The sequence below is a fragment of the Streptomyces sp. NPDC001157 genome (assembly GCF_053598255.1).
Genome location: NZ_JBSFJW010000031.1, coordinates 57,672 through 115,342, shown reverse-complemented (window position 1 = coordinate 115,342; position 57,671 = coordinate 57,672). Strand labels below are relative to the sequence as shown.

Here is a 57,671-nt window from a genome sequence, read left to right as displayed (position 1 = left end):
AGTCAGCCATGGATGCCCGTCGGCTCGGGCACGGCCGCATCCTGCCGCACTCACTGCTGGCAGCGGCAGCCGAGGGCTATCTGAGCGAACAGCAGTGGGACCTTCTTCCCTCGGACTGGCTCGAGCAGAGCTTGGCGTACTGCACTGCACCCTGCGGCGGCACGCCCGGCCCACTCGTTCGAGTGCGCCTGCGCGCCACCGAGCCGTCCCCCGCGGAACCCGCGTACCGGCTCGCGGACTATCTGGAGCAGCATGGCCGCCGCACCCGCCGGACCACCCGAGCGCCGAACGCGCTGTGGAACGCCCTCATTGAGCACGGCCGACCCGTCGACCTCACCACAATCGCCCAGGCGGCCCAGACTCGCGGCTTCCTCGAAACCGCCATGCGCCTCTACGCCAACGCCGTGCATGCCGGTGACAACACCGCCCTGCACATGGGCGCGCGCTTGCTGCGAAAGGCCGAAAGGTACGAGGCGGCGATCTCCTGGTACCAGCGTGCTGCTGAGGCAGGCACATCCTCTGCCCTTCGCCAGGCGACCGAGCTCATGGAATTGATCGGCCAGGGCGAGGAAGCGATCAATTGGCTGCGAGCCCGCGCGGAGGCCGGCGATCTCAAGGCGCTGCCGCAGGCGGCCGAAGCGTTGGAAAGAGCGGGCCGAGAGGAGGAAGCCGTCGACTATTACCAGACAGCCGCCGAGAACGGCGACAATCATGCGCTCTGGCATGCCGTCGATCTTCTGGAAAGGGCGGGGAGAACAGAAGAAGCCATCAGCTGGCTGCGCATTCGCGCAGGCTACGAAGATTCCCCCGCCGCGCTCCGTCTGGAGGAAATGCTGGAGAAGTCCGGGCGGAGCGATGAGGCCATCGCCCGGCTGCAGGCCCGGGCTGAGACAGGTGATGTGAATGCCCTGTGGCGAGCGGCCAATCTGATGGAGCACGCGGGCCGAAGTGACGAGGCCATCGCCTGGCTGCGCAGTCGCGCCCAGGCCGGTCAAGCGGGTGCTCTGCGGCTGGCGGAAAGGTTGACGGGCGGGACGGCACGGTCGACGCGATCCGAGCGGGACACAGACACCCACCGCTCCGCACCCCGCTCCGCCCACTCGGACGCGATACGAGAGACCGCCGAAGCCATGGAGTCCGCGGGCCGGATCGCGGAAGCGGTCTCCTGGTACCGGCGTCTCGCCGAAGTGCACGACAGTGCAGCCCTGCGACGGACGATCGCCGAACTCCTGCAGCGGGACGGGCAGCCGGACCAAGCCATCACGTGGTACCAGCGTGCGGTGCAGAAGGGTGATGTCCATGCCATCTCTCAAGCGGCCGACCTCATGCAATCGACGGGCTGCCGCGACGAAGCTCTCACCTGGCTGGGTGGTTTCTCCCTGACGGACGATGCCCGAGTGCTGCGGCAGGCCGCGCAGGCGCTGGAGAAACTCGGGCAGCACGACGAAGCTGTGTCCTTACTGCTTGCCGGGCCCGGAGCCAAGGACGGGTCTGTGCTGTTGCATGCCGCGGAGATCCTGGAACGACACGGACGCCTGACCGAGGCCGCAACCGCCTACAGGCAAGCCGCCGAGGCAGGCAACATATACGCCCTACGTCACACCGCTGCCCTCCTGGAGAACACGGGCCGCTCCGACGAGGCACTGACCTGGCTGTGGGAACGTATCGAAGCGGGAGACATCCGAGCCGTACGCCCCGGCGTCTCCATCCTCCTCAAGGCTGGACGGGTCGACGAGGCGATTGTCTGGTACCAGCTCTCCGCCGAGGTCGGCGATACCCATGCCCTCTGGCGGGTCGGCAATCTCCTGGAACAGACGGCCCGCAAGGACGAGAGGACGAAACTGTGGCGGTACGGGTGGAGTCCGGACGGGACCATCATGGACCCTTGGGAGGCGCCCGCTCTCTGAGCGGCCGGTCATGGCATGGCCAACTGACGTCCACCGTGGGCTTGGCCACAGGTGACAGGGCGCAGGGGCCATCGGCTGACCGCAAACATGCCGGGACACTACCCGGCGGGCAGCACGGGCCAGGGAGCAGGGAAGGCCTCAACCTCCTGGCGCAAGTAAGGAGCCACGCTCCCCGTGACCGCCGAGCTGCCGCCAAGGGCCGGACGCACACTCGACGCGCAATCCATGACCCGGTGTTCCGGTGCGTGAAGGGGAGGTCGAGGACTGGCCGGAGGGCTTCCGCGGCTCCGTCTATGTCTCCAACGTCTTCGCGCTGTGCTGGCGCGCCCGGTATGCAGCGGCCTTGACCCGGTTGCCGCAGGTTCGCATGGCGCACCACTCCCGTCGGTGGCCTCGCGAGCGGTCGAGGTAGACCTGGGTGCACTCGGGACGGGAACACTCGCGCAACAGTGCGGCCTCGTCACCGCCGATGATCTCGACGGCTTCACGGGCGAGGGCGGCGAGCCCCTGGACCGCCGTGCCGGTACGGGTCGCACCATCGGGACCGAGCCGTACGGTCACGGGGAGACCCGAGGCCTGCAGGTTCACCTCGGCGACCGCTTCGGCGGGCAGGGGCCGCCGATCGATGCGGGCCGCCACCAGGGCGTAGATCGCCTCACGCAGGTCCACGGCGATGGAGAGGTCGGCCTCGCTCGCCCCGGGCGCCAGATCGAGCATCCCGGACTCCAGGAACCAGTCGTCGAGCAGCTCGGGGGAAGCGAGCTTCTCGAGCGGCTCGCCGTTGCGCCGCGCGCGCAACGTGCCGACGAAGTCCAGAGGAAGCGTTCCGCAGGGAAAAGCGTGATTCACGTAACCATACTGACGGGTGACATATGGATGTGCAAGATCCTGTTCACCAGCGAAGTGCACCCGACCAACCAGGCCTTCGATACCGCGGCGAGGGGCATCGTAGACCCGGCTTTCATTGGCTCAGCGCAGCCTCAACCAAGTCTCGGAACCAGAATGGTTTTTTTATTGACAGCGGAAAAGATCCGACCTTAAGTTTCCGGCCATGCGCCCGACCTTCGCCCGGGAGTCGGTCCCCACCATGACTCCGGCAGCCTCCCTGGTCTTCACCGCTCTGCTCTCCCACGGCCCGCTCACCCGGGCCGAGGTGGGGCGGCGCACCAAGCTCTCTCCGGCCGCGGTCACCAAGGCGGTCCGTCCGCTGATGGAGCTCGGCTATCTCGTCGAGGGCGCCGACGAAGAGGCGCGGCCCGCGGTGGGGCGCCCCGCCAACCTGGTGTCGGTGGACGCGGGAAGGGCGCTGTTCATCGGTGTGAAGGTGACCGGCGACGAAATCATCGCGGTGCTGGCCGACCTGTGTTGCCGTATCCGGGTGTCCCGGCACGTACCTCTCACGGGCCGCGAGCCGCAGGTCGTGCTCCCCGCGATCACCGCGTTGGTACAGGAGTTGCTCACCGAAGCCGTCGGATTCGGTGTGCAGGTGCGGGGGCTGGGCATCGCGATCTCGGGGGACGTGGACCGCGCGCACGGTCTGGTCCGCTACTCCCCCTTCCTGGAGTGGCGCGAGGTACCGCTCGCCGAGCTCGCCGGTACCGCGACGGGGCTGCCGGTCACGGTCGACAACGACGTACGGGCGCTCACGGTCGCCGAGCACTGGTTCGGGGCAGGAGTCGGGCTCTCGGACTTCGCCCTGGTGACCGTGGGCGCCGGCATCGGCTGTGGCCTGGTGGTGCACGGCCGGGTGGTGTCCGGCGCGCACGGCGTGGCCGGCGAGATCGGGCATCTGTCCCTCGACCCGAGGGGCCCGCTCTGCCATTGCGGCAACCGCGGGTGCGTGGAGGCGATCGCGGCGGACCCCGCGATCCTGCGCGCGGTGAGCGCGGCCACGGGCAGGCAACTGACCGATGTGGCCGAGGCGTTGGACCTGGCCCACGGCGGAGACCTCGGTGCCCGAGCGGTCTATGCCGAGGCCGGCGAAGCCATCGGCAAGGCCATCGCCTCCCTGGTGAACCTCCTCGGCCCCGAGCGGGTGGTCATCTCCGGGGAGGGCCTGGCCGCATACGACCTCTTCGCCGAAGGCATCCGGGACGCCTTCGCCGCCTCCGCCTTCGGTACCGCCTCGCAGTGTGACGTGATGACACGTCCGCTGCCCTTCGAGGAGTGGGCGCGCGGGGCCGCGGCCACCGCGATCCAGTCCTTCATGGGGTCGGACACGTACGAGGAGCAGCCATGACGCTGCTGGGCCGCAGCCCGCAGCCCGCCGCGGTCGCCGACCTCCCCTAGCCCGGATCTCACCGATACCCGTCCCCACCGGGTGTGCCGCACAACTCCACTCACCGCACAAGCAGGAGGCGACCCATGCCCTCATTCCCCTCCAGAGCCCTCCCCGGCCTCGCGCGCCGTCCCCTCAGAGCCGCGCTGGTGCTGGCCGTCACCGCCGGACTCGCCACAGTGGTGCCGGCCGCCGCCACTCAGGCCGCGCCCGACGCCTCCAAGTCCACGACCGCCGCGGCCACTTCGGCTGCGACCACGGCGGACACCGCCTCCGCCCCGGCGGCCAAGCCGTACATGGGCTGGTCCAGTTGGAGCATGCAGTCCTCCCAGTACCCGGGCCTGAACCCGGACGGCAGCTACAGCTACCTCACCGAGGCGAACGTACTGAAGCAGACCGACGCCCTGGCCGCCACGCTGAAGAAGTACGGCTACGACCACGTCAACATCGACGCCGGCTGGTGGATGGACAAGAACTGGACGTCCGAGTTCGACCAGTACGGCCGGCAGACCCCCGACCCGGTGCGCTTCCCGAACGGCATGAAGTCGGTCGCCGACCACATCCACGCCAAGGGCCTCAAGGCGGGCATCTACCTGCCCGTCGGCCTGGAGAAGGGCGCGTACGGCGACGGAAAGGTGCCGATCCACGACGCCCCGGGCTGCACCACGGCAGACATCGTCTATCCGGATCTGCGCACCACCAACGGTTGGGACAGCGCCTACAAGCTGAACTTCGACAGCCCCTGCGCGCAGAAGTACATCGACTCGCAGGCGCAGCTGCTCGCGGGCTGGGGCTACGACTTCCTCAAACTGGACGGGGTGGGCCCCGGCTCGTCCAAGTCCGGTGACAACTACAACAACGTCGCCGACGTCGCCGCCTGGCACCAGGCCATCGCCGACACCGGGCGGCCGATGCACCTGGAGCTGTCCTGGTCCCTCGACATCTCCCACGCCGCGGACTGGAAGAAGTACTCCAACGGCTGGCGCATCGACACCGACGTCGAGTGCTACTGCGACACCCTGGTCACCTGGGAGAACTCGGTCAACGACCGGTGGAACGACGCCCCCGCGTGGAGCCGCAAGGCGGGCCCCGGCGGCTGGAACGACCTCGACGCGATCGACGTCGGCAACGGCGCGATGGACGGCCTCACCAAGGCCGAGCGGCAGAGCTACATGACGCTGTGGGCCATCAACAAGTCGCCCTTGTTCACCGGTGACGACCTCACCCAGCTCGACAGCTACGGCCTCTCCCTGCTCACCAACCAGGAAGTCACAGCCGTCGACCAGAACACCTCGCCCGTGGCACGTCCGGTCACCCCGATGGGCGACCAGCAGGTCTGGGGAACCAAGAACCCCGACGGCAGTTACACCGTCGCCCTGTTCAACCTCGGCAGCTCGGCGGCCTCCGTCACCGCGGACTGGGCGTCCTTCGGCTTCACCGGCACGGCCTCCGTACGCGACCTGTGGAACCACCAGAGCCTCGGCACGTACAAGAACAGCATCACCTCGACGCTGCCCGCACACGGCTCCCGGCTGTTCACCGTCAAGCCCGGCGGCACCCCCCTCGCGACCACCCGCTACGAGGCCGAGTCCGGCAACAACAGCCTGACGGGGAACGCGTCCGTCGCTTCGTGCGATGCCTGCTCCGGCGGCAAGAAGGTCGGCAACCTCTATCTCGACAGCAAGCTGCAGTTCAACGACATCACGGTGAAGAAGGACGGCATCTACACCGTCAACGTCGCCTATGTCAGCGGCGATCCCCGCTCGGTGACCGTCTACTCCAACAGCGGGCACGGCACCAGCCTGAAGTTCCCGTCCACCGGCGACTGGAGCACGGTCGAGACCGTCAGCGTCCAGTTGGCCCTGAAGGCGGGCTCCAACACGATCACCTTCGACAGCGGCTGGGACTACTCACCCGACATCGACCGGATCGACGTACCCAAATCCGCCTGATCAGCCCGTCTGATCAGCACCACTCATCAGCACCTCTCATCAGCCTGTCTGATCGGTCCGTCTGATCGGTTCGCCTCCGACGGCCCGTATCCGCCGTTCCCGCATGCGCCGTTCCCCCGGACCTGGAGTGCACACCGTGGACACTCAGCACCCCGCATCACCCGACGACCACCCGAGCCGCAGACACTTTCTGTCCTTCGCCACCACGGCCGGCGCGGTCGCCGCGCTCGCCGGTCTGCCCGCCTTCACCGCCTCGGCGGCCCCCCTCCGGCCCACTTCCTCCCCCTTGCTCCCCGCGGCCGCCGCCGCGAAGAACCAGTTGTGGTGGCGGGCTCCCGGCTCCCCCACCTCGATGATCCAGCAGGGTCTGCCGGTCGGGAACGGACGCCTCGGAGCTCTCGCGAGCAACGACCCCGCCGCCGAACTGCTGACGATCACCGACGCCACCCTGTGGACCGGCGGCCGCAACGACACCCTGCAGAGCGACGGCCAATTCCCCTACGGCCGTGACGACTTCGGCTCCCTGACGCAGCTCGCCGAGCTCACCGTCGACCTCCCCGCGCACGACCTGGGCTCGGTCAACGACTACCGTCGCACCCTCGACCTGGCCCAGGGCTTCGTCAGCGCCTCGTACGACCTGTCCGGCGTCACCTACCAGCGGCAGGTCTTCGCCAGCCGCCCCGATGACGTCATCGTCCTGTATTTCTCCCAGCGGGGTGGCGGCAGTTACACCGGTACGGTCTCCCTCGCCGGCACCCACGGCGAGACCACCACCGCGAACAGCGCAGGGTGCTATGCCTCATTCGGCGCGTCCTTCGCCAACGGACTGAAGTACGGTGCCGCCGTCACGGCCACCAGCAGCAGCGGCAGGGTGGCCGTCGAAGGTACGTCGATCTCGTTCCGCAACTGCAAGGATCTGACGGTCGTGGTCAGCGGCGGCACCAACTACGCCCCTGATGCGGCCACCGGATTCCGCGACCCGTCCGTGGACCCTGAGGACCTGGCGCGGACCAAGGTGCTGGCCGCCGCCGGCCACTCCGCGAGCACGCTGCTGTACACCCATGTCGCCGACTTCCGCCCGGTGTTCGAGCAGCAGGACATCAACCTCGGCACGTCGTCCACCGCACAGCGCGGACTGGACACCTGGCAGCGGGTGCAGGCGCGCTACCGGGACGACGTCCCCGATCCTGAACTCGAGGCGGCCTACCTGCAGTTCGGCCGCTATCTGATGATCTCCGGGTCGCGGGGCAGTCTGCCGATGGGCCTGCAGGGCCCGTGGCTGGACGGCAACGACCCGGACTGGATGGGCGACTACCACACCGACATCAACGTCCAGATGAACTACTGGATGGCCGACCGCACGGGCCTGTCCGACTGCTTCGACGCCTTCGCGGACTACTGCCTCGCGCAGCTGCCCTCGTGGACGGAGGTCACGCAGCGGTTGTTCAACAGCTCGACCAACAGGTTCCGCAACTCCAGTGGAAAGGTGGGCGGTTGGGCCGTGGCCTTCTCCACCAACCCCTACGGCGGAAGCGGTTGGTGGTGGCACCCGGCGGGCAATGCCTGGCTCTGCCAGAACCTGTTCGAGCACTACGAGTTCACCCAGGACCGCGCCTACCTCGAAAGGATCTATCCCCTCCTCAAGGGCGCCGTGGAGTTCTGGGAGGCCCGCCTCATCACCACGACCGTCACCGACGACTCGGGAACCTCACGCGAGGTCCTCATCGACGACAGCGACTGGTCGCCCGAGCAGGGCCCGCAGGACGCCAAGGGCATCACCTACGCCCAGGAAGCGGTGTGGAACCTCTTCGGCAACTACCGGACCGCGACCCGCGTACTCGGCAGGGACCTCTCCTACGGCACGACCGTCGACATCCTGCGTGAGCGTCTGTATCTGCCCGTGGTCAGCCCGAAGACCGGCTGGCTGGAGGAGTGGATGTCGCCCGACAACCTCGGCGAGACCACGCACCGTCATCTCTCGCCGCTGTTCGGCCTCTTCCCCGGCGACCGGATCCGGCCCGACGGCTCCACGTCCAAGGACATCCTCGCCGGAGCCACGGCTCTGCTGGCCGCCCGCGGCATGAACAACTACGGCTGGTCCAACGCCTGGCGCAGCCTGTGCTGGGCCAGGCTGAAGAACGCGGAGAAGGCCTATCAGCTGGTCGTCAACAACCTGAAGCCGTCGGTGAACGGCAGCAACGGCAGCGCGTCCAACCTCTTCGACATCATGGACATGGGAGGCAGCCGCGGCATCTTCCAGATCGACGCGAACCTCGGCACACCCTCCGCGATGATCGAGATGCTGGTCTATTCGCGACCGGGTCACGTCGAGTTGCTGCCCGCCCTGCCCGCCGCGTGGGCGGCCTCCGGCTCGGTGTCCGGCGTCGGTGTCCGCGGCGGCTTCATCGCCGCCCTCAAGTGGCGGAACGGCAAGGTCACGCAGCTGACGCTGAAGAGCGTCGGCGGCCGCGAAACGACCGTCTACGCGGGCAGCACCTCCCGGAAGATCAGCCTCAAGTCCGGGGCGTCCGTCACGCTGAGCAACTTCGGCTGAGTCCGGTCCGGCCCTACCCCCCGATGAGACGACGACAAGAGCGGAGAGAACGACGATGTCCTCTGCAAAGGGAAGAACGGTGCCGGGTCGGCGACCGCGTCGCAGATCACTGCTGTCCGTGTGCGGTGCACTGACCGGCATGGCGCTCACGGTCGTCCCGTTGAGCACCGCCGACTCGGCAAGCGCGGCCACCTCTTCGCCGCAGGCCAGGACCACCAGGGTCAGCGCCTGGTCGCCCAGTATGACGACCGGCGGCCCGTCCTTCGACAACCAGACCATCCGGATGGTGGTGCACAGCAGCGTCGCGGGCTCGGGCGCACGCATCACCCTGTCCAACCGGTACAGCAGCGCGCCGCTCGACGTCGGCGAGGTGGACGTGGCCGTGCAGGCGAGCGGCGGCGAGGCGACCCGCGGCACCATCCGCAACATCACCTTCGCCGGCTCCCGCCACCTCACGATCCCGGCGGGCGCGGAGGCGGTCAGTGACGTCGTCCCGATACCGGTCGGCGCCGGCGAGAACCTGCTCGTCAGCCTCTACGTCCCCGGTGCGACAGGCACGTCGACCTGGCACTCCGACGCCTTCGACACCACCTACATCGCCTCCGGCAACCGCACTGGCGACGACAGCGCCGCCGCCTTCGGCACCACCACGACCTCGTGGTACTACCTGGCGGGCCTTGACGTGCTGTCATCGACCGCGAGGGGCAGCGTCGTTGCCTTCGGCGACTCCATCACGGACGGCTACCACTCCTCGACCGGCACCTACACCCGGTGGCCCGACTTCCTCGGACGCCGGCTCGGCGCCGGACCGGGCCCGCAGCGGCTGAGCGTCGTCGACGCCGGCATCGGCGGCAACCGCGTCCTCACCGACGTCCCGAACCTGTGGCAGGGGGTCAGCGCCCTCAAGCGCTTCGGCCACGACGCCCTCGGTCAACCGGGCGTCAAGGACGTCATCCTCTTCGAAGGCATCAACGACATCGGCAACAACGCCGGCCCGGGCGGCCAACCGCTCACCGCCGAGGACCTCATCGACGGCTACCGCACTCTGATCGGCCAGGCGCACGCCGCCCATGTCGACGTCATCGGCGCGACTTTGATGCCCGACAAGGGCAACGGCTACTACACGCCCGCCGCCGAGGCGATCCGCCAGAGTGTCAACCGGTGGATCCGCACCAGCGGGGCGTTCGACGGCGTCATCGACTTCGACCGGACCATGCGCGACCCCGCGAACCCGGCCGCCCTCAACCCGGCGTACGACTCCGGCGATCACATCCACCCCAACGACGAGGGAATGAGGGCCATGGCGGACGCGATCGACCTGCGGCTCCTGCGCAGCTGACGCCCCGCCACTCGACGCGGCAGTGTCCGCACGCACACAGGGCGCGGGCGGACGCTGTGTCCCGAGACCCGGCTCGGGTCAGAGTCAGGGTCAGGGTGCGGTGTTCAGATAGATGCCGTTGATTCGCGAGTTGACGGGCACGTCCTGGTTGCGGTCGAAGCGGGGCGTGGGCGGATCGACGGTGCCTGGGTAGACGATCGCGCCCCAGTTGTTGTTCGTCTCGATCTTCCGGACGTTCCAGTCAGGGTCGTTCGGATCGAACCCGACGAAGCCCTGGCCGCTGAGGCACGAGGTGTCCCCGTCGGCGAACGTGACCTTCACCGATCCGGACGGTGCCATCCAGCAGAACGCCCAGTAGTCCGCGCCGTCTTGCTGCGCCGAACCGGCGGCCGGCGCGATGCGAAGCACCTTGCCGACGGTAGGTGTTCGAGAAGGACGGATCCGCCTCGCAGACCGCCTTGAGGAGATAACGTCACACCCTTCTGACATGGGGGTATTCCCGTGTCACTCCCCCGGCACAGGCAACACAGGGGCTTCCGTTTGCAACCGGTGCCCGGACCGCGGCAACTCCCTTACCTCAACTCTTACTTCATACCTTGACGAAAGTGGTCCGTACCTTTAGTTTCACCGGCAGCCCCAACCCCGCGCGTGTACTCGCCCGTTCACAAGGTGAACGCGGCCCGAGTACTCCACCCCCCACGAAAGGGCTCCCCCGCCATGCCCAGATCCAGGCCGCTCCCCGCATCCGCCGCCCTGGCGGTCACCGCTCTCACCCTGTCCACCGGCCTGCTCGCCGCGTCCCCCGCCCACGCCGCCACGGGCACGATCACCGGGCTGGCCGGCAAGTGCCTGGACGTCGCCGGCGCCAACTCCGCGGACGGCACGGCCGTCCAGCTCTACGACTGCAACGGCACCGCCGCCCAGCAGTGGACCGTCGGCTCCGACGGCACCCTCCGCGCCCTCGGCAAGTGCCTTGACGTGACCGGCAATTCGACCGCCGACGGGGCCAAGGCCCAGCTGTGGACCTGTTCCGGCGGCACCAACCAGAAGTGGACCGTCAGCGCCGCCCACGACATCGTCAACCCGCAGGCGAACAAGTGCCTGGACGTCACCGACAACTCCTCGGCCAACGGCGCCCGCGCCCAGATCTGGACCTGCACGGGCGGCGCCAACCAGAAGTGGACCGCGCCCGCGCTCGGTGACGGCACCGCCCCGTCCGCGCCGATGGCCGTGGCACCGTATCTCTACAACGGCTGGGGCGACCCGCCGAGCCCCACCACGATCACCAACGCGACCGGCGTGAAGTACTACACGCTCGCCTTCGTCCTCAGCAACGGCTACTGCAACCCGCAGTGGGACGGCAGCCGGGCGCTGACCGGCGGTGTCGACCAGCAGACGATCAACACCGTGCGCGGCAACGGCGGGGACGTGATCCCCTCCTTCGGCGGCTACAGCGGCAACAAGCTGGAGAGCTCCTGCGCCGGCGCGAGCGAGCTGGCGGCGGCGTACCAGAAGGTCATCAACGCCTACGGCGGCCTCAAGGCCATCGACATCGACCTGGAAGCCGACGCCTACAGCAACGGAACCGTGCAGCAGCGGACCGTGGACGCGCTGAAGACCGTGAAGGCCGACAACCCCGGCCTGAAGGTGTACATCACCATCGGCACCGGCCAGAGCGGTCCCGACACCAGCCTCATCAACCGGGCCGCGTCCTCTGGGCTGACCGTCGACGCCTGGGCCATCATGCCGTTCGACTTCGGCGGGGCCGGCCAGAACATGGGCAACCTCACCACCCAGGCCGCGGAAGGGCTCAAGAACGCGCTGAAGAACGCGTACGGCTACAGCGACGACACGGCCTACCGGGACATGGGCATCTCGTCCATGAACGGCATCACCGACAACAACGAGACCGTCACGGTGGCCGACTTCCGGACCATCCTCGGCTACGCCCAGCAGCACCATCTGGCCCGGCTCACGTTCTGGTCCGCCAACCGCGACCGGCCCTGCACCGGCGGCTCCGCCGACAGCTGCTCCGGCGTGAGCCAGTCCGACTGGGACTACACCCGCGTCCTCGCCGGATACACCGGCTGACCTCCCCGCACGAGACCAGGAGAACCGCCCATGCCTTCCCTCCCCTGGCGCGGCAGATCCGCCGCGGCCGCAGTGGTGGCCACGGCCGCCGCGTCCCTGCTCACCGGCGCCCCCGCGCACGCCGCGGCGACCGCCCTGCCCACCGGCTTCGCGACCGTCATGAACGCCGCGAGCGGCCGCTGCCTCGACGCCAAGGCGGCCGCCACCGCCAACGGCACCGTCGTGCAGCAGTACTCGTGCAACGGCACCACCGCGCAGCGGTGGAGCTTCACCGCCACGAGCGACGGATACGTCCGGATCAACAACGCCAACGACACGGGCCAGGTCGCGGACGTCGCCGACGTCTCCACGGCCGACAACGCCCCGGTCCACCTGTGGACCTACGGCGGCGGCGCCAACCAGCAGTGGCTGCCGGTGGACGAGGGCGGCGGCGCCTACCACTTCGTCAACCGCAACAGCGGCAAGTGCCTCGACGACCCCACGGCCTCGACCGCCGACAGCGTGCAGTTCGTGCAGTACACCTGCAACGGCACCGCGGCCCAGCGCTTCCAGGTCGTACCCGTGGCCCAGTCGGCCGCCGACCCCGACCTGGGTCCGAACGTGGTCGTCTTCGACCCGTCGATGTCGTCCTCGACGATCCAGAGCAGGCTGAACACGATCTTCCAGCAGCAGGAGACCAACCAGTTCGGCTCCCAGCGCTACGCCGTGCTGTTCAAGCCGGGCGCCTACAGCGCCGACGTCAACGTCGGCTTCTACACGCAGGTGCTGGGCCTGGGCCTCTCCCCCGACGCGGTGACGATCAACGGTGCGGTGCACGCCGAGGCCGACTGGTTCCAGGGCAACGCCACCCAGAACTTCTGGCGCGGCGCGGAGAACCTGTCGGTCAACCCGGCCGGCGGCGCCGACCGCTGGGCGGTCTCGCAGGCGGCCCCCTACCGCCGGATGCACCTGCGCGGCAATCTCGCCCTGGACGACGGCGGCTGGTCCAGCGGCGGTCTCATCGCCGACAGCAGGATCGACGGCCAGGTCAACTCGGGCAGCCAGCAGCAGTGGCTGACCCGTAACTCCCAGCTGGGCAGTTGGACCGGCTCCAACTGGAACATGGTCTTCACCGGCAGCACGGGTGTCCCCGCCACCAGTTTCCCCAGCCCGCCGGACACCACGGTCGCGCAGAGTCCGGTCTCCCGCGAGAAGCCCTTCCTGTACGTCGACGGCAACGGCGCCTACCAGGTGTTCGTGCCGTCCCTGCGGTCCAACTCCTCGGGCACCAGCTGGTCGAGCGGCACCTCGGGCTCCTCCCTCTCGCTGGACTCCTTCTACGTCGTCAAGCCCGGCGCCACCGCCTCGCAGATCAACTCCGCCCTCGCGGCGGGCAAGAACCTCCTGGTCACCCCGGGCGTCTACCACCTCGACCAGACCCTGCAGATCAACCGCGCCGACACGGTCGTCCTCGGCCTGGGCCTGGCCACCCTGGTCCCCGACAACGGCATCACCGCCATGAAGGTCGCCGACGTCGACGGCGTGAAGATCGCGGGCCTGCTGTTCGACGCGGGCACCACCAACTCACCGAGCCTGCTGGAGGTCGGACCGTCGAGCGCGTCCGCCTCGCACGCGTCCGACCCGACCTCCCTGCACGACGTCTACTTCCGCGTCGGCGGTGCGGGTGTCGGCAAGGTGACCACCGGCCTGATCGTCAACAGCGACAACGTCATCGGCGACCACATGTGGATCTGGCGGGCCGACCACGGCAGCGGCGTCGGCTGGACCAGCAACACCGCGGACACCGGGATGATCGTCAACGGTGACGACGTGACGATGTACGGCCTGTTCGTCGAGCACTTCCAGAAGTACCAGACCGTCTGGAACGGCAACGGTGGCCGCACGTACTTCTTCCAGAACGAGATGCCCTACGACCCGCCGAACCAGGCCGCCTGGATGAACGGCTCCACCCAGGGCTACGCGGCCTACAAGGTCGCCGACTCGGTCACCAGCCACCAAGCCTACGGCCTCGGCAGCTACTGCTACTTCAACGTCAACCCCGCTGTCGTGGCCGCGCACGCCATCGAGGCGCCTAACAACCCGGGCGTCCGCTTCACCAGCATGGTGACGGTCTCCCTCGGCGGCACCGGCACCATCAGCCACGTCATCAACAACACGGGCGGCCCGTCCAACTCCGGAACCAACGTGGCGAACCTGACCAGCTATCCGTAGGAGACCCGGAACGGGTGTCCGTGCGGCGGTTATGATCGCCGGAGGGGAGTCGGACACGACGGGGGGCTCGCGTTGGATCGCCTGGCAGGAGCGGGCCTGGACGTCGGCGCGGGCCGACCGGACGCGGTGAGCGTGTGACCGGCCGGCCGGCGCCCGCGGTGCTGCCCCCGTCGTTGCGCCCGTGGCTCGGGCTGACCGCGGTCCTCGCCACGCTGGTGGTCGCCGCGATCGGCGTCCTGTACGCCGGTCACAGCGAGCCCGGCCGGGTCGACCGGTGGATCGTCCGGCCGACCGCGGACAGTGTGCGGCCGCCGTGGCGGTATGTCGCTCTGACCCTGGACTTCCTGGGGGAGCCCGCCGGATCGGCCATGGTGATCGTGGCCGCCGTGGCGGGCTGCCTGCTGCTTCGGCGTCCTCGCGCAGCGGTGCTCGTCGTGGCCGGTGTCGGCGTGACCGTGGGGGCGGCGACGCTGCTCAAGCACGTGGTGGGACGCACCATCCACGGCGCCGACAATCTGTCCTACCCGAGCGGGCACACCGCCTTCTTCACCGCGCTCGCCCTCACCGCGGCACTGCCCGCGACCGGCCGGCTCGGCCTCGGCAGGGCGGCCGGGATGTCACTCGTGTTCGCCGCGGCACTGGTTGCCGGTGCCGCGATGGGGTGGGCACAGGTCGCCCTGGGCGCGCACTACCCCACCGACGTCCTGGGCGGCTGGTGCACCGCACTGGCGGTGGTACCGGCGACCGCCTGGCTGGTCGACCGTGCGGCCGACCGGCGGGCCGTTCGCACGGCCGACGCCGGTCGGCTGGAGCATCGCTGACGTCACGCCAGGCGGCGGAACACCGGTTTCACCGGTCGTCCGGCCAGCCAGGGGGTGGGGTCACCGGCGTCCAGTGCCTTCCGGTACACCGCACATGCCTGGGCCACCACCTCGACGGTGTGATCGATGTCGGCGTCGCTGAGCGCGCTGCTCACCACGAACGACGGGGCCAGCACCCCGCCCTCCAGGAGCCGGCGCAGGAACAGGGTGCGGTACTCCTGCGAGGGCTGCCCGTTCTCGTCGAGGGTGGCGAAGACCAGGTTGCTGGCCCGGCCCTTGACGACGATGTGCTCGCCGACGCCCATGCCTGCCGCGGCCTCGCGGACCCCGGCGGCGAGCCGTTCGCCGAGTGTGTGCAGCCGGGCGGTGACGCCTTCTTCGGTGTAGACGCTCTGCACGGCCATCGCGGCGGCCAGCGAGTGCGTTTCCGCACCGTGTGTGGTGGACAGCAGGAACACCCGCTCGCCGGAGTGCCGCAGCCCGCCCCGCTCCATCAGCTCGCGGCGCCCGGCCAGCGCGGAGACGGCGAACCCGTTGCCCAGCGCCTTGCCGAAGGTGGAGAGGTCGGGGACGACGCCGTACAGGCCCTGGGCGCCCGCCTCGGACCAGCGGAAGCCGGTGATCATCTCGTCGAAGATCAGCACGCAGCCGTGCCGGTCGGCCAGTTCGCGCAGCCCGGCGAGGTATCCGGGCGGCGGCTCGGTCTGGGTGGCGGCTTCGAGGATCAGACAGGCGACCTCGCCCTCGTACCGGGTGAGCAACTCCTCCGTGGCGGCCAGGTCCCCGTAAGGGAAGGCCACGGTGAGCTCGTTGGTGGCCTGCGGGATGCCTGCGGACATCGGTGTGGTGCCGATGAACCAGTCGTCGACGGAGAAGAACGGATGGTCGGCGCAGATGGCCACCCGCGTGCGGCCGGTGGCGGCACGTGCGAGGCGGACCGCGGCGGTGGTGGCGTCGGAGCCGTTCTTGGCGAACTTGACCATCTCGGCGGTCGGCACGGTGGCCAGGAAGCGTTCCGCGGCCTCGACCTCCACCATGGACGGCCGGACGAAGTTGCTGCCGCGGTCGATCTCCCGCCGCACCGCCTCGGTCACGCGCGGGTGGGCGTGGCCGAGGCTGACCGAGCGCAGGCCGGAGCCGTACTCGATGTAGCGGTTGCCGTCGACGTCCCACACATGGGCGCCGCGGCCGTGGCTGATGACCGGGGCCAGGTTCTCGGGGTACTGGTCGTCGCCCTTGGCGTAGGTGTGCGCGCCTCCGGGGATCATGGCGTGCAGCCGCTCGTTCGCCGCCCGCGACCGGGGCAGGACGAACTCCGATGTCTCTACGGTGTGTTCGGTGGTCAACCGACTTCACCCTCCTTGTGCTTCAGGACCTCGGCGAGGCTCGGCGCCTCGCGGTCCCGCTGGGACATCGACGTGACCGGCAGCGGCCAGGGGATGGCTAGTTCCGGGTCGTCGAAGGCGATCGTCACGTCCTCGGACGGATCGTGCTGACGATCGATACGGTAAGAGGTGTCTGCGATTTCGGTAAGAGCCTGGAAGCCGTGTGCACACCCCGCCGGGATGTACACGGTTTTCTGCGTCTCGCCGGACAGCTCGAAGAACGCCCGGTTGCGGTAGGTCGGCGAGTCCGGACGCAGGTCCACGACGACGTCGAAGATCCTCCCGTACGAGCAGCGCACCAGCTTGGCCTCGCCGGCGCCGGAGCGCAGGTGCAGGCCACGCAGCACGCCCCGGACCGAGCGGGACACGCTGTCCTGGACGAAGGCGTTCGGGTCGAGGCCCACCGAGCGGACCACATCGGCGTCGAAGGTACGGCAGAAGAAGCCGCGTTCGTCGGCGTACGGCGTGGGCTCGAACAGGTACGCGTCGGCGATCTCCGGGACTTCGGTCGCTTTCATCGAGCCTTCCGCGGGGTGTGAGTGGGGTCGGTCGTCGGGAACAGGACCGCGGTCAACGCGGCGAACTGGTCGGCGAGTTGCTCCGCTGCGGCCTGGTTCCGCTCGGTGAGGGTCTGCCGCAGCTCCGCCGATCGCTTCTCCAGCGTCCGGAACTGTTCGAGCAGCCGGTCGGCGTCGACCTCGCGTGCCGGGTGGCAGAACGCGCCGAGGCCCATCCGGTCCATGAGCGCGTCGCTCTTGGCCGCATAGCTCAGGGCGAGCACCGGGGTTCCGGTCTTCAGCGCGCAGATCAGGTTGTGATAGCGGACCGCGACCACGGTGTCGGCCGCCGCCATCTCCTTCATCAGGTCGGCCAGTGACGCCGGTTCGGCGGCGGTGACCAGGGGCGAGTCCACCGCGTCGAGAATCGCCCCGACCACCGCCACATCGCACTGGTCGCCGGTGAGCAGCCGGATGGGTCTGCCCTCCTCGACCAGCGTGCGGACGAAGCGGATCGTCCCGTCGAGGTAGCGCCGGTATATCTCGTCGGCCCGGGCACGGTCGTCGTTTCCGCCGTGGAAGTCCATGACACCGAGGCAGACCGTGCCCGGTGAGCCCGAGGGCGCGCTCGTCGGCGGTGTCGGCAGGGAGAACGCGAGGTCGGGGTAGACCTCGTCGCGCGCGGTGTCCACGCCCATCGCCCGCATCGCGTCACGGGACTGCGCGTCCCGGTACGACCGGTACGCGGCCAGCCGCGCCGACCAGCGCACCAGAGCCCGGGTGGGCCGGTTGCGGATCTCGGCGGCGCCGACGCTGACCAGCGCGACCCTGGTGCCGAGCAGCCGGCCGCTCGCGCAGAGCAGGAACAGCGAGTACGGGAAGCCCCAGGGCCGCAGCGGCAGCGTGGCCTCCAGAACGCCCATGCCCGGCACGATCACCACGTCGTGCCTGCGCACCCAGGCGGCGGTGCGGAAGACGTCGACGAGTTTGCCCAGGCCCTTCGAGGCGATCGCGCCCGCCCGTGACGCGGTCCGGTACTCCGCGCGGTTCCAGTGCAGCCTCGTGGCGGGGATCCCGAACCGGGTCGTCACGGCCTCGGGCCCGCCGCACAGGGCGTCCACGGCCGCGTCCGGGTGCTCGGTGCGCAGATATCCGAGTACGGCCTCCAGCGAGCCGTCGTTGCCGAGGTTGCCGGAGCCGAGGAGGCCGAACACCCCCACACGTGGTGCCGTCCTCATGCCCGCCGCCCCTCGCGGCCCGCGACGAGGGCGTCGACGGACACAGTGAGCGCGGCCGGGTCGACGGGGGCGCGGTCCTCGACCCGCTCGCCTGCACCCGGCCGGACCCGGCTGGTCATCCACGCGGCCATGTGGCGGTAGCAGGCCCGCCGGTCGGCCGGGGACAGCGGCGCCCGCCGGATCGCCGCGGCGAAGCCCCAGATGTACTCGGCGAGCAGCCGGGGCGTCGGGTGCAGCGGGCCGGCCCGGCGCGGGTCCAGGTTGACGCACCGGGCGCGCTTGGAGGGGTTCGCCCGCTCGGCGCGGTTGGGGTGGTCGCGGCGGAAGTACAGCAGCTCCGGCACCTGGTGGAAGCGTCCGTGCAGGGTGATCTCGGCGACGAAGGTGCGGTCCGCGTGGTGGTAGCTGTCGAGGGGCTTGACCCGGCGCAGCATGTCGGCCCGCATCACCCCGTAGAAGTCGTCGCCGCCGGGCTCGAACAGCAGGCTGCGGAAGCGCTCCGGCGCGTGCGGGGAGTCGGTGGCGAGCGTGTACTCGTAGGGGACCTTGACCTGGCCGTCGCCGTCGATGACCGCCTGGTCGGCGTGGGCGAGGATCACGTCGGGCCGCTCGTCCAGCGCCTCGATGCAGCGCCGCAGCAGGTCGCGGGCGTAGAGGTCGTCGTGCGAGGCCCACTTGAACAGTTCGCCGCGGCATTCGGTGAACACCCGGTTGTGGTTCGGGGTGGCGCCGATGTTCCGGGGCAGCCGGAGGTAGCGGATGCGGGAGTCCTGCGCCGCGTACTTGCGGCAGATGTCCTCGGTCCCGTCGGTCGAGGCGTTGTCGGAGATGACCAGCTCGAAGTCCTCGTAGGTCTGCCCGAGCAGGGCGTCGAGCGACTCGGCGAGATACTCCTCGCCGTTGTACACGGGCAGGCCGATGCTCAGCCTGGGTTGGGCGGTCATGAGGTCCTCACTTCGGGAACGGAGTTGTGGTCGCGCTCGCGCAGGGCCGACCGCAGTTGCAGCCACCACACGGCCGAGCCGCTGAGGGTCGCGGCGGCGACGCCCCAGGCCGAGCCGACCGTGCCGGCCACAGCAGCGCCGCCGAGCCCGCCGCCGACGTAGCAGGCGGAGGCGAACAGCTGGCAGCGCAGGCTGCGTCGGGCCGCGCCGAGCGCGCGCAGTCCGGCCGCAGCGCCGGTGCCGAGGCCCGCGCCCGCGACACTGAAGGTGATCGCCACGATGAGCTGCGAGGCCGAGTGCCAGACGTCGCCCAGCACCAGGTCGCCGAGCCGGTCGGGCATCAGCAGCAGGGCCCCGCCCCACAGGAGCGCGGCGACGGCCTGTCCGCCGCCCAGCCGGAGGCAGAACGCGCCGAGGCGGTGCGGGGCCTGCCGCAGCACGCGTGCCGCCTCCGGGACGGTGACCAGCGACAGGCCCATCAGCACGGCGAGGAAGGGGCCCATCAGGAGTTCGGCGCCGCGCACCGCGCCCACCGCGCCCACCCCGACGATCGCGCCGAGCCCATATGCCCGCAGCTGGCTCGCGCCGCTGAGGCTGACGTTCTCGACCAGGTAGCGGTAGCCGAGATCGCGCTGCTCGCGAAGCCACCCGCGGGCCTCCGTCATCCGGGGCAGGATGCCGGACTGGAAGTAGCCGTACACGGCGGCCACCGCGGCGGACGCGCCCCAGGCGAGCACGAAAGCGGCCACGCTGCCCACATGGGCGGCGACGAACATGGCCGGGACGAGCGCAACACCCCACACGACGTCGTTGACGAAGGCCTTGCGCCCGTTGCCGGCGGCGAAGAACCCGAACCGCCAGGCGTCCTGGAGCAGCAGGCCCGGCATCATGACGCCGAGGGCTGCGAACGCGGGCCCCAACCGGCCGCCGAGACCGAGCCCGGCCGCCAGGCACACCGCACCCATGGCGGTGCCGACGCCGAGTGCGGTACCCGTGGAGCGGGCCACCGCCCCGCGCCAGGACGCGTCCGACACACCGCTGAAGCGCACCACGAGCGGGTCGGTGGACAGGCCGCGGGAGACGTTGAGCACCACGCCGTAGGTCACCCAGGCCAGGCTGAACACACCGAACGCGGTCACCCCCAGCGAGCGGGCCACGTAGATGCCCACCGCGAAGTTGGACATGCTGGAGGCCGCCTGGTCGGCCAGCCCCCAGGACAGCCGGCCGACCAGGGCCCGCTTGGCGGACCCGGCCGGTCTGGTCGTCTTCTCCCCCTCGATGGGCATCGGCGTCACGCCTTGATCAGTCCGGCGCCGTGCAGGGCGTCGGCCGCGGTGGCGACGGTGTCGAACGGCAGCCCGGACCGCTCGGCGACGTCCAGCAGACTGTGCTCGCCGTCGGAGAGGTTGAGCACCCAGAGCATGGCCATCTGGGCCTGTTTGGTGTCGCTGCGGCCGCCGAGCGCGTCGTACAGCCCGCGCCGGCCCAGTTGCGGTTCGCCGTAGGGGCTGAGGTTGAGGTACCTCCGGTTGCGGTCGAGGACGGCGAACGCCTCGCGGCAGACGGCGAGGGTGTCCGCCATCGCCTCCGGGGAGACGAAGTCCAGGTTGTCCGCCGAGGTGTGATACTCGGGGTAACCGGCGTACGGGGTCCGGGTGAGCGAGCCCACGCCCAGGTTGAACCCGGGCGAGCAGTACTGCCGCTCGTCGTAGCCGTACGGCGTGAACTCGGTGACGCGGTGCGGCCGTTCGGAGGCGGTCAGCACATGCCGCATCACCCGGTCGATCTCCGCGTCACCGCGCCTGCTCTGCTTGTACGTCAACTGCCCCCGGTCCCCGGCGCAGGCCAGCACGACGCCGTGCTTGACCCGCTCCACCCGCTCCGCGTTGCGGGCCAGCCAGGTGATCGCCCCGATGGTGCCGGGCGCGAAGATGAACCGGTAGGTGTAGTACGGGGTTTCCTCGGCCAGCGCCCGGGCCAGGAACGTCGCCACCGCCACGCCGGCCATGTTGTCGTTGGCCAGCGAAGGGTGGCAGACGTGGCAGGAGACGATCACCTCGTCGGAGACCTGCCCGTGGACCACGTGCTCGGCGTAAGTGAGGTGACCGTCCGCGAGCGTGGAGTCGATGCGGACCTCGTACTCGCCGTCCGGCATCGCGTCCAGCGTCTCCTGGGCCAGGCAGAACCCCCACTCCGGCTTGTAGTAGCTGGTGCGGTACGGCACCCAGCTCGGGCGGTCGGGCAGGGTGTGCAGGTGTTCGCGCAGCTCGGACAGCGGCATGGTCGCGGACACCGGCACGCTGTAGCCGAGCACATGCAGGCTGGACGCGGCGAAGTCGACGACCCGGTGGCCGGTGCTGTCGGCGATGTACGCGTCGCGGATGTTCCACTCCTGCGGCACCGTCCAGTCGAGCACCTGCGTCCCGGTGGGCACCTCGTGCACCTGCAGCGGCAGGTACTCGCCGACGATGTCCAAGGTGGCGCGGACACCGTCGCCGGTGATGCTCCGGCACAGCGGGTACATCCGCTCCACCAGGGCGTGCATCTCTTCGCCGGGAGGGGTCATCGGCGCCACCGCAGGGTGTCGTCGACGGTGCCGGCCTCGGACGCCGCGCGCAGCACGGCGAGCCGGGTGAAGCGCTGGTCGAAGTCCTCCTTGGTCAGCCCGAACTTCCGGTAGGCGTCGGCCAGTTCAAGCGCTCCCCGCTTGACCGACCACTCGATGTCGAAGCCGGGGATCGCGGCACGGAACCGGGAGAAGTCCACCCGGTAGGAGCGCGGGTCGGCCCCGTTCTCCCCGGTGATCCTCACCTTGGCGCCGGGCACCGCCTCGGCGACCTGCTCGGCGATCTCGGCGACCGTGACGTTGTTGGTCTCGCTGCCGATGTTGAACGGCCGGTCGTGGACCGCCTCGCGCGGCGCGGTCAGCGCGGCCGTGAAGGCACGGGCGATGTCGGCGGCGTGCACCAGCGGCCGCCAGGGGGTGCCGTCGGAGAGCACCAGGACCTCGCCGGACAGGAGGGCGTGGCCGACCAGGTTGTTCAGCACGATGTCGGCGCGCAGCCGGGGCGAGTAGCCGAAGGCGGTGGCATTGCGCATGTACACCGGGGTGAAGTCGTCGTCGGCCAGCTCGTGCAGGTCGTCCTCCACCCGCACCTTGGACTCCGCGTACGGCGTCACGGGGCGCAGTGGGGCGTCCTCGCCCACCAGGTCGTCGCCGCCTGCGGCGCCGTAGACCGAGCAGGTGGACGCGTACAGGAAGCGCCGCACTCCGGCGTCGCGGGCCAACTGGGCCAGCCGTACGGAGGCGTGGTGGTTGATGTCGTAGGTGAGTTCCGGCGCCAGCGAGCCCAGCGGGTCGTTGGACAGCGCGGCCAGGTGGATCACCGCGTCCACCCCGGCCACGTGTTCGGCCGTGACGTCGCGCAGGTCCACCCGGTGCCCCTGCGGGTCGGCGGGTGTCTCGCCGAGGACGGAGTCGGCGAACAGGCCGGAGTCGAGGCCGACGACCTCGTGTCCGGCGGCGGTGAGGACCGGGGCCATCACGGTGCCCAGGTAGCCCTGGTGTCCGGTAAGGAGTACGCGCATGGTTCAACCCCCCAGGTTGAGCGTGAGTTTGGTGACGGCGAACGCCTCGGCGTATCGCTCGTGGCATTCGATGCCGCGGATCCGGGCAAGGCCGAGGAAGGCTTCGCGGTCGTACCAGGGCCGGTGCCGCTGCGAGGCGTAGTGCTCCTGCAGCAGCCGCACCTTTTCTTCGGCGATGTCCGGCGACAGCGGCTGGTACGCGGCCATGCGGCCGAGGTCGCCGTCCCACTTGACGATCTCGTAGCCGAGGACCAGGTGGTCGCGGAACGCGGTGGGTATCAGCTGCGCGAGGCCGCGGTGGTCCTGGTGGGCGTCGTCGGTGCGCGGGGCCAGGATCAGGTCCGGGTCGGTCTGCGCGCGCAGTTCCTCGACCGCGGCCTTGGCCTCGTCCCAGTGCACGGGCTGCCGGCCGTCCGGCAGCTTGTGCACGGTCAGCCGCAGGTCGGCGCCCGGGCAGAAGGCGGCGAGCGCGGCCCGCTCCTCCTGCTCGCGCTCGGTGCCGCCGCCGGAGAGCACCAGCGCGTCGACGCGCAGGCCCGGCCGGGCATGACACAGCGTCAGCAGGGTGCCTCCTGCGCCGATGGCGATGTCGTCGCAGTGCGCGCCCACCGCGACGATCCGGTCCGGGCGCTGCCCGGCCCCGAGCCGGATCACGCGCTCACCGCCGCGCTGTCCTGCTCCCACACGGCCCACGGCCGGTCGCCCCGCGCGTAGGCCTCGTCGAGCGCGGCCCGCTCCTTCACGGTGTCGGTCGGCTTCCAGAAGCCGCGGTGCTGATGCGCCACCAGCCGCCCGCGCTTGGCCAGTTGGGCACATCCGTCGGCGACCAGGTCCCCGTTCTCCGGGATGTGGTCGAAGACCTCCTGGCGGAGCACGAAGTAGCCGCCGTTCTCCCACAGCGGCATGTCGCTCACCGCGGTGATGCCCCCCACCAGGCCGTCCTCGCCCAGGTCCACGCAGTGGAACGAGGACTGCGGCGGCACCACCATCATCGACGCACCGGCGTCGCGCCGGGAGAAGTTCTCGATCATCTCCGGCAGCGGGGCGTCGGTGAGCACGTCGGCGTAGTTGGCAAGGAACATCTCGTCGCCGTCCAGGTGGTGCCGTACGCGGCGCAGCCGCTCCCCGATCGGCGACTCGATGCCGGTCTGGGCGAACGTGATCGTCCAGTCGGCTATGTCGGTGGACAGCAGCTCGGTCTGCCCCTTGCGCAGCACGAAGTCATTGGACGTCGTCTCCTCGTAGTTGAGGAAGAAGTCCTTGATGTGGTGGGCGCCGTAGCCGAGGCACAGGATGAACTCCTTGTGCCCGAAGTGCGCGTAGTAGCGCATGACGTGCCAGATCAGCGGGCGCGGGCCGACCATCGCCATGGGCTTGGGCACGTCGTCGGAGGTGCCGTTGCGCATCCGCATCCCGTAACCGCCGCAGAACAGAACGACCTTCATGCTGTGACCTCTTCCGACGCGGCCTCGACAATGCTCAGTTCCGGGATGGGGAAGACCAGTCGGCCGCCCCACTCGTGCACGAAGGACAGCTGCTCGGTCAGCTCGGCCCGCAGGTTCCACGGGAGGACGAGCACGTAGTCCGGCTTGTCGGCGGCGATGTGCTCGGGCGGCAGGATGGGGATGCGGGTGCCCGGGGTGAACCGGCCGTGCTTGTACGGGTTGCGGTCGACCGTGTACGCGAGCAGGTCGGGCCGGATGCCGCAGTGGTTGAGCAGGGTGTTGCCCTTGCCCGGGGCGCCGTAGCCGACGACCGTCTCGCCGCGCTCGGCGGCCTCGATGAGGAACTTCAGCAGGTCCCGGCGCACCTTGGCCACCCGGGCGGAGAACTCGGTGTACCCGGACAGCTCCTGCAGCCCGGCCGCCTTCTCCCGGGCCAGCACGTCGGCCACCTGCTGGGTCGGCTCGCCAGCCACCTCGGCGGGCCGGGCCCACAGCCGGATGGAGCCGCCGTGGGTGGGCAGCAACTCGACGTCCACGAGAGTGAGTCCGCCGCTGGCCAGGGCCTGGATCGCGGAGGCGACCGTGTAGTACTGGAAGTGCTCGTGGTAGATCGTGTCGTACTGGTTCTCCTCGATCAGGGTCAGCAGGTGCTGCACCTCGATGGAGACCCAGCCGTCGTCGGCGACCAGGGAGCGCAGCCCCTGGGTGAACCCGACCACGTCGGGGATGTGTGCGTACACGTTGTTGGCCACGACGAGGTTTGCCGGGCCGTGCTCTTCGCGGACGGCCGCGCCGGTCTGAGGGCTCAGGAACTCCGTGAGCGTGGGCACGCCCTTGTCCCGTGCCGCCGCGCCGACGTTCACCGACGGCTCGATGCCCAGGCAGCGGATCCCGCGGTCCACCACGTGCTTGAGCAGGTATCCGTCGTTGCTGGCGACCTCGACCACGAAGGCGTCGGAGCCTTCGGTGTCGAGTCCCACCCGCTGCACTGCGTCGGCGACGAACGTCCGCGCGTGCTCCACCCAGGACGTCGAGTACGAGGAGAAGTACGCGTACTCCTTGAAGGTCTCCTCCGGCGTGATCAGCGGCGGGATCTGCGCCAGCCAGCAGTCGGTGCAGACCCGCAGGTGCAGCGGGTACGCCGGCTCGGGCTGGTCGAGTTGGTCAGCGGCGAGAAAGCTCTCGCATGGTGGCGTCGCCCCGAGGTCGACGACGCTCGCCATCGCCTCCGAGCCGCACAGTCGGCATCGTGTCATCTGCTGTTCCCATCCCCCCTGCTCGCGCGGGTGTCCCCGCCGCGAGTCTGTGCTGACCGCCCCGCGATCGCGGTGCGGTACTCATCAACCAGGCGGTCGAGGCCGACCGCCGGGCTGAAACCCTGTTCGTAACGGAGCCGGGCCGCTCGGCCCATCTCCCGGTTGCCGTCCGGCTCGGCCGTGATCCGGCGGATGCAGGACGCGAGCGAGGCGGACTCCCCCGGCTGGTGCAGCAGCCCGGTCACGCCGTCCTCGACGAGTTCGACGAAGGCGCCGTGCCCGGCGGCGACGACCGGGACCCCCGCCGCCATCGCCTCCACGACCACCAGGCCGAACGCCTCCAGCCAGGTCGAGGGCGCCACCACGGCGACCGATCGCGCGATGGCCTTTTGGCACTCCGCCGTGTCCAACAGGCCGACGTAGCGCACGTCGTCCCGGCCCGCCGCCCAGGCGGTCACCTCCGCCTCCAGTGGCCCGGTGCCGGCGATCACCAGCGGCACGCCCACTCCGCCGCTCGCCGCGAGCTCGTCCCACGCGGCCATGAGCAGCCGTACGCCCTTGGCCTCCGCGAGCCGGCCGAGATAGAGCAGATGCTCGCCCTCGCCTGCTCGCCGGTCGCCCGGGTCGGGTACGAAGTTGTGCTTCACGGCCAGCCGTTCGGCGGGCATGCCGGCCCGCACCAGGGTGTCGCGCTGCGCCGCGGAGATGCAGAGGAACCGCTCCACGCCGGACCACCAGCGCCGCCGGTTGGCCGACAGGCTGACCGCGAGCGGCACCGTGGCAAGGCGGGAGCCCCGGTAGCAGCCGTGCCGGACGGCGGGCAGCGGTACGGCGGATCCGACGCACTCGGTGCACGGCCGGCCGTCGCGCTGCAGCGTGCCGGGCGGGCAGACCTGGGTGTAGTTGTGCAGTGTGGCCACGGCGGGCACACCGGCGTCGGCGCAGGCGGCGAGGACCGCGGGCGACAGCAGCGGGAAGACGTTGTGGACGTGCACCACGTCCGGCCGCTCGCTGCGCAGCTTGGCGGCGAGCTCCGTGCGGACCGCCGGGTTCCACGGCACGAGCAGCGGCACCGCGACCTTGCCCAGCAGGGAGCGTGCGGCGATGTCGTCGCTGCGCCGCTCGAACAGCTCGACCCGGTGGCCGGCCGCGCGCAGCAGCTCCACCTCCTGGTCGACGACCTTGTTCTCCCCGCTCGGCTGCGCCGAGTTGTAGCGGTTGTGCACCACGAGGATGTGCATGCTCAGGTCACCTCCGATCGACGGGCCCAGCGCGGGACGCGTTGTCGAGGGACGTCGCGCGTCGAGAGTCGGGGGACTTCGGGCGTCGCGAGGTCAGGGGCGTGGGCAGGTGCCGCCGGTGCCGCCAGGAGAGAGGCGGCCAGGGCCAGATGCAGCAGATACGGTGAGGCGTCGCCGAGACCGGCCTCGGTGTACGAGGCCATCGCGCAGTAGCTGATCAGGAAGATCGCGCAGGACCTCTGCAGCGACGGTGGCCGCAGCAGCGCGACGCCGCCCAGCACGACGATGATCACCGCGACGAGGGTCACGCCGATCAGACCCTGCTCGTTGTAGACGGCCAGCCAGCTGTTGTCGATCGGCAGCCCTCCGAACGACTTGTCGCCCAGGCCCACGCCGAACAACTGCTCCGAGGTCGACCGGGGCGCGGACAGCAGGGCGTCCCAGACCTTGGCGCGGCCGGTGAGGCTGGAGAAGTTCTCCTTGCTCTGTCCGCGCAGGAACCACGACTGGAGCATGGACGCGAACCCCACCGCGACCACCGTGGCCAACAGCACCGCCCAGGTGAAGAAGCGGCGGGCGGCGGCGCTGGTCAGCAGGAGCGAGCCGATGGCCAGCACCAGCCCGACGAGCAGGCCGAGCGTGGCCGTGCGGGTGTGGGTCAGGGCGAGCAGGACGAGGGACGGCACGATGATGACCGCCGCGCTCTTCTTGTCGGTCCGGCGGCCCAGGAGGAGCAGCACGGTGAGCCCGATGATCACCGCGGCGTACTGTCCGATCTGCGGCGGGGTGAGCGGCCACAAGGCGCCGACCAGGCGTCCGCCGTAGAGGTCGGGCAGGGCCGCGCCCGGTGAGACGGCAAGGCCCGCGGCCACCGATCCGAGCACCGCGAAGTACATCCGGATGTGGTGCCGGACGAACGTCAGACCGCCGTCCCACCAGCGAGTGAGCAGCCACAGGGTGCCGACGAAGAGCGTCAGCCGGAAGCAGCGGAACAGCGCGCCGAACCCGGACTCCAGATTCGCGCTGGAGATCACGCTCGACACCAGCAACAGGGTGAGCAGGAAGACGTACGCACTGGATCGGATGCGCAGCCGGAGATTGACCGCGAGCGCCAGGGTGAACGCGGTTACCAGGGCGCCCATGGTGACCATCTGGATGAGGGAGCGGGGCAGCGGGACGATGGTCTTCGCCCCGGCGGAGCCGAGCGTGTTGAGGATCAGCAGCCCCCACACGATCCCGATGATCCTCGGTGTGCCGGCGGGGCGCGGTTCGGCGCCGGACAGCGTGCTCATCTCAACCACCGGCCTGTGCGCTGTAGGTGCTGCCCGCGTCCTGCCGGTACGGCGCGCCCTGCCAGCCCTGGAAGTCGAGCACCTTGCTGGGATCGTGGACGACGAAGGCCCACGGCCCGACGTAGACGTTGTCGTGCCAGCGGTTGTGCTGCTTGAGTGTGATCGCGTCGGCCACCTTCTCGCCCTGGTAGGGCGACCAGTCCGGATAGGTGCCGTAGTTGGAGAGCACCGCCATGCGGTCGCACTTCGTCGTGCACTTCAGGACGGACTTGTCCAGCACGAAGCGGTTGTCGTGGATGTCCACCCGCTGGGTCTTCCACCGGCAGTCGGCGTACAGCGGTGCCTTGGTGATCGTCGACTTCGTGCAGCGGCTGGTCTTCTTCACCAGCAACGTGCAGTCACCGGAGGAGGTGTTGGCCGGGCTGTTGCAGAACCGGTCGGCGTTCTCCCACAGGGTGATACCGGACCAGTTGTTCTCCAGCAGGTTGCCATAGATCTCGATCTTGTTCGTGCGGGCTTTGATCCGTGGTTCGCCGCCGGACTCGGACAGGTAGACGGTCGCGAACGGGAAGGTGTCGCCGCGGCCTGCTGCCTTGCGGCCCTCGACCCAGTTGTTGCGCCGGATCGTGTTGTTGCGGATGACGGCGTTGTAGCTGGTCTCGTAGATCAGCGCGGCACCGTCGTTGGCCTCCAGCACGTTGTCCTCGATGCGGAAGTCGTTGTTGTTGGTGTCCGCCCACAATCCGGTTCCGCGGTTGTCGTGCACCCAGTTGCCGCGTACGTCGGCGCCGTCGACGGCCCAGAACTTGATGCCTCCGGTGCAGCCGCAGCCCTGCTGCCGCCGCTCCCAGTCACCGGTGTTGTTGCCCACGATCTCGTTGCCCTCGACCACCAGACCGCTGATACGGCCGCTGCCCTTGTAGGCGTTCATGCCGTACTGGCCGTTGGCGCGCAGGCAGTTGGCGCGCACCTGCTGCCGGGCCCCGGCCATCAGCCCGGCACCCAGGTTGTTCTGGATCGTCGAGTGCTCGATCACCCATCCGTCGGCCGAGTCGTGGTTGACCACACCCTCGTTCTGCGGCGGGACGAAACCCTGCACGGTCAGATACCGGATGGTGACGCCCTGGGCGGTGCCGGCGAACGCGTACTGGTTGGTCTTGCGGCCGTCGAGCACCGCGCCGGGCGCGCCGAGGTAGCGGTCCCCCTTCTTGGGGATGACCTGGGCGTAGCGGTCGGGGTCGAGCCGGTGCTTGCCCGGTCGCAGCCAGAACGTGGTGTTCGGGGGGCTGCTCTTGGTCTTCGCGGCCAGGTCGCCGACCTTCGCGGGGTCGACCGTCACCGCGCCCGCCGGTGCCTTCGCCGGCCCTTCCTCGGGCTTGGCGCACACCCGGGCCACGGGCGTGGACCGCGCCCCGGACGTGGTGGGCGCAGCGGTCGCCGTCGCCTCGGCGGGCTGTGTGCCGTCGCAGCCGGTCAACGCCAGCAGGGCGAGCGTCAGCGGTGCCGCCGCCCACGCCCAGTGCCGCCTCTTGATCCCCACGCGCCCCTCCTAGCCGCGGAACCTGAGCACGGTGGTGAAGCCCTCCGTGCCGTCGGTGAAGCCGGTGCCGACCAGGGTGGTGGCGGGTTCCTTGCGCCCGAATCCCGCGGAGTACCAGCCGAGCGGCGGATCGGTCTCGCCGCGATGTGCCTGCCAGGACAGCTGCCCGGGCAGGTCGAGCACCGCGGAGCGGTCCTCGCCGTCGCGGGTCCAGGTGAGTTCGGCCCGGTTGTCCACCAGGTCCGCGGTGATCGCCGGGCCGAGGTGGAAGGCCAGCCGCACGGCCCCGCCCGGGCCGCGCACCTCGTCGACCACCCTCAACTCCAGGCTCTCGGGCGCAAGTTCCACTTGGCGGCGGTGCACCGAGCCCTGGTAGCCGTCGTGTTCCGCGCTCCAGCGGGCCGCCCCCGCGCCGGAGGTGTCCGCGGCCAGTACACGGGTGTGGGCATGCCGGGTCCACAGGAACGGACCGCCCGAGACGGACTGGTCGGCGCCGTCCAGCTGCAGGGTGTTGTGGCCGAGGGTGGAGCGGAAGTACTGCCGCCACTCGGGCTGCCCGTGGTAGCAGTACGTCCCCGGGTCGGCGAGCACGTCGACCCCGTCGTGCCGGACCTCCACGGACAGCGCGTCCGCGTGGGCGTGGGCGGCGATGGACAGGAAGCCGTGCGGGCCGCCGTCGCAGCGGCACCAGATCTCCTCCGGGCCGCGCAGGATCGTGAGCCCCGCGTCGGCGAAGTGGTCCGGCCGGCTTGCCGGGCGGGTCACGGCCGGTGCGGTTGTGTTCTTCGGGTACGGCTTGATGAGCGCGGCCAGCAGCGGGGTGCGCACATCGGTGCCGGTCACGGTCGGCCACCAGGCGAGCCGGCCGAACACCGCCTCCCCGGTGGACAGCAGCGAGCCCCAGCGGTCGGTGCCCTCGCCGTCCAGGACCAGACCGTGTCCGTCGTCCGCGTCGCCCTGGCGCGGTGGCCGCAGCCGGTTGTCGACGACGGCGGCGAGCGCGTCGGTCATGCGCAGCAGCACCAGGCGGACGGTCGAGGGGACCGGCACGCCCGCGGCATCGGCCTCGGCCACCGCGGCCAGACCGAGCTCCAGCACCAGGCCGTGGTACTCGGAGGCCAGCTCACGGTTGAGGCCGGAGAGGAAGGTGTTGCTGCGCAGATGCCGGTCGAGCGAGCGCAGGGCGTCGGCCCGCCAGCGCTCAGAGGCGGGGAACCAGCCGAACGCGCAGGCCGCGGCGAACTGCCCGGCGGCCTCGGCGATGACGTGGTTGTTCGCCGACGATCCGCGGCTGGGGAAGGCGGCCAGCCACCGCTGGTGGTGCCAGATCTGGTTCAGGGCCACCGGGTTGTCCTCGAACAGCCCGGCCGCGCCCGGCCATCCCTCCAGCAGCCGGCGCATCCACACCCACGACAGCAGCCGGATGCCCAGCTCGATGCCGCTGACCCAATGGACGCCGTGCAGCGGGGGGTTGGCCTCCCACCACGACCGCAGGTGCGCGGCCACGCGCTCGGCGTACCGCTCGTCCCCGGTGATCGCGTAGGCGGCGGCGAGCTGGGTGAGGTGGTGGTGCCGGGACAGCTCCCAGATCTGCTTGATGTCCCCGACCGCTTCCTCGCTGCGGTACGGCACGTCGAAGGCATAGCCCGCCGGGGCCCGCCGCCCGGTCTTCGGGTCGTACCACCAGTCCGGGTCGACGAGGTCGTCGCGGACCACCCCGAAGTACTGGACGTGCCCGTCCATCAGCCGGTCCGCCTCGGCCACGAGGCGCTTAGCGGCGTCCGACGGCACCGCGGCGATCGCCTCGGCTGACAGCACCGCGGTGAACCGGGCGCCGGTCACGCTCGGGCCGGCCGGCGGCGCCGACCGCCACCGCCGTCTGCGCACCGTGTCGCCCACCCGGCCGGCGACCTCCTGCGGTCCCATCCGGGAGAGCCGTCGCAGGTACCAGCCCGCGCTCATGGTCATCGCGTGTTCTCCAACGTCACCGGCGCGCCGCCGGCCAGGCCGGTCTGCACGGCGAGGGTGGCCGCCGTGGTGGCGACCAGCGACTGCAGCGGCACCGGCATCGGGCCGCCGGTCCGAACGGCCTTGATGAACGCGGCGAGTTCGGCGTTCTGGCCCTTGTCGCGGGCCTTGGGCAGCCGTGAGCTGACCCACTTCTTGCGACCGTAGACCGAGGCGCGGACGAAGTCGTCGAGGCGCAGCACCTTGCCGTCGGCGACCAGGTCGAGCGTCTCCTTGGGGAAGCCGGGGGCGCCGGTGGTGACGTAGCTGATGGTGGCGCTGGATCCGTCCGGGTAGCGCAGCACGACCTGCAGGTCCTCGTTGCCGGACGGGGCGACCGCGTAGACGGAGACCGGGTCGGCGTCGAGCAGCCAGCTCGCCGTGTCGATGAAGTGGCCGCCCTCGCCGGCGAAGCGTGAGCCCTCGGTGCCCTGTTGCAGGTACCAGCTGCCGTGCTGCAGTTGGCCCGCGTTGACCAGGTAGCGCAGGCTCGCCGGACCGCTCCGGGTGCCGAACTGCTTCCGTGCCTCCTGCAGCAGCGGCGCGAAGCGGCGGTTGAAGCCCACCTGCAGCCGGTCGTTGCCGGACTCCTCCACCGCAGCCAGCACACTGGCCAGCTCGTCCTCGGTGAGCGCCAGGGGCTTCTCCACGAACACCGTCTTGCCGGCCAGCAGTGCCTTGCGTGTCAGGTCGGCGTGCGAGCTGTGCCGGGTGACCACGAACACCGCGTCGATGGACTTGTCGCCGAGCACGGCGTCGAGGTCGGTGGTCGCCTCGGTGAAGCCGAACTTCCGCTGCGCGTTGGCCGCGGACAGGGCGGTGGTGGTGACGACGGTCGACAACTCCACGCCGTCGCGCTGTGCCAGGTGCGGCAGCAGCATCGACGTCGCATAGTTCCCGGCGCCGACGAACGCCAGCTTCACCGACGTCCTGGCGGCGCGGGCCGGGTTCGGCTTCACGTTCACCGCGGGTACGGCCACCGCCGGGGCCGCCGCTTCCCCGGTGCCCTGCGCCTGTTCCGGGTAGCGGAACAGCGCGGTGACGGCCTTCAGCTCGCCGTCCTTGAGGCGCTGGTAGGTCTCGACGGCGTCGTCGAAGTCGGCGACGTGGGAGATCAGGGGCTCCACGTCGACCTTGCCGCGGGCGGCGAGGTCGAGGAAGCAGGCCAGGTTGCGGCGCTCGGTCCAGCGCACGTAACCGATCGGGTAGTCGCGGCCCTCCAGTTCGTACGACGGGTCGTAGCGCCCGGGACCGTACGAGCGGGAGAAGCGGACGTCGAGTTCCTTCTCGTAGTACGCGTTCCACGGCAGGTCGAGGCGGCACTTGCCGATGTCGACGACCCGGCCGCGGTCCCGGGCCAGCTTGGCGGCCAGCTCCACGGGCTGGTTGCTGCCGCCGCCGGCGGCCAGGTACACCTGGTCCACGCCGTGACCGTCGGTGAGTTCGGCGACGGCGTTCTCCACGGCGGCGGAGGCGGGATCGCCACAGGCCGCGGCGCCCAGCTGCTCGGCGAGTTCGCAGCGCGCCGGGTCGGGGTCGGCGCCGACGACGCGGACTCCCGACGCGGTCAGGAGCTGCACCACCAGCTGCCCGATCAGGCCGAGGCCGATGACCAGGGCCACTTCGCCGAGCTGCGGCTCGCCCTGGCGGACGCCCTGCATGGCGATCGACCCGACGGTGCCGAAGGCCGCGTGCTGTGGCGCGAGACCGTCCGGCACCGGGACGTAGAGGTTCTTGGGCACCCAGTTGAGCTCGGCGTGCAGGGCGTGCTCGTTGCCGGCGCAGGCCACCAGGTCGCCGACCTTCACATCGTCGATGCCGGCGCCGACCTGCTCGACCACCCCGCACAGCGAGTAGCCCAGCGGCGTGTAGGAGTCCAGCTTGCCCATCACCTTGCGGTAGGTGGCGGGCACCCCGTTGGTGGCCACGCTCTGCATGACCTTGGCCACCTGGTCGGGGCGGGAGCGGGCCTTGCCCAGCATCGACATGCCGGCCTCGGACACCTTCATCAGCTCGGTGCCGGTGGAGATCAGCGAGTAGGTGGTGCGGACCAGCACACCGCCCGGCTTGCACCCCGGTACCGGCACGTCGAGCACCGCCAGCTCGCCGCTCTTGTAGTTCTGTACTACCTGTTTCACCCGAACTCCTCTGAAGTTCCTAAGCCGTCAAACGAGTGCTCTGGCCGGACCCAGAGGTCGCGTCGCGATACCAGTACTCGAGCGTCAGTACGTGCCACAGATGCTTGGAGAAGTCCTGCTGCCCTGCGGCGTCCTCGGCGACCATCCGCTTCAGGGCGTCGCGGCGCAGGATCCCGGAGCGGACGAGTTCGCCGTCGTTGACCACCTCGCGCACCAGCGGTGCCAGATCGCGGCTCATCCAGGCCCGCAGCGGGGCGCTGAACAGGCCCTTGGGCCGGTACACGATCTCCCGGGGCAGGATCGAGGTGGCCGCCTCCTTCAGGACCGCCTTGCCCTGCCGTCCGACGATCTTGCGGTCGCCGGGGATCGCGAACGCCGCCTTGACCACCTCGACGTCCACGTACGGCGTCCGTACCTCGGTCGAGGCGGCCATGCTGGAGCGGTCCGTGTACGTGAGGTTCAGGCCCGGCAGGAACATCCGGGCGTCGGTCAGGCACATGCGGTTGACGAAGTCGTCGAGGTCGTTGTCCTGGTAGACGTCCTGATGTTCGGTCAGTACGTCGTCGACCGTGCCGGCCAGGTCCGGGTCGAGCAGGGCGAGCAGCTCGTCCTGGTCGTACATGGTGTAGCTGCGCCGGAAGGCGGTCTCCTCCGGCAGATCGGCGAAGGACAGGAACCGCTTGGCGAAGCGCACCGACCGGAAGCCCCGGCGGGAGGTGGCGACCGGCAGCCGGTCCACGGCCGCTGACACTCCGCGCCGCAGGGGCCGCGGGACCCGCTGGTAGCGCAGCGCGATCAGGTTGGCCAGGTGCTTGCGGTAGCCGGCGAACAGCTCGTCGGCGCCCATCCCGGAGAGCATCACCTTGACCCCGGCCTCGCGTGCGGCCGTGCAGATCAGATACGTGTTGATCGCGGCGGGGTCGCCGATCGGCTCGTCGAGGTGGTACGTCATCTGCGGCAGCAGGTCGAGCACGTTCGGGGCGATCTCGATCTCGTGCAGGTCGACGCCGAACCGCTGGGCCACCTGCCGGGCATAGCGCAGGTCGTCGGGCATCGCCTCGAACTTGGCGTCCTCGGCGCGGAATCCGATCGTGTAGGCGGAGATCCCGGGCTGGTGGCGGGCCGCCAGCGCGGTCAGATAGCTGGAGTCGAGGCCGCCGGAGAGGAAGGTGGCCACGGGGACGTCGGAGAGCAGATGGCGCCGGGTCGACTCCTCGACAACGGCGGCCAGGTCGGGCTGCTCGCCGGACCGGGCCCGCTCCCGGCCGTCGGCGGCGACGTCCTTGAGGTTCCAGTAACTGCCGCGCTCCACCCGGCCGTCGGGCCGGATCCGCAGCCAGCTTCCCGGCGGCAGCTTCTCCGCTTCGCGGAACGCGCAGCGCGAGTCCGGCACCCAGTAGTACAGCAGCGAGGAGACCAGCGCCGCGTGGTCCACCTCCAGCTTGCCGCCGGTGGCGTTGGCGAGCGCCTTCAGCTCGGAGGCGAACACCAGGCCCCCGCCGCGCCGCAGCAGGAACAGCGGCTTGATGCCCAACTGGTCGCGTGCCAGGACCAGTTCACCGGTGCGCTCGTCGAAGATCCCGAACGCGAACATGCCGCGCAGCCGGGGCAGGCAGTCCGTGCCCCAGCGCCGCCAGGCCTCAAGCAGCACCTCGGTGTCGGAGGTGCCGCGGAAGCGCGCCCCGGCTGCCTCCAGCTCGGCGCGCAGCTCGGGCGCGTTGTACAGCTCGCCGTTGTACGTCAGGGCGAGGCCGTCCGAGACCATCGGCTGGGCGCCGGTCTCGGTCAGGTCGATGATGGAGAGGCGGCGGTGTCCGAGCTGTACCTCGCCGTCACCGGCGGGGTGCCCGTAGCGGCCGGCCCCGTCCGGACCGCGGTGGGCGAGGGTGTCGGTGAGCCGGTCGGTGACGACCTTTCCGTCCGGCCAGCGGTAAGTGCCTGCGATGCCACACATGTGCTACCGCCCGTCCTGGTCGTTGCCCGGGACGCGTGCGGCCCAGATCGGCTGCCGCTCCGTCCGCGGCTGGTTGGTGCCGTTGTGCCGGGGCGGGTGTTCGGCGCGGCCGCGCAGCGCGGTGTGCAGCCCGTCCCACAGGGTGCCGTCGGTGCGGTCGCGCGGATCGGGGTCGATCAGCACCACACCGATCACCGGAATGCGCTGGTCGGCGAGCTGCCGGGCCACGGTGTGCAGCCAGGCGGCGCTGCCGTGTCCGGCCCGCACGACGAGCACGGTCTGGGTGCCGAGGTAGCGCAGGTCGGTCCAGGCTGTGCCGGGCGCCACCGAGCCGACGCCGATGCGGCGCTCCTGCGGCGACAGGGTCGCGGCACGCTCGCCACTGACCACGGTCGGATCTCCTGGCTTTGTGCGGCCTTCGAGCTGCGTGCCGGGCAGACCGTCGACGACGGTCACCGGGCCCTGGGCCGCCATGGCCCTGGCGAGGTCCAGGGCGATCACGCTGGTGCTGCGCGCGCAGCCCAGTTCCAGCAGCGACACCGGTTCCGCCGAGTCACCCGTGGTGCGGGCCAGGGTCGCGGTGAGCCGTTCGCGTGTCACCCGGGTGCGTCGGCGCTGCCACAGCTTGCCCGACCGGCGGGGCAGTTCCGCGATGACGGAGGCGCCCAGGTTGGCGGCGATGTCCCGGCGCAGCACGGGGCGGTCCGCCACCACGGTGCCGACCGCGGCCAGCGCAAGACCGAGGACGAGGCCGAGGATCAGCCCGACCGCGGCGTCGGTGACCAGGGCCTTGGGCAGGGAGTGGCGCACCGCGCGCGGGGTGTCCACGATCTGCGTGCCTGCGATGACCTGGGGGGTGCCGGTGCGGGCGTCCGCGGCGCGCTGGTCGAAGTCGGAGATGCGCGAGTTGAGTTCGGCGCGGCGGGCGAAGAGCGACTCGATGCCGGCCGACGCCTTCGGGTCGCTGTCCGGTGACCGGTTTCCGATCTCCTTGTTGACCTGGGCGAGCTCGACGCGCATGCGGTCACGCTGGTCCAGCAGGGCCTTGGCCTCGGCCTGCGCGGTGTCCTTCATCCGCCGCACATGGTCCGCGACGAACGAGTCGGCCAGCGCCTTGGCGCGGGCCACCGCCTGCGCGTCGCTGTCGCCGGTCACGGTGATCTGCAACAGGTTGTTGGTCAGACCGGCACCCTGGTAGTCCTTCATGAAGTCCTCCGGTTTTTCCGGGGACTTCAGGGACTGCAGGGCCTTGTCGGCGATCCGCGTGGTCTGCAGCAGCTGGACGTCGGTGCGGATCAGCGTTCCGGTGTCGTTCGGCTGGTCCTCCGCGTGCGCGACCAGCACCTTGGTCACCGCGGTCGGCGGCGGCGGCATCAGGACCGCGATCGCGGCGCCGGCCAGCAGGCCGAAAAGCGCCATGGTCGTCCACAGGCGGCGGCGCCTGCGCACCGCCACCACCAGCGCCTGCAGGTCGATGAGCGGGGTGGCGGCCGACGACTCCGTGGTCGTGCTCGTCGTCACGCTGAACCTCCTGTTGCGTGGCCGCGCACCGCGAGCGCCAGCGTGGCGTCGTCCGGAAGCGGGCCGGCGGACGGCGTCGGGCGGGCCTGGACCAGGTCGGCGACGACGATGCCGACGACCTCGTGCCTGCCGTCCGCGCAGGCCTCCGCGATGCCGGCGAGCTCCTCCGCGGTCCAGCTGTCCGCGCTGAGGACCACCAGGGCGCCGGACTCGGTGCCGCGGTCCGGGACCACCGGCCGGTCCACCGAAACCTCCACCATCCGCAACGTCGGAGTGCTCCTGGCCTCGGCGACGAGCTGTCCTGCGGCCCGGCGGGCGATGTCGTCGCCCTCCGGTACGACGACCAACAGCCGCTGGGCAGAGGGCAGTCGCTCCCTCAGGCGAGCACAGACCCGCCGGTAGCGGAGCCGTCGTGAGGCTTCGTCGCCGGACTTCTGCGGGGCCGGCAGGTCCCAGGGGGTGTCGACGCCGAGGAGCCGGCGGAGCCGGGCTCGTGGGCCCGCGGCTTCCGGCCGGTGGGCGCGCCGTTCACCGTCCACGTCGACGGTGCCGAGGAGCGTCGAGCCCAGCGCCGCGGCGATCTCCGGTTCGGTGCGCAGCCGCCGGTTCATCCGTGCGGCGACGAGATGGCCGATGACCGCGAGCAGGAAGAACAGCAGCGCTCCGCCGACGATGAGCTGCATCCTCGTCGGCGCCGCCTCACCGGTCGGCGGGGCGGCGGGCCCCATGACGACCATGCCTGCCTTGTTCGTCGCCGGGTTGGCCTCGTCCACCTTCTTCATGGCCCCCTCCAGCGAGGTGCGCAGGTTCTCCAGCGCGGTGCGGGCCTGCACGCTCTCCACGGTCTGACCGGGGTCGGCCGCCTTGGCCAGGTCGCTGATGCGGCGGCTGGTCTCCTCGACCTTCTTGCGCAGCGCGTCGTTCGCCGTGGTGGTCGCGGAGTCCGTGCCGCTGCCCGCGATCTGCGCGGTGTACTGCACGAACTGCTGGGCCACCTGGTCGGCGAGCTGCTGTGCCCGCTTCGGGGTGTCGGCCGTACCCGAGATCGTGATGATGTTCCCGTCCGCGGCCTTGGCGCTGACCTGTTCCCGAAGCTCGGTGTCGCTCACGCCGGACCAGTGCAGCGCGTCGCCCGCGCGGTCGACCACCGCCGAACTGGTCGCGAGGTCCACCTGGGTGAGCAGCTCGCGCTCCTCCCACAGTCCCGGCAGCAGGACCGGGGCCGACGCCGTGTATCGCGGCGGGAACACCACGACCGAGGCGCCGAAGCCGACCAGCGCGCCCACGACGGCGAGGACGGCGAGCAGCCGCCAACGCCGACTGAATATCCGCCCGATGGTGACCAGGCGTATCGTGTCCTCGCTCAACTGCGCTGCCTCTTCCCTGTCCGGACCGGCGCGACCGCCGACACCGGGGTGTGGTCACGGCAGGCGGCGGTGTAGGCGGCGAGCAGCGACGCTTGTGAGTTCTCCCAGGAGAGCGGCCCGCTGATCCGCTCCTGGCCGATCTTGCCCATGCGGGCCCGCTTGTCCGGATCGTCCATCAACTCCGCGACCAGTTCGGCGAACCGGGCCTCGTCGTTGGCGGGCGCGTAGACGGCGGCGTCACCGGCCGAGACGCGCGCCTCCTTCAGCTCGAAGGAGACGATCGGCCGGCCCATCGCCATGTACTCGAGGACCTTGTTCATGGTCGACACGTCGTTGAGCGGATTGCGCGGGTCGGGAGACAGGCACACGTCCGCGGTGGACAGGTAGCGCACCAGGTCGGCGTCCGGAATGCGTCCGGTGAACTGCACCTGCTCGGTGAGACCGAGCTTCTCGGACAGCTCCACCATCGCGTCGAAGGCGTCGCCGGAGCCGACGAACACCGCATGCCAGTCGGTCCGTCCGAGCTCGTCGCGCAGCTTCGCCAGCGCCCGCAGGGCGTAGTCGACACCGTCCTGAGGGCCCATGACGCCGAGGTAGCACAGCAGATGGGGCTTGCCGCGCTTCAACTCCGGCTCGGGCGGCACCGGTTGGAACCGCTCGATCTGGGGCGCGCTGCGCACCACGAAGACGTCCTCCGGGCGCTTGCCGCCACGGCGCACCGCGACGTCCCGGTAGCTCTCGTTGGTGGCGAGGACGATGTCGGCGGCCCGGTAGGTCCGCCGCTCCAGCGCGCACACGCCGCGGTAGAGCAGATCCTTGCCGCGGTCGAACCGGGACAGGTACAGCTCGGGCACCAGGTCGTGCTGGTCGAAGACGAACCGCGCGCCGCGCCGCTTGAGCCACAGGGCCGGCAGGAACAGCAGGTCGGGCGGGTTGCAGGCGTGGACCACGTCGACCGGGCCGACCTTGCGGGCCAGCCGGGCCGTGTGCCACAGCGCCGATCCGTACTCCTTCAGATAGCCGGCCGGCCCTCCGGTGGCCGCGCGCAGCGGGTAGCGGTGGATCCGCACCCCGTCGATCACGGCCTCCGGCTCGGTGTCGCGCTTGGTGCCCTGCGGACAGATGACGTCCACCGTCCAGCCCGCGTCGCGCAGTGTCGTGCACTCCTGCCACACCCGCCGGTCGAAGGGCACCGACAGGTTCTCCACCAGGATCAGGGCGCGTCGCCCCGACCCCTCACCGCTTCTTGCATTACCAAGCAAGGCCCACGTACCCCGGTTCGGCCCGGCGCTCGTCGGCGTCGGGAAGGTGGATGAGGTCGACGATCACCGGGGCGTTCCCATGGGGCAGCACCGACAGCACGGCCGGGTCCCTGGTCCCGACCAGGCACACCTCGGCATGGTCGAGCACCTCCTCGACGGACTCCGCGAGCAGCTGCGCGAGGTGCGGCAGCCGGTTCTCGATGTACTCGCGGTTCGCGCCGAGCAGCCGGGACAGGCTCACATTGGCGTCGTAGATCTTGAGGTCGTACCCCTTGCCGAACAGCCGCTCCGCCAGCTCGACGAGCGGGCTCTCGCGCAGGTCGTCGGTGCCGGGTTTGAAGGACAGTCCGAACATTCCCACCCGGCGCTTGCCGGTGCGCTCGACCAGGTCCACCGCGCGCTGCAGATGGTCGGCGTTGGAGGGCAGCACGTGGGAGAGGATGGGCACCGAGACGTCGGCCCGCTGCGCCGCGTGGACCAGGCTGCGCAGGTCCTTGGGCAGGCAGGAGCCGCCGAAGGCGAAGCCGGGGCGCAGATAGGCGGGGCTGATGTTCAGCTTGCGGTCGGCGAGGAACACGTCCATCACCTGGTGGGAGTCCACGCCGAGGGCCTGGCACACCGCGCCCAGCTCGTTCGCGAAGCCGATCTTCAGGCCGTGGAACGCGTTGTCCGCGTACTTGATCGCCTCGGCTGTCGGGACCGGCACCCGGAACACCTCGCCGGGCAGGCCCTCGTACAGCGCAAGCACCGCCTCGCCGCTTGCCGCGTCGAGCTCGCCGATGACGGTCTTGGGCGGGTCGAAGAAGTCCCGCACGCTGGTGCCCTCGCGCAGGAACTCCGGGTTGACCGCGACCCCGACGTCCACCCCGACGGTGCCGCCGAGGTTCTTCTCCAGGATCGGCACCAGCAGGTTCAGGCAGGTGCCCGGGAGCATGGTGCTGCGGAACACGACGGTGTGCCGCCCGCCGCGCTCGGCGAGCGCGGCGCCGATCTCCTCGGTGACCCGCTCCAAGTACGTGGTGCACAGACTGCCGTTGGGCTCCGACGGCGTGCCGACGCAGACCAGCGAGATCTCGCTGTCCATGATCGCCTCACGGACGTCGGCGGTGGCGCGCAGGGCTCCGGTCCGCACGACGTCGGCGATCAGCTCGCCGATCCGCTCCTCGACCACCGGGGCCTTGCCGTCGTTGACCAGGTCGACCTTCACCTGGTTGACGTCCACGCCGATGACCTCGTGCCCCATGCTGGCCAGGCACGCGGCCGACACGCAGCCCACGTAACCGAGCCCGAAAACACTGACTCTCATGACCCGTTCCTCCCCCCACGCAGGCCCTTGTGGCCTGCGGTCCCCCCAGCAAGGCCCTTGTGGCCTGCCGTCCACATGTCGGCCGGACGACGCCCCCCGCGCATCAGTAGGCCCCCTGCCCGTGAAGCACCGCACGCATCGTCTTCCACAAGATCACCGTGTCGAGGGCGAGCGACCAGTCCTCCACGTACCGCAGGTCGAGGCGGACCGCCTCCTCCCACGGCAGGTCGCTGCGTCCGCTGATCTGCCACAGGCCGGTGAGCCCTGGCTTGACCAGCAGCCGCCGCCGGATGTCCGGGTCGTACGCGGCGCACTCCTCCGGGAGGGGCGGCCGTGGACCGACGAGCGACATCGATCCGGTAAGCACGTTGAAGAGCTGGGGTAGTTCGTCGATCGAGTACCGGCGCAGCACCCCACCCACCCGGGTCACCCTCGGATCGTGGCGGACCTTGAACAGCAGCCCTGCGCCCTCGTTCTGGTCGGCGAGTTCGGCACGTGCCCGGTGGGCGTCGACGACCATGGTGCGGAATTTGAGGATGGTGAACTCGCGGCCGTCCTTGCCGACCCTGCGTTGGCGGTAGAAGGCCCCGCCCCGGCTGTCCAGCAGCACGAGCAGCGCGACGAACACCATCAGCGGCGCGAACACCATCAGCAGGACCGCCGAGCCCACCCGGTCGACGACCGCCTTGATGGCCCGCCGGCCCCCGGTGAAGGTCGGCATGCTGACCCGCAGCAGCGGGATCCCGAGCACCGCGTCGACGTGCAGCCGCGGGCCGGCCACCTCCATCAGCACCGGGGCCACGACCATCTCGGCGTCGCTGCCTTCGAGGTTCCAGGCCAGCCGCTGCAGCCGGTCCGGTGTCCAGTACGGGTCCGGTGTGACCGCGACGACGCGGTAGCCGTCGTGGCGGACGTGCTTGGCGACGTCCGTCAGCCGGCCGACGACCGGCACGCCGTCCAGTTGGTCGCCGTCGAGGCCGCGACCGTCCGTCGTGCACACCGCCTCCACGCGCCAGCCGATGTGCGGGAACTTGCGGGTCCGGGTGATCAGGTCGCGCACCGTGTCCGGGCTTCCGGCGGCGAGCACCGGTCTGAGGCACTGCCCTTCTTTGCGCTGCTTGTGCAGCCACAGCCGCAGCAGATACCGGGCGGTCATGGTGACCAGCGCGATCGCGGGGATCGCGACGAATATCCAAAGCTTGATGTTGCGCGAGGTGAGAGCTATCCCGCCGAGCGCCAGTACGACGGTCGCCGCGAACAGTGAGCGTCCGAGTCTTCGGAATTCCTCGGCACCCTGGCCGAGGACGGCCGGGGCCCACGCCCGGCCCACCGCAAGCGCCGCCAGCACCAGCAGCTCGGTGCCGAAGGCGAGAATCCCCCACTTCTCGTGCCAGTTGGCCGCGTCCCGGGCCCCGAAGAATTCGCCTATCCCGGCCACCACCAAGGCAGTGGCCACGGTGTCGCTGGTCATCACGGTACGGCGGTACCGCTGCTCCCAGTCGTTCGCGGGCTGACTGATCGCCTCTTTCGCCAGACGCCCGCGCGCCGACGAAAAAGGGTCGACTATTCCCCCCTGCCGCACAGAAACCCCCCGGTCCCCAGTGATACGACGTGTTCGCCCAACACTGCTGCCCCTCCCCCCGGGAGGCCCCCGCCTCCCGCACGCTTCCTCCCCATGGGAGGTCCCCGCCCCCGCGATGCGCTGTCCCTTCCCGAGAGAGGCCCCCGCCTCCCGCGCACGACATCACGGCTACTGCAACCGCACCTGAACAACTCGCCCTGGCCGCAGCAGACTCACCTGCCCGGCCAGACTCTCGAGCTGTACGGAAACCCGTCGACGCCTCGGATGCGCCCCGCACCCGAAGCCCCTCTCGGGCCCCAAGAATTGATCACCCCCACGTCGGCGCCAGAAACGCGGCTACTGGCCCTCTGCATCGCCGACCCATGGATCACCATTTGTCGCCTCGTGTCCCAGCATGCGAAGCAAGGTCAATCTAGACCATCGGAACCCGCCTGGAGAGAGGAACGTGTGGAATTTGTGCTGGAGATTTGAAGATGGCTCCAATGGATCGGTGACCGCCTACGGGTGCCGCGGCGACGGAGGACGTGCCGTGTGACCTGTGCTGCCGCGCGCGCTCACGGTCTGCCCCGCGGATCTTGCTCGGTGAGCAAGGGGCGGTGGTTGCAGGTGAGGGCGAGCGACAGCACCGGGAAAACGGAACCTCACCGCCCTGTTCACGCGGGCAGATGCCGACGCTCACAAAAGGCGCTACGTGGACGACGAGGAAGTCAAGGGTCACTTTCGACAATCTGCGCGATGGAACGCCGCGTTCCGCTTGGCGTCGACACGGCGCTCACCCTTGAGGCCGAGGGAACGTCCACCTGGGCTTCGCATTCACCGCATTCCCCACCTTCTCCGCCCCAGACGGAGCCGTCCGCATAGCTGCCCGAGCCACCAAGGCGGGCCATATAGTCCAGCGGTAGCGGCTGTTGGTGCAGGGCGGCCGCTTCAGCGGGGGGTGGTCGCAAGGAGCAGCACCCCGTCCACACACAGCGGCCAGATGGTTGCACGCTGCTTGAGCCTGCCTGCCGTCAGCTCTCCAGTCGGTAGCCGTGTCCGCGCAGGGTGGTGATCTGCGGGAGCCGGCACGACTGGCCGGCCCTGTCAGCGGCTTCGGTGAGGCGGCGGCGCAGGCCGGCCATGGTGACGTCGAGGGTCTTGGTGGGGCCGAACCAGTTCTCGTCCCAGACCTGGGCCATGAGGGTTTCGCGGGCGATGGCTTCACCTGGGTGCCGGGCGAGGAGGGCGAGCAGTTCGAACTCCTTTGGGCGCAGGGGGATTTCCTCGTTGTGGAGGGCGCAGCGGCGTGCCGTGATGTCGATGAGCAGGTCGCCGAGCTGGATCGGCTGCTGCGCGGGGGCGGTGACCGTGCGGCGGCGCAGGTGGGCGCGCAGGCGCGCCAGCAGGACGGTCAGGCTGAAGGGTTTGGCGAGGTAGTCGTCGGCGCCGGCGTCCAGGCCGGCGACGATGTCGATGTCGTCGGTGCGTGCGGTGAGGATGATGATCAGCAGGTCAGGGAAGCGGGCACGCAGGCTGCGGGCGATGTCGAGGCCGTCGAGGTCCGGCAGGCCGAGGTCGAGGAGCAGGGCGTCGTAGCGGCTGCGCTCCGCCTCGGCCAGGGCCGATGTGCCGGTGCGGCTCCAGGTGGGGGCGTAGCCGTTGCTGCGCAGTCCGGTGTCGAGGTGGTGGCCGATGGTGTCGTCGTCCTCGACGACGAGGATGCGAAGGCGGTCGGGGTCGGGTGCGGCGGACGTGCCCATGGTCGACAGCGTAGGAGGCGGTGGAGCGATCGGCACGGACTCCCCCGGGTGCAGCCGCTTCACAGGTCGCGCAGCTCCTCCACTGCGGGGCGCCGGGTGCCGCGGATGCCGTTGAGGGCTGCCGCGAGTACGGCGATCACTGCGGCGGTCGCGGTGAGTGCCAGGTACCCGCCGGGCACCGGCAGGCTCGCGGGCGGTGGGTCGAAGACGCCGGTCAGCACCTTGACCAGCATCTCGGACAGGGCCCAGCCGATCAGGGCGCCTCCGGCCAGGCCGCCCGCGGCCAGCAGGAGGGCCTCGGTGAGGACCATGCCGCGCAGATGGTGTGGCTTGGCGCCGAGGACGGTGGCGATGGCGAAGGTACGGCGGCGTTCGGCGAGTCCCAGGGCGAGGACGAGTCCGCCGGATCCGGCGGCCAGCAGGACCGCGAAGGCGAGTTCGATGCGGGTGAGTCCGGCGAGGTCGACGGAGGTCAGGCTGGTGCCGACGGTGCCGCGGGTCTGGGTGAGGTCGGTGACGGTGACGGCGGTGCCGAGTCGGCCGCGGAGGTGGGCGGCGATCTGCTTCTGCTGGGTGCCGCCGGTGTTCAGGAGGAAGGCGCCGACCGCTTCGCTGCCGGTCGCCTTGGTGATGTAGGAGGCGTTGGCGACGAAGAAGCTGTCCTTGGGCGCGGTGGGGAACTCCTTGGCAACGCCGACGTAGTGGAAGGGGACCGTGCGCAGCGCCTTGGTGCGGGCGTCCTGGATGCGCAGGTTGACGGTGTCGCCGGGCGAGAGCTGGAAGTCGTTGACCGTCTCGACGCTGACCAGCAGGTTGTCCGGGCGCTGAGCCAGCTTGCGCATGAGCTGGTCGGCGGTGCCGCCGGAGAAGTAGGCGTCCTGGAGCGAGGTGGCCTGTGTGATGGTGTCCGGGCGGACGCCGTAGAGGTCCTGGAGGTCGGAGCCGACGTAGGCGAAGCGGTGCTGGAGCGGTTCGACGTGTCGTACGCCCGAGATCTTCAGGGCGGCTCCGTCGCCGGGTGCGATGCGGGCACCGGGTGGTTCGGTGACGGTGACGTCGGCGCCGTTGGTGAGCCGGGCGTCGACCTCCGACTGCTGCTTGTAGGTGGCGTTGAAGACGGCCGTGGAGATCGCGAAGGACACGGCGAGGGCGAGCAGGACCACCGAGCGGGCGAGGGGGCGGCGCCGCCGTGACAGTACGGCGGCGGTCGTGCCGGCGAGCGTCGCGGTCAGCGGGCGGGCCAGCCGGGCCAGGACTGGGCGGCCGTGGGTGAGCGCGAGGAGGGTGAGACGCCACAGCAGCAGGGCGGCGCCGATCCACAGCAGGGCGGGGCCCAGGAAGGCCCAGTACGACACGGAGAGGGTGGGGACTCCTTCCGGGGCGAGGACGAGGGCGTACTGGTTGCCCGAGGAGGCCCGGAAGACCAGCCAGGAACCGATCAGGAGCGCGAAGTCGAGGCCGTACCGCATCCACCACGGGCTTCGGGTGCTGCGCGCGCCGGCTTCCTTGCGGGTGTCGGCGACGGTCACCGCGTGCAGGTCGCGTACGGCGGGCACGAGGACGGATCCGGCCGCCACGGCGGCACCGAGAACGAAGGCGATGGCGTACCAGGCGGCCCAGGTTCCCGCGCCCGCTCCGAAGGAGGCGCCGCCGAAGGCGAGCCGGCCGGTCAGCGCGGCGATGCCGAGCCCGGCCAGACCGCCGAGGAGACCGATCAGGGCGGCTTCGAGACCTCCGAGCATGGTGATCTGCCCCGGGCGCAGTCCGCGCAGCCGCAGCAGGCCCTGCTCCTGGCGCCGCCGCTCGCCGCCGGCCGAGGCGACCGCGGCGGTCAGCGCGGCGCCCAGGACGGCGCCGGGCACGCCCAGGAAGAGGAAGAGGATCTGTGCGTACAAGGCGTCCTGGCGGGCTGAGTCGAGAGCGGCGCCGACGTTGTTGCCGACGAGCGCGGTACCGGCGGAGCGGGCCTCCAGGTTGTGGGCTGCGCCGGTGACGGTGGTGAAGGCGGCGGCCGGGTCGGCGGGCAGCCGGGCGTCGTCCCGGGCGACGTGGATCTGGGTGGTGACCGCGCCGGCGCCCCGCGCGAGAGCGGCGAATCGGGCGGCGGGCACGAGGACGACGTTGTCGGGGGGTGCGGTCGGCTGGGACTGGCTGGGCGCGCCGACGGTCTGGAAGAGGGAGTCGGCCTGAGGCAGGTCGACCACGCCGTCCACCTTCACTGAGCGCGCCCCGATGCCCGGCAGCTGGATGCTGACGGTGTCGCCGGGGGCGACGTGCAGGTTGGAGGCGGCCTGCTGGGCCAGCAGGACCCCCGTGGAAGCGCCGGAGAGCGTACGGATCTCATCCGGGAACCGGCTGCGGTAGCCGTCGGGCAGGCCGAGGGCCATGCCGGGGCCGGTGGTCTGGGTACTGCCCTGGACACGGGCGGTGAAGCCGGTGGTACGCGCATAGCCGACCGGCAGGGCCGTGCGGGTGCCGGGCGTCTTGCCGACCAGGTTGAGGACGGTGTTGGGGTCGGCGCCGGGCTGCACCTGGACCTGCCAGTCGACGGCGACCGAGCGCAGGGCGCGCTGGGTCATGGTGGCCTTGGACGCGGTCAGGAAGGAGCCGAGCGCGGCGACGAGGGCGACCGCGAGCGCGATGCCGGCCAGGGCGGCCAGGAGTCGTCCGGTGCGGTGGCGGGCCATTGCGGCCGCCCACGAGGCGATCATGACACCTCCTCGGGTGTGAGCAGTCGGCCGTCGCGCATGGTGCGCCGGGTGGTGAGCCGGGCGGCGACGGCAGGGTCGTGGGTGGTGACCACGAGGGCCGCGCCCGTGTGGTCGGCGACGGTCAGCAGGGCGTCCAGAACGCGGCTGCCGGTGCGGTGGTCGAGGCGGCCGGTGGGCTCGTCGGCGAGGATCAGACGCGGGCCCTGGGCCAGGACGCGGGCGGCGGCCACCCGTTGGGCCTGGCCGCCGGAGATCTCCTCGGGCAGCCGCTCGGCCAGGTCGGCCGCGTCGACCAGGGCGAGGGACGCGAGGGCGGCCTGGTGGGCTTCGCCTTCCGGCCGGCCGTCGAGGATCAAGGGGAGAACGGTGTTCTCCACCACGTTCAGGGCCGGGATGAGGCTGTCGCCCTGGAAGACCAGCCCGATGTCGTACGGTCCCAGGGAGGGAGCCCGGGTCACTGTGCCGGTGGTGGGTTGCTCGAGCCCGGCCAGCAGGTGCAGCAGCGAACTCTTGCCCGACCCGGATGGGCCGACGACCGCGAGCCGGTCACCGGCCCCGATCTCCAGGTTCGCGCCGTGTACGGCCACGACGGCCTGGCTGCCTCGGCCGAAGGTGAGCGCCGCGTCTCGGCAGGCCACGAGGACCTCATCGCGTGACACCTTGGTCCTCCCTCAGTACAGGGCTCCCCAGGGGCACTGACGTGTTCCTGGCCTTGCCGTCCGCCAGTTCGATCACCCGGTCCGCGCTGCGTACGACCTCTGCGCTGTGCGTGACGATCAGTACCGCGCAGCCCTGCGCGGCCCGCTCCCCCAGCATCGTGAGGACCAACTGCTCGGTCTCCCCGTCCAGTTCACCGGTGGGCTCGTCGGCCAGTAGCACGGCGGGAGAGTTGGCCAGCGCGACGGCGAGACCGGCACGCGCCAGTTCGCCGCCCGACAGCTGCCGGGGCAGGGCGTGTGCGCGGTCGGCGAGGCCCACCTCGGCGAGCAGTTCTCTGGCCGAAGTCGCGGTTGTGCCGCCTCGGGCGCGCTGCGGCAGGCGGATGTTGTCGCGCACGCTCAAGTGGGGCAGTAGGTTGCGGGACTGCAGCAGTACGCCGACATGCCGGGCCCGCAGCCGGGACCGCTCGGTCTCCGGCCGATGGCTGATCCGCACGCCCGCGACGTGCACCTCGCCACCGGACGGCTCGTCGAGGCCGGCCAGGCACGCCAGCAGGGTTGACTTGCCCGCCCCGGACGGGCCGACGACCGCGACCGTTTCGCCGCGGCGTACCGCGAGTGAGACTCCGCGCAACGCGAGCGTCTCCTCGTCACCGGCCCGGTAGAAACGGTACAACTCGCGGGCTGCCAGGACGACTTCGGCAGGACTCTGGGAGTGGAGGGACACCGCGCTCACCGCCAGGTGAAGGAGTCGCTGACGATGCGCCACGGATCGACGTTGTCGGCGTTGACCGGGCCCGACAGGGTCAGGTCCACCTCGTGACCGGACCGGTAGAAGGCGTACCGTTCGAACGCGTCCCGCACCACCTTGCCGGTGACCGGGTCCTTCGCCGAATCGCCCTGATAGGTGAGGCGTACGGCACGGCCTGCGTGCCGGTTCACCTCCGACGCCTTCGGCGCGGCGAACTTCGCCACCTGGGAGCGCAGTTGCGGAACGACCGTGTTGGTGACGGAGCCGACCGTGGGTGCGTGGGCCGCGGAGACCGCCGAGATCCTGATGGTGTTGAGCTTGTCCGTGAACGAAGTGGTACCGCCCTGTGTGGTGCGGGCCCAGCCTTCGGGCACCTTCAGCGTGAAGCCGGTGAAGGCTCCGCCGGTCGGCCGGTAGGCGACGTAGACCTGGTTGTCGGGGATGTCACCGGGCGGATTGGACTCCGTGGGAGCCGCCGCCCGGCCGGCGCTGCCGCCTCCCGCCGAGGAAGGCGACGGCGCAGGCGTCGTCGTACCGGAACCGGAGTGCGAGGCGGAACCGGAACAGCCGGCGGTCACCGCGGCGACGAGTGTCAGCCCGGCGATCGCGGATGTACGAACGTGTACTGCCATGGCCACTGCCCTCCAAGGAGCGCCCGGAGCGGACGGTCATGGCACCGACGCTAGGAAACATCCGGTTAGCGCCCGGCCCGCCGAGGGTTAGACGACGGCAAAAGCCTGTGCCGTGCCCGTCCGGCCAGGTGGCGGGCCCGCATGATGAAGGCATGAGACAGCGCGTGGTGCGAGTCGCCGTCACCGCCGCCCTGGTCGCCGTCGTCCTGCTGGCCGTACCGCTGGCCCTCGCCATCAGGTCGTCCCTGTACGCCGACCAGCGCGACACGCTGGAACGCATGGCCCTGGCCGCCGCGGTGCGGGTGAGCCCGGACTACACGACCGGCGATCCGGTGGAACTTCCCGCCGCCCCGGCGGGCGGGCACCTGGGGCTGTACGACCGGCACCAGCGTCTACGGTCCGGCAGCGGCCCCGGGACGGGGGACGCGGCGGTCGGCCGCGCGCTCGGCGGTGAGGCGGTGCGCGGGCGGTCGGGCGGCGATCTGGTGGTCACCGTGCCCGTCTCACACGCCGAGCAGGTCATCGGCGTCGTCCGGGCGTCCTCACCCGCCGGCACCGTACGGGACCGGGTGCTGGCCGTGTGGGGGGTGCTGCTCGGGGTGACCGCGTTCGCGCTCGGTGTCGCCGTCCTCGTCGCCCGCCGTCAGGCCCGGGTCCTGGCCACACCCCTGGAGGACCTCTCCCGCCACTGCCGGGCCGTCATCGAGGGCGACCTGCACGCCCGTGCCGCCCCCAGCAGCATCGCCGAGATCGACCAGGTCGCCCGCACCCACAACGAGATGCTTCGCAGCCTGTCCGAACTCCTGCGCCGCGAACGGGACTTCACCGCCAACGCCTCCCACCAGCTGCGTACTCCCCTGACCGGCCTGCAACTCACGCTGGAGGCGGGCCTGCAGCAGGACGACGACGCCCGGCTGCGACCGCTCCTGGCCGAGGCCCTGAGCGCCACCCAGCGCCTGCACCGCACCGTGGAGGAAGTGCTCCGGCTGTCCCGCCCCCAGGACACGCCCCGCCTCGCCGCCGGGCAGGTTGCGGTGACACGCCTCCTGCAGGAGACGCAGGAGCGGTGGCACGGCCTGTTCGCCGACGACGGCCGCCGTCTGGAGTGCGGCACACGGGAGGTGCCTGCGGATGTCCGGGTGCCCGGCGGCCCTGTGCCGGAGATCCTCGGCGTGCTGCTGGACAACGCACGGACGCACGGACGCGGGACGACCAGGGTCACGGTACGGGACCTTGGCGACGCCTTCGCCTTCGACGTCAGCGACGAGGGCACCGTGCAGGGCGAACCGGTGCAACTGTTCGACCGAGGACAGACCGGCGACGCACAGGGAACGGGCATCGGCCTGGCCCTTGCCCGCGACCTGGCCGTCTCCATGGGCGGACGGCTCCTCCTGACCAGTGACACACCGGCCACCTTCACCTTGCTTGTCCCGGTCCGCCGGGACGAGCATGACGCCACGGAGCCTACGGACAGGTAAGGGCGCACAAACCCGGGAACGCCTCCTTCTCGCCGATCGTCTACAGTGCGAAGAACGTCTACACCCTTGTAGTCATTCGTATGCGTCCGTTCACCTACGCCAGGTGGTCCAAAGGAAAGGAGGGCTCGCGCCGCGGCTCGTCGTCGGCCGGCTGGCGGTGTGTCCGTGGGCCATGGCCCACTGGCCGCCCGAATCACTCATCTCGGACACGACCCGCCCGGCCGGAGCACCTGAGGGAGACCGTGCGTCACAAGATATTGGTCGTCGAGGACGATCACGTGCTGCTGGACGTGCTGCGCCGTGGGCTGTACGAGGAGGGCTTCGAGCCCGTCCTCGCCGCCGACGGTGCCACCGCCCTGCGGCTGGCCACCGGCGACATCGCGGCGGTTGTCCTGGACATCGGGCTGCCCGACGCGGACGGCCGGGACGTGTGCCAGGCGCTGCGCGCCAACGGCTTCCTGACCCCGGTCATCTTCCTGACCGCCCGCAACCAACTCGCCGACCGGCTGTCGGCGTTCTCGGCAGGCGGTGACGACTACCTGCCCAAGCCCTTCCATCTGGCCGAACTCGCCGCCCGGCTGCGTGCGTCCGTGAAGCGAGCTGCGCCGGCCCCGGCGATCGCGGCCGGGGACCTGATTCTGGACCCGTTCGGCCACCGCGTCACCGTGCACGGCACGGCCGTCGCCCTGTCCCCCACGGAGTTCCGGCTGCTGGCCACACTCGTGGCCGCGGGTGGGGACATCGTGAGGCGCAGGGACCTGATCGGGGCGGGCTGGCCGGAGGGTGCCCAGGTCAGTGACAACACGCTGGATCAGTACCTGACCCGGCTGCGGCGGAAGCTGCGTGAGGCCGGCAGCGCGCTGACCATCGGCACGGCGCGCGGGGTCGGACACCGCCTTTCATGAACCGCGCTGTCCTCGATGAGCTCGGAGGAACAGCGGGCGGTCGAAGCCATTGAGACGCCGGCTTCGACCGCCCACGTGAGTCCGCGGACATACCCGGGGCGTTCCAAGCGGCCCCGCCTCCACTGTCCGCCACTGGTCGGCCTGTGCCGTGGCGGGGCGGTTCTCGGCGCGGCCCGGCACACTCAACCCGCCGCGGGACGCTGTGCGGTCAAGTCAGCCCATGTCCGTCAGGAGGGCGTTCAGTTCCTTCTCCTGCTGCGCGGGCGCCATCGGCGGGTTCGAGTGATCGATGCCGAAGGTCCCCAGCACCTTGTCCATCTGGGCGTCGATGGAGGTCCAGCCGGTGTTGTCCAGCGGCTGCAGCGATGCCTGGTCGGCATCCCACAGGTCACGCAGCGACTGGGCGGCCGCGTGCGCGCCCTTCGCGTTGCCCGAGCGGGCGTCCTTGAGCGAGGTGGAGGCGAGGGTCTTCAGCGCGGCGACCTTGGCGGGCGGGAACTTCTTCACCGCCTGGCCGGGAGCCATCTGGACGGCGGAGGTGTTGTCCTCCTCCGCCGCCGGGCCGACGTGGGGCTGGCTGTGGGCCCAGACCAGCAGGCCCGTGGTGGCGACGGCCAGCAGGCCGAAACCGGCCAGCGCGACGCGCTCCTTGCGCGGGTCGCCGGTGGCGTGGGCGGCGTGGGCGGCCTCGTAGGTCTCGGTCACGTCCGAGCGCGTCACCGTCAGATAGACCACGGTCGCCAGGATCAGGCCGAGGAAGATCAGGCTGGTGGTGAAGGTGCCCAGGTCGAGACCGGTCGGCTCGCCCGGCTGAGCGACCTTCGGGGAGGCCAGCCAGTCGCCGATGTTCGCGCCCAGCGGGCGGGTCAGGATGTAGGCGAGCCAGAAGGACAGCACCGGGTTCGCGCCGAACTTCCACAGCAGCGTGATGGCCCCGATGAGGCCGAGCGGCAGCAGCACCGAGGCGCCCGGGCTCCAGCCGGTCAGCTCCAGGGTCCAGTCACCGGTCGCGGTGCCGAGCGCGAAGGTGACGAGAACGGCGAGCCAGTAGAACGACTCACGCGGAAGCGTCGTGACCGAGTGGATCGAGAGGGTGCGCTCGCGCAGCCACCACACGCCGAAGACCACGGCGAGCAGGACCGAGAACACGGCAGTGCTGATCCACAGCGGCACATTCAGCTGGTCGGTGAGGATGTCGGTGTACAGCGTGCCCGTGACGCTGACAACGACCACGGTCAGCCAGTACGGGAACGGGACGTACCGCTTCAGCCGCAGCTGGACGGCCAGGACCACGACGAACACCGCTGTGAAGATCCAGGCCGTGTTCACCAGGCCGACGCCCAGCTTCATGTTGATCCAGTCGGCGAAGCTCTCCCCGACGGTGGTGCACAGGATCTTGATCACCCAGAACCAGATGGTGACCTCGGGGACCTTGTTGAGCATGAGGCGCCCGCTGCGTGGGCGTGCTTCCGTTGTCGTTGTCATGCGGGGAGGTTTACGCGGGGAACCTGCAAGCAACCTGACTACGTGGCCGCACGCGCGGCCGGGAGTGTCACCTCGACGTGGCCGCGGCCGTCCGCGATCGCGCGGACCTCCACACCGGCCGAGGCGGCGATGCGCCGGACCACAGGAAGCCCCAGCCCGTACCCTCCGCCGCCGGTCACACCCGCTTCGAAGACCCGGTCGACCTCAGCGGGATCGAACCCGGGGCCGTCGTCCAGGACGTCGACCACGATGGCCTCGCCCTGGCTGCGCGCGGTGATCCACACACGGGACTTCGCATGCCGCAGGCCGTTCTCCAGCAGGGGGGACAGCAGTGACACGGCGACGTCGGGCGCCACGGCCACCTCGACCTTCGCCGGGAAGGCGATCTCGACCGCGCGGCTGCCGATCGCCTGCCGGGCAGCGGAGCGCAGATCGCACCGGGTCCCGTCGTCCGTCCGTGCGCGCGCGGCGCGCAATATCGTCGTGATCGCCGCATCGAGGCGGTCGACCTCGCTCAGCACCGCCTCCGGCACCACGTGCTCACCGGACAGCTGCGCCAGCTGCGCCTCGCCCCGCAGGACCGTGAGCGGTGTGCGCAGTTCGTGGGCGATCTCGTCGGTGAGCCGTCGCTCGTCCGCCAGCGCGTTGTCAACGCGCTCCAGGAGGCGGTCCAGTGTCTGTCCCAGTTCCCCGAACTCGTCGCGGGGGACTCCGAGGTTGAAACGGCGCCCGGGCTCGTGATGGCCCCAGTCGTCGGCGAGAGCGGCCATCTCGTGCACGACCCGCAGCGCGCGGTGCACCACCAGGTGCGCGACACCCCCGGCGAGGACGATCGTGAGGCCGCCCAGAATCAACGACAAGGTCAGGCTGCGCTGCTCGGACGTCTCATAGGGCGTGAGGTCCACCCGGACGATCACCATGTCGTGGTGGCCGTCGATCGGAACCGGCCGCGCGTACAGGAGGTAGTCACCGACGGACGCGGTCTGCGATCGCCCCGAGTCCGCCAGCTCCTCGACGCGCCCGACCACACTCGCCGGTACGTTCCCGTCGATCAGACTGCCGTCGGCGTACACCCAGGCGACCTCGTCGAGCGCCTCGCTGCTGTTCTCCGTGAGCACGACACGGCCGCCCTTGGTGCTGACATTCGCCGCGACCGCCTCGGCGCGCGTACGGGCCAGATCGTGCGCGTCGGCGTCCGTCACCCTGCTCAGCAGCACGTGCGAGACCACGACCAGGATCGCGACCACTGCGGTGGCGATCAGCACGGTGAGCGCGACGACGCTTCGGCGGAATCCCGTCACTGCCATCGGTAGCCCACGCCGCGGACGGTCGCCAGACGCTCGGCCACACCCAGCGAACCGAGCTTGGTCCGCAGTCGGCGCACATAGGAGTCGAGAGTGTTGTCGCTGACCTGCGCTCCGTGCGGCCAGCCGGCGGCGACGAGGGCGTGGCGGCGCACCGCGTCGCCCTGCGAGGCGATCAGGCGGCCCAGCAGCCGGAACTCGGTCGGGGTCAGGCTCATGCTCACCGAATCGTAGGTCACCACGTGCTTCGACGGATCGAGGACGACCTCGTGCGGTGCGGGCGCCACGGTGGCCCGGCGCAGCAACGCCCGGACGCGGACCAGCAGTTCCGGGATGTCGAAGGGTTTGGTCATGTAGTCGTCGGCGCCGGCCTCGAAGCCGCCCACCTTGTGATGCAGGCCGTCCAAGGCGGTGAGCATCAACACCGGCACGTCGACGCCGCGGGCCCTCAGGGCCAGGCAGACATCGCGGCCGTCGGCGTCCGGCAGCCCGAGATCCAGGACGACCAGCTGGGGCGTCGGTGCGAGCTGCCGCAGCAGGCTGTCGGCCGTGGCGGCGAGGGAGACGGTGTGGCCGTCGTGCTCCAGGGCGCGCTTGAGGATGCCGCGGACCGCCGCGTCGTCTTCGCACACCATGATGAAAGCCACGTGCCGACCCTAGATACTCGCGTCCCAGTTCTCCATCTGCCCTGATCAGCAGCTTGCAGCTCGGGCACGACCGGCCGAGCCGCAGCGGGGGCTCGCGGGAGGACCACAATGGGTCGCATGGACCCCGTGCAGGAGTACATCGACGCCATCGCGCCAGGTCACCGCCCGCTCTTCGACCGAGTGAGCGGGCTGGTCCTGGAGGAATTCCCGCAGGCGAGCGTGGCGCTGTGGTACGGAATGCCCACCTACCGCGTCGGGAAGCGCAGGTTGCACATCGGTGTCTGGCAGCACGGCGTCTCGATCTACGGGTGGGGATCAGACCGTGATGGTGGCTTCAGCTCCCGCCATCCCACGCTCATCAGCGGAAAGGCCACCATCCGGCTGCGGTCCACGGACCTGGCGGCCGTCACCGACGATGAACTGCGCGCGCTCATCCGTGCCGCGCTGACGGCCTGACCGGGGCCGATCTCCTGCCGGGCCAGGTGCCATGGGCCCCTGAACGCCAGGCGCTGGGTACGGGCGCACACTCATGCGCCGGGGCGGGCGGACGTCACTCCTCCGCCGAAGCCGTCCCGGCCGTCATGTGAACGACGCCGGTCAGGTCTCCAGCAGAGTGCGCCCGAGCCAGTCGGAGGAGTCCCGGACGCCGGGCAGGGCGAAGAAGTAGCCCCCGCCGGTGGGCGAGATGTAGTCGACCAGGGGCTCGTCGATCAGGCGGGTCTGGGTGGCTTCGAACTGGCGCTTGACGTCTTGCTGGTAGCAGCAGAAGACCAGGCCCATGTCGAGGTTGCCGACGTTGTCGATGCCGCGGTCGTAGTTGTAACCGCGGCGCAGGATACGGGAGTTGTCGGTCCTGGACGTGCGCGGGTTGGCCCGGCGGATGTGGGCGTCCAGCGGGATCGCGGTGCCGTGCGGGTCCTTGGCGTAGTTGGGGATGTCGGTCTCCTTGGCGCCGTCGAGCGGGGCGCCGGTGTCCTTGCGGCGGCCGAACATCAACTCTTGTTCGCTGAGGGAGACCCGGTCCCAGAACTCCACCAGCATGCGGATGATGCGGATCACCTGGTAGCTGCCGCCGGTCGCCCACGCGGGTTCGCCCTGACCGTCGCCGACCCAGATCAGGCGGTTGGTCTCCCGGGTGGAGGTGACGTCCGGGTTGGCTATGCCGTCCTTGAAGCCGAGCAGGTTGCGCTGCGCGCCGGTGGGGCGCGGTGCGTTCTGGAAGCCGTCGATGCGCCACTTGATCTGCATGCCGCCGCGCGTGTGCTTGGCGATGTCGCGCAGGGCGTGCAGCACGGTGTCCTGACGGTCGGCGCAGATCTGCAGGGACAGGTCGCCGTGGCACTCGGCGGGTTTCAGATTGTCGTTGGGGAAGGTCCGCATCGGTGTGAGGCGGGTCGGCTTGGCTTTTGCGAGGCCGTAGCGGTCGTCGAAGAGGGAGGCACCGACGCCGACCGTGACGGTGAGGCCGTCGGCGGGGACGGTCGGGCCGAGGATGCCGTTGTCGGAGGGCGGAGCGCCCACGCCCAGGTCGGCCGGGGTGCCGCCGGAGGTGAGGAAGCGGGCCCGCTCGGTGATCGTCTTGAGCAGGTCGGCGAGTTCCGCGCGGGACTGGGCGATGACGTCGAGGGAGACGAAGGTGGCGGCCGTCGGGGTGGGGGTGAGGATGCCCGCCTGGTGGACGCCGTGGAAGGGCACCTTGGCCGCGTGCGTGGTGTCCGCAGCTTGCGCCTGGGGCGCGCCGGCCTGGCTGAGGGCGATGCCCCCGCCGGCCAGGACCGCCCCCGCGGCACCGGCGCCGAGCGCCGACTTCACGAAGGAACGGCGGCCGTGACCGGCGGGGCAGCCGCCCGGCGAGGCGGGCGTTTCGGCGGACGGCATCGGGTGGTTCCCTTCCATGGGTACGGGTGCGGGGTGCTCGGCGGTCATCAGGCGGCCTTCCTGATCTCCAGGAGGTCCGGGACGGACGACAGGTCCTCCAGGAGCTGTCCCGTGACCCCGTTGATCCGGGCCCGGGTGGCGGCGTCCAGTCGGTCCACGGAGGTCCAGGCGGTGCCGTGGTGTGCGCCGTCGAGCAGTTTCTGCAGGCGGGCGATGTCCGCGTCGACGGTCGGCAGCAGCTTCGGCGCGCGGGTGGTCAGCAGTGGCTTGAGTACGGTGAGCAGCTCGCGGGTGCCGGCCAGGTTGGCGTTCGCGGTGGCGAGGTTGGTGCCGCTGCCCTCGTCGGTGTCGCCGGTGAGTTCGAACTGGAGGGTGTTCTCGAGGATCTCGTGGGCGCGCAGCGGCAGGTCGGACGGGTCGAAGTCCTGGGCGGGAAACGCCTTCTGCAATCCGGCGGACGAGGCGACGAGCTGGTCGGCCGGAGTCTTGAGACTTGCGGCCGACTCGCCGTGCCACAGGCCGTACTCGAGGCGGTGGAACCCGGTGAAGTCCTTGTCCCGCACGCCGCCCGGGAGGCCGTCGGCCCTGCCGTTGATCTTCTGGTCGAAGTCCTCGAAGGTGCCGTAGGCGGCTCCGAGGGAGGAGTAGGTGAGGTGCGCGGTGAGCCAGTCGGTGCGGGCCTTGTCGAGGTGGTTGCCCTTGATGTCGTCGTCGAGGGTGCGGGTCTGGGCGACGAGGGTGGCCAGGCCCTGGTTCACGTACGTCT

Annotated in this window: 44 protein-coding genes (2 of these 44 cut by a window edge); 11 read left to right on the top strand and 33 right to left on the bottom strand. The window is 70.5% G+C overall.

The features are described from left to right. Positions 1-1,907 carry the 3' portion of a tetratricopeptide repeat protein gene (locus tag ACWDAG_RS37090; RefSeq protein ID WP_450699954.1) on the top strand. Its footprint begins 844 nt before the window's first position, so the window shows 1,907 of its 2,751 coding nt (coding positions 845-2,751); the start codon falls outside the window, past its left edge; the stop codon is at positions 1,905-1,907. Between the two features lie 291 nt (positions 1,908-2,198). Here the strand turns inward: ACWDAG_RS37090 and ACWDAG_RS37085 are convergent, their stop codons facing one another. Continuing rightward, complete coding sequence (locus tag ACWDAG_RS37085) at positions 2,199-2,756, bottom strand: CGNR zinc finger domain-containing protein (protein WP_450699953.1); 558 nt, start codon at positions 2,754-2,756, stop codon at positions 2,199-2,201. 202 nt (positions 2,757-2,958) lie between these two features. Here ACWDAG_RS37085 and ACWDAG_RS37080 point away from each other — a divergent pair, with 202 nt between their 5' ends. The 4 genes from ACWDAG_RS37080 (at position 2,959) to ACWDAG_RS37065 (ending at position 10,030) form a co-directional block, all read left to right on the top strand. After that, positions 2,959-4,146 carry an ROK family protein gene (locus ACWDAG_RS37080; protein WP_450699952.1) on the top strand — a complete coding sequence of 396 codons (1,188 nt, stop codon included), beginning with the start codon at positions 2,959-2,961 and terminating at the stop codon, positions 4,144-4,146. Between the two features lie 125 nt (positions 4,147-4,271). Beyond that, positions 4,272-6,137, top strand: coding sequence for an alpha-galactosidase D (locus tag ACWDAG_RS37075; protein ID WP_450699951.1), 1,866 nt, complete (start codon positions 4,272-4,274; stop codon positions 6,135-6,137). A gap of 136 nt (positions 6,138-6,273) precedes the next feature. Further along, on the top strand, positions 6,274-8,691 hold the full coding sequence (locus tag ACWDAG_RS37070) for a glycosyl hydrolase family 95 catalytic domain-containing protein (RefSeq protein WP_450699950.1): 2,418 nt from the start codon (positions 6,274-6,276) through the stop codon (positions 8,689-8,691). A gap of 139 nt (positions 8,692-8,830) precedes the next feature. Next, positions 8,831-10,030, top strand: coding sequence for an SGNH/GDSL hydrolase family protein (locus ACWDAG_RS37065; RefSeq protein ID WP_450699949.1), 1,200 nt, complete (start codon positions 8,831-8,833; stop codon positions 10,028-10,030). A 90-nt stretch (positions 10,031-10,120) separates the two neighbouring features. Here ACWDAG_RS37065 and ACWDAG_RS37060 read toward each other — a convergent pair whose 3' ends face one another. Continuing rightward, positions 10,121-10,438 carry a hypothetical protein gene (locus tag ACWDAG_RS37060; protein ID WP_450699948.1) on the bottom strand — a complete coding sequence of 106 codons (318 nt, stop codon included), beginning with the start codon at positions 10,436-10,438 and terminating at the stop codon, positions 10,121-10,123. 309 nt (positions 10,439-10,747) lie between these two features. Here ACWDAG_RS37060 and ACWDAG_RS37055 point away from each other — a divergent pair, with 309 nt between their 5' ends. The 3 genes from ACWDAG_RS37055 (at position 10,748) to ACWDAG_RS37045 (ending at position 15,153) form a co-directional block, all read left to right on the top strand. After that, positions 10,748-12,121, top strand: a complete 1,374-nt coding sequence (locus ACWDAG_RS37055; protein WP_450699947.1) for a lectin — start codon at positions 10,748-10,750, stop codon at positions 12,119-12,121. 30 nt (positions 12,122-12,151) lie between these two features. Further along, positions 12,152-14,332 (top strand): RICIN domain-containing protein, encoded by a 2,181-nt coding sequence (locus ACWDAG_RS37050; RefSeq protein WP_450699946.1) that lies wholly within the window; start codon positions 12,152-12,154, stop codon positions 14,330-14,332. A gap of 134 nt (positions 14,333-14,466) precedes the next feature. Next, positions 14,467-15,153 (top strand): phosphatase PAP2 family protein, encoded by a 687-nt coding sequence (locus ACWDAG_RS37045; RefSeq protein WP_450699945.1) that lies wholly within the window; start codon positions 14,467-14,469, stop codon positions 15,151-15,153. A gap of 2 nt (positions 15,154-15,155) precedes the next feature. On the opposite strand, the gene ACWDAG_RS37040 is transcribed toward ACWDAG_RS37045, so the two are convergent. The 26 genes from ACWDAG_RS37040 to ACWDAG_RS36915 all read right to left on the bottom strand — a co-directional run bounded on the left by ACWDAG_RS37040 (position 15,156) and on the right by ACWDAG_RS36915 (position 49,208). Further along, on the bottom strand, positions 15,156-16,499 hold the full coding sequence (locus ACWDAG_RS37040; RefSeq protein ID WP_450699944.1) for a glutamate-1-semialdehyde 2,1-aminomutase: 1,344 nt from the start codon (positions 16,497-16,499) through the stop codon (positions 15,156-15,158). Continuing rightward, a complete protein-coding gene (rfbC, locus tag ACWDAG_RS37035; protein ID WP_450699943.1) occupies positions 16,496-17,056 on the bottom strand; it encodes a dTDP-4-dehydrorhamnose 3,5-epimerase in 561 nt (186 codons plus the stop codon). Before rfbC ends, ACWDAG_RS37040 begins: the two co-directional genes overlap by 4 nt. Further along, on the bottom strand, positions 17,053-18,273 hold the full coding sequence (locus ACWDAG_RS37030; protein ID WP_450699942.1) for a polysaccharide pyruvyl transferase family protein: 1,221 nt from the start codon (positions 18,271-18,273) through the stop codon (positions 17,053-17,055). Before ACWDAG_RS37030 ends, rfbC begins: the two co-directional genes overlap by 4 nt. Next, positions 18,270-19,217 carry a glycosyltransferase family 2 protein gene (locus tag ACWDAG_RS37025; protein WP_450699941.1) on the bottom strand — a complete coding sequence of 316 codons (948 nt, stop codon included), beginning with the start codon at positions 19,215-19,217 and terminating at the stop codon, positions 18,270-18,272. Before ACWDAG_RS37025 ends, ACWDAG_RS37030 begins: the two co-directional genes overlap by 4 nt. Next, the gene (locus tag ACWDAG_RS37020) at positions 19,214-20,503 is read right to left on the bottom strand and encodes a hypothetical protein (RefSeq protein WP_450699940.1); all 1,290 of its coding nucleotides are present in this window, start codon (positions 20,501-20,503) and stop codon (positions 19,214-19,216) included. Before ACWDAG_RS37020 ends, ACWDAG_RS37025 begins: the two co-directional genes overlap by 4 nt. 5 nt (positions 20,504-20,508) lie before the next feature. Further along, positions 20,509-21,792 carry a DUF4910 domain-containing protein gene (locus ACWDAG_RS37015; RefSeq protein ID WP_450699939.1) on the bottom strand — a complete coding sequence of 428 codons (1,284 nt, stop codon included), beginning with the start codon at positions 21,790-21,792 and terminating at the stop codon, positions 20,509-20,511. Then, on the bottom strand, positions 21,780-22,805 hold the full coding sequence (locus tag ACWDAG_RS37010; protein WP_450699938.1) for an NAD-dependent epimerase/dehydratase family protein: 1,026 nt from the start codon (positions 22,803-22,805) through the stop codon (positions 21,780-21,782). Before ACWDAG_RS37010 ends, ACWDAG_RS37015 begins: the two co-directional genes overlap by 13 nt. A 3-nt stretch (positions 22,806-22,808) precedes the next feature. Then, entirely contained in the window at positions 22,809-23,459 is a 651-nt protein-coding gene (locus ACWDAG_RS37005; RefSeq protein WP_450699937.1) for a PIG-L deacetylase family protein, read from the bottom strand. Then, positions 23,456-24,250, bottom strand: a complete 795-nt coding sequence (locus ACWDAG_RS37000) for a glucose-1-phosphate cytidylyltransferase (protein WP_450699936.1) — start codon at positions 24,248-24,250, stop codon at positions 23,456-23,458. Before ACWDAG_RS37000 ends, ACWDAG_RS37005 begins: the two co-directional genes overlap by 4 nt. Next, complete coding sequence (locus ACWDAG_RS36995; protein ID WP_450699935.1) at positions 24,247-25,506, bottom strand: class I SAM-dependent methyltransferase; 1,260 nt, start codon at positions 25,504-25,506, stop codon at positions 24,247-24,249. Before ACWDAG_RS36995 ends, ACWDAG_RS37000 begins: the two co-directional genes overlap by 4 nt. Next, positions 25,503-26,747, bottom strand: coding sequence for a glycosyltransferase (locus tag ACWDAG_RS36990; RefSeq protein WP_450699934.1), 1,245 nt, complete (start codon positions 26,745-26,747; stop codon positions 25,503-25,505). The genes ACWDAG_RS36995 and ACWDAG_RS36990 overlap by 4 nt, the downstream gene beginning before the upstream one ends. A 2-nt stretch (positions 26,748-26,749) precedes the next feature. Next, on the bottom strand, positions 26,750-28,039 hold the full coding sequence (locus ACWDAG_RS36985) for an O-antigen ligase domain-containing protein (RefSeq protein WP_450699933.1): 1,290 nt from the start codon (positions 28,037-28,039) through the stop codon (positions 26,750-26,752). A gap of 1 nt (position 28,040) precedes the next feature. Continuing rightward, positions 28,041-29,579, bottom strand: a complete 1,539-nt coding sequence (locus ACWDAG_RS36980) for a right-handed parallel beta-helix repeat-containing protein (protein WP_450699932.1) — start codon at positions 29,577-29,579, stop codon at positions 28,041-28,043. A gap of 9 nt (positions 29,580-29,588) precedes the next feature. Then, the gene (locus ACWDAG_RS36975; RefSeq protein WP_450699931.1) at positions 29,589-31,547 is read right to left on the bottom strand and encodes an alginate lyase family protein; all 1,959 of its coding nucleotides are present in this window, start codon (positions 31,545-31,547) and stop codon (positions 29,589-29,591) included. After that, positions 31,544-33,724, bottom strand: coding sequence for a bi-domain-containing oxidoreductase (locus ACWDAG_RS36970; protein ID WP_450699930.1), 2,181 nt, complete (start codon positions 33,722-33,724; stop codon positions 31,544-31,546). Before ACWDAG_RS36970 ends, ACWDAG_RS36975 begins: the two co-directional genes overlap by 4 nt. A gap of 19 nt (positions 33,725-33,743) precedes the next feature. Next, a complete protein-coding gene (gene asnB, locus ACWDAG_RS36965; protein WP_450699929.1) occupies positions 33,744-35,678 on the bottom strand; it encodes an asparagine synthase (glutamine-hydrolyzing) in 1,935 nt (644 codons plus the stop codon). A gap of 3 nt (positions 35,679-35,681) precedes the next feature. After that, positions 35,682-37,199 (bottom strand): Wzz/FepE/Etk N-terminal domain-containing protein, encoded by a 1,518-nt coding sequence (locus ACWDAG_RS36960; RefSeq protein ID WP_450699928.1) that lies wholly within the window; start codon positions 37,197-37,199, stop codon positions 35,682-35,684. After that, a complete protein-coding gene (locus ACWDAG_RS36955; RefSeq protein ID WP_450699927.1) occupies positions 37,196-38,566 on the bottom strand; it encodes a polysaccharide biosynthesis protein in 1,371 nt (456 codons plus the stop codon). Before ACWDAG_RS36955 ends, ACWDAG_RS36960 begins: the two co-directional genes overlap by 4 nt. Beyond that, on the bottom strand, positions 38,563-39,828 hold the full coding sequence (locus ACWDAG_RS36950) for a glycosyltransferase family 4 protein (protein WP_450699926.1): 1,266 nt from the start codon (positions 39,826-39,828) through the stop codon (positions 38,563-38,565). Before ACWDAG_RS36950 ends, ACWDAG_RS36955 begins: the two co-directional genes overlap by 4 nt. Continuing rightward, entirely contained in the window at positions 39,818-41,134 is a 1,317-nt protein-coding gene (locus ACWDAG_RS36945; protein WP_450699925.1) for a nucleotide sugar dehydrogenase, read from the bottom strand. Before ACWDAG_RS36945 ends, ACWDAG_RS36950 begins: the two co-directional genes overlap by 11 nt. 103 nt (positions 41,135-41,237) lie before the next feature. After that, on the bottom strand, positions 41,238-42,716 hold the full coding sequence (locus ACWDAG_RS36940) for a sugar transferase (RefSeq protein ID WP_450699924.1): 1,479 nt from the start codon (positions 42,714-42,716) through the stop codon (positions 41,238-41,240). Between the two features lie 1,010 nt (positions 42,717-43,726). After that, complete coding sequence (locus ACWDAG_RS36935; protein WP_450699923.1) at positions 43,727-44,455, bottom strand: response regulator transcription factor; 729 nt, start codon at positions 44,453-44,455, stop codon at positions 43,727-43,729. Positions 44,456-44,514: 59 nt separating this feature from the next. Next, entirely contained in the window at positions 44,515-47,166 is a 2,652-nt protein-coding gene (locus ACWDAG_RS36930) for an FtsX-like permease family protein (protein ID WP_450699922.1), read from the bottom strand. Beyond that, positions 47,163-47,825 (bottom strand): ABC transporter ATP-binding protein, encoded by a 663-nt coding sequence (locus ACWDAG_RS36925; RefSeq protein ID WP_450699921.1) that lies wholly within the window; start codon positions 47,823-47,825, stop codon positions 47,163-47,165. The genes ACWDAG_RS36930 and ACWDAG_RS36925 overlap by 4 nt, the downstream gene beginning before the upstream one ends. After that, a complete protein-coding gene (locus tag ACWDAG_RS36920; RefSeq protein WP_450699959.1) occupies positions 47,812-48,552 on the bottom strand; it encodes an ABC transporter ATP-binding protein in 741 nt (246 codons plus the stop codon). Before ACWDAG_RS36920 ends, ACWDAG_RS36925 begins: the two co-directional genes overlap by 14 nt. Before the next feature lie 5 nt (positions 48,553-48,557). After that, positions 48,558-49,208: a hypothetical protein gene (locus ACWDAG_RS36915; protein WP_450699920.1), complete on the bottom strand. Its 651-nt coding sequence runs from the start codon at positions 49,206-49,208 to the stop codon at positions 48,558-48,560. 152 nt (positions 49,209-49,360) lie between these two features. Between ACWDAG_RS36915 and ACWDAG_RS36910 the strand changes: the two genes are divergently transcribed. Both ACWDAG_RS36910 and ACWDAG_RS36905 read left to right on the top strand, forming a co-directional pair. Beyond that, complete coding sequence (locus ACWDAG_RS36910; RefSeq protein WP_450699919.1) at positions 49,361-50,686, top strand: histidine kinase dimerization/phospho-acceptor domain-containing protein; 1,326 nt, start codon at positions 49,361-49,363, stop codon at positions 50,684-50,686. A gap of 242 nt (positions 50,687-50,928) precedes the next feature. Beyond that, entirely contained in the window at positions 50,929-51,591 is a 663-nt protein-coding gene (locus ACWDAG_RS36905; RefSeq protein ID WP_450699918.1) for a response regulator transcription factor, read from the top strand. 213 nt (positions 51,592-51,804) lie between these two features. Here ACWDAG_RS36905 and ACWDAG_RS36900 read toward each other — a convergent pair whose 3' ends face one another. The 3 genes from ACWDAG_RS36900 to ACWDAG_RS36890 are packed head-to-tail and all read right to left on the bottom strand — an operon-like array spanning position 51,805 to position 55,027. Beyond that, a complete protein-coding gene (locus ACWDAG_RS36900) occupies positions 51,805-53,076 on the bottom strand; it encodes a COG4705 family protein (RefSeq protein ID WP_450699917.1) in 1,272 nt (423 codons plus the stop codon). A 38-nt stretch (positions 53,077-53,114) separates the two neighbouring features. Next, entirely contained in the window at positions 53,115-54,383 is a 1,269-nt protein-coding gene (locus tag ACWDAG_RS36895; protein WP_450699916.1) for a sensor histidine kinase, read from the bottom strand. Continuing rightward, positions 54,374-55,027, bottom strand: a complete 654-nt coding sequence (locus ACWDAG_RS36890; protein ID WP_450699915.1) for a response regulator transcription factor — start codon at positions 55,025-55,027, stop codon at positions 54,374-54,376. Before ACWDAG_RS36890 ends, ACWDAG_RS36895 begins: the two co-directional genes overlap by 10 nt. A 117-nt stretch (positions 55,028-55,144) precedes the next feature. Here ACWDAG_RS36890 and ACWDAG_RS36885 point away from each other — a divergent pair, with 117 nt between their 5' ends. Then, positions 55,145-55,483, top strand: a complete 339-nt coding sequence (locus tag ACWDAG_RS36885) for a DUF1801 domain-containing protein (RefSeq protein WP_450699914.1) — start codon at positions 55,145-55,147, stop codon at positions 55,481-55,483. A 141-nt stretch (positions 55,484-55,624) separates the two neighbouring features. Here ACWDAG_RS36885 and efeB read toward each other — a convergent pair whose 3' ends face one another. Both efeB and efeU read right to left on the bottom strand, forming a co-directional pair. Beyond that, positions 55,625-56,905 carry an iron uptake transporter deferrochelatase/peroxidase subunit gene (efeB, locus tag ACWDAG_RS36880; RefSeq protein ID WP_450699958.1) on the bottom strand — a complete coding sequence of 427 codons (1,281 nt, stop codon included), beginning with the start codon at positions 56,903-56,905 and terminating at the stop codon, positions 55,625-55,627. A 47-nt stretch (positions 56,906-56,952) separates the two neighbouring features. After that, positions 56,953-57,671 carry the final stretch of an iron uptake transporter permease EfeU gene (gene efeU / locus ACWDAG_RS36875; protein WP_450699913.1) on the bottom strand. Its footprint extends 1,339 nt past the window's final position, so 719 of the gene's 2,058 nt are visible here — the last part of the coding sequence; its start codon lies beyond the right edge, outside the window; it ends in the stop codon at positions 56,953-56,955.

Bases quoted from the DNA above. Each gene is read 5' to 3' on its own strand.
- ACWDAG_RS36985 (WP_450699933.1), bottom strand. From the start codon at position 28,039: ATGAGCACGCTGTCCGGCGCCGAACCGCGCCCCGCCGGCACACCGAGG.
- ACWDAG_RS37010 (WP_450699938.1), bottom strand. From the start codon at position 22,805: ATGCGCGTACTCCTTACCGGACACCAGGGCTACCTGGGCACCGTGATG.
- efeB (WP_450699958.1), bottom strand. From the start codon at position 56,905: ATGCCGTCCGCCGAAACGCCCGCCTCGCCGGGCGGCTGCCCCGCCGGT.
- rfbC (WP_450699943.1), bottom strand. From the start codon at position 17,056: ATGAAAGCGACCGAAGTCCCGGAGATCGCCGACGCGTACCTGTTCGAG.
- ACWDAG_RS36990 (WP_450699934.1), bottom strand. From the start codon at position 26,747: ATGCACATCCTCGTGGTGCACAACCGCTACAACTCGGCGCAGCCGAGC.
- ACWDAG_RS36900 (WP_450699917.1), bottom strand. From the start codon at position 53,076: ATGACAACGACAACGGAAGCACGCCCACGCAGCGGGCGCCTCATGCTC.
- ACWDAG_RS37000 (WP_450699936.1), bottom strand. From the start codon at position 24,250: ATGAAGGTCGTTCTGTTCTGCGGCGGTTACGGGATGCGGATGCGCAAC.
- ACWDAG_RS37055 (WP_450699947.1), top strand. From the start codon at position 10,748: ATGCCCAGATCCAGGCCGCTCCCCGCATCCGCCGCCCTGGCGGTCACC.
- ACWDAG_RS36910 (WP_450699919.1), top strand. From the start codon at position 49,361: ATGAGACAGCGCGTGGTGCGAGTCGCCGTCACCGCCGCCCTGGTCGCC.
- ACWDAG_RS37065 (WP_450699949.1), top strand. From the start codon at position 8,831: ATGGCGCTCACGGTCGTCCCGTTGAGCACCGCCGACTCGGCAAGCGCG.
- ACWDAG_RS37025 (WP_450699941.1), bottom strand. From the start codon at position 19,217: ATGACCGCCCAACCCAGGCTGAGCATCGGCCTGCCCGTGTACAACGGC.
- ACWDAG_RS36995 (WP_450699935.1), bottom strand. From the start codon at position 25,506: ATGACACGATGCCGACTGTGCGGCTCGGAGGCGATGGCGAGCGTCGTC.
- ACWDAG_RS36930 (WP_450699922.1), bottom strand. From the start codon at position 47,166: ATGATCGCCTCGTGGGCGGCCGCAATGGCCCGCCACCGCACCGGACGA.
- ACWDAG_RS36975 (WP_450699931.1), bottom strand. From the start codon at position 31,547: ATGACCATGAGCGCGGGCTGGTACCTGCGACGGCTCTCCCGGATGGGA.
- ACWDAG_RS36945 (WP_450699925.1), bottom strand. From the start codon at position 41,134: ATGAGAGTCAGTGTTTTCGGGCTCGGTTACGTGGGCTGCGTGTCGGCC.
- ACWDAG_RS36895 (WP_450699916.1), bottom strand. From the start codon at position 54,383: ATGGCAGTGACGGGATTCCGCCGAAGCGTCGTCGCGCTCACCGTGCTG.
- ACWDAG_RS37020 (WP_450699940.1), bottom strand. From the start codon at position 20,503: ATGCCCATCGAGGGGGAGAAGACGACCAGACCGGCCGGGTCCGCCAAG.
- ACWDAG_RS36935 (WP_450699923.1), bottom strand. From the start codon at position 44,455: ATGGGCACGTCCGCCGCACCCGACCCCGACCGCCTTCGCATCCTCGTC.
- asnB (WP_450699929.1), bottom strand. From the start codon at position 35,678: ATGTGTGGCATCGCAGGCACTTACCGCTGGCCGGACGGAAAGGTCGTC.
- ACWDAG_RS37080 (WP_450699952.1), top strand. From the start codon at position 2,959: ATGCGCCCGACCTTCGCCCGGGAGTCGGTCCCCACCATGACTCCGGCA.
- ACWDAG_RS37030 (WP_450699942.1), bottom strand. From the start codon at position 18,273: ATGAGGACGGCACCACGTGTGGGGGTGTTCGGCCTCCTCGGCTCCGGC.
- ACWDAG_RS37050 (WP_450699946.1), top strand. From the start codon at position 12,152: ATGCCTTCCCTCCCCTGGCGCGGCAGATCCGCCGCGGCCGCAGTGGTG.
- ACWDAG_RS36885 (WP_450699914.1), top strand. From the start codon at position 55,145: ATGGACCCCGTGCAGGAGTACATCGACGCCATCGCGCCAGGTCACCGC.
- ACWDAG_RS36915 (WP_450699920.1), bottom strand. From the start codon at position 49,208: ATGGCAGTACACGTTCGTACATCCGCGATCGCCGGGCTGACACTCGTC.
- ACWDAG_RS37075 (WP_450699951.1), top strand. From the start codon at position 4,272: ATGCCCTCATTCCCCTCCAGAGCCCTCCCCGGCCTCGCGCGCCGTCCC.